This window comes from Wolbachia endosymbiont of Ceratosolen solmsi (genome assembly GCF_017869155.1).
Lineage (GTDB): Bacteria > Pseudomonadota > Alphaproteobacteria > Rickettsiales > Anaplasmataceae > Wolbachia > Wolbachia pipientis.
In genome coordinates this window covers 437047-490709 of record NZ_CP054598.1, presented here as the reverse complement: position 1 = coordinate 490709, position 53663 = coordinate 437047, and the positions used below count along the sequence as shown (strand labels likewise).

Sequence of the window (53663 nt, the reverse complement as noted above, 5' to 3'; positions counted from 1 at the left end):
ATTTTCCTAATACACTATCCCTTATTCCTAGATCTCTTGCTACTTTTGCAACTGGTTGACCTACCTTTCTTTGTTCATTTGTCAGCTTAACAGCTTCCAATTTGAATTCTGCCTTATATTCTCTTGCCATTTCTAATCCTCCAAAATTTTATTTTACCCGAAAAAACTCCTTTCTTTCTCTCCACTTTTTCTGGGTAAGGTCAAGAAGCCTATTGTCTAATTATGTACCTAAATTTTATTACGGCACTTTCACTACTACTTTAACGAGTGAGCTACCTTTCTATAAAAGACCTATCGACTGTTGCAATTATAGGCGTAAACAAGAATGATAAAAGAGTACGAGATTGAGTAACTATGTACACTTCTGCTGGCATACCAGGGTATAGGTATACGTTTTTAAACTGAGCAAGCTCTGGTTTTGGTATCACTACACGTACTGAATAATAACGCCCTAGCCTTGGATCATCAAGGGCATCGGGAGAAATATTGCTTACTATACCATTAATTAAACTTAAACGACGTGCACTGTAAGCACTTAAACGAACTTTAACCTTTAGCCCTTCTAGCCCATCAATAGAGACTATGTTGCTATCTTTCTTTTGTGCTGACAGTATCTCTTCTATGTTTCTGGTCTGAATTTTAGCATCTATTATTAGGTCATCATCCGATGGCACTACGCTCATGATCGGAACTCCAGATTGTATAACACCACCTTCAGTATGGTATCTTATATCTGTGACTATCCCATCTTGAGGCGATTTAATTATTGTACGTGCTAATGAATCTTCAGCAACCATCAGTCTCTCTTTCAAGTCTGCAATAGACGTACTAACTTCCTTAAGTTCAGCGTTTGCTCTTTCTTGAGAATCATTTCTCACGTTTATAATTTCTAATTCGTTCTCTCCAATTTTTTGCTGCACTTGAGATATTGCAGAACGGTAATGTCCAACTCTGCCTTCAATTTCAGCAAACTGCTTTTCTAAAGCTAAAATGTGTGGTTTGCTTATATGGCCACTATCAAGTAATTGTCTTTTTGTTTCCAACTCCTCAGTTATCAAGTCATATTGCTTATGAGCTGCATTTAGTTGAAAGTTTAGCCCCGCTAATTCATCATTTAACTGCTTTATACGTTGTTGCAGTATGTCTGTTTTTCCCAATATGCTCTTTCTCTGAGAGTTGAACAACTTTACTTGATTCTTTATCGCTTTATTTACAAGTTCATCGTGAGATAATTTTTTAACCTCATCAGGAAACTCGAGCGTGTCCAAATCTACTCTGATTGCAAGAAGCCTTGCTTCTGTTGCTAAAAATGATAATAGCTTCTCTTTGATGATACTTAAATTCGCCTTCTCGTTAACATCACTCAACAAAACTAGAGGCTCATCTTTTTTAACTGCTTGACCCTCTTTTACTAAAATTTTGCTTATTATTCCTCCGCCCAAGTGTTGAACTATTTTTCTATTTGAAGATACAATAACTTCTCCACTTGCATGCACCGCACCGTCAATTGGAGCTATAGCCGACCAAATACCACCTATCCCAAAAAAGATGAGTATTACTACCAGACCAAAAAATAGTGGTCCCCACGTTACTTTCAGGACTTCATTTACGTTATTACTTTCGCGTTTTAAAATAAAATTTATCACTGCATCAATCAATGCAAACGTCTTATCCAAAAATTTTGGGTACTTCTTCTTTTTATTTTTTGCTCCTTGCATATTTATATTATCACCATGGCCAATCAAGCCTGTCAAAGAAAATCCAGCGCTAAGCTTTTTTAACTTACTTATCATAATACTACTGTGAATTTGTGTTAACTCAAGATAACACACAAAAACAAAGAATCTATAATTTAAGCATTCCATTTAGACTGTAGAGCACCAGAATAAACTATTTAGTAACAATTCCTGCATCAACTATGTTTTTAAAATTTTTTGACGTTTAACTTTATTATAACTTTTTCTTTATTTTGTGAATATCTGAGTTACTTATATTATGTAAGAAATCTATTGCCAACTAGTCAATATTCTGTTAGGAATTAAGATAATATAAAGTTATTATGCTTAAATTGGAAAGCAGAAAGTTCCTGATTACTGGCGCATCAGGCGGAATAGGGCAAGCAATTGTAAAAATTATGCACAAAGCCGGAGCAACTTTATGTATTTCTGGCACAAAAAAAGAAGTGCTCGAAGAAGTTGCTAAACAATATGAAAAAAACATGCATGTACTCCCTTGTGATTTATCAAATGCTGAGGAAGTAAATCAACTAATAAATAGAGCAAGTGAGCTGATGGAAGGCTTTGACGGGCTCGTATGCAATGCGGGTATTACGCGAGACAGTTTATTATTGAGAATGACAGATGAAGCATGGCAGAAAGTAATTGATATTAACTTGAGCTCTACATTTAAGCTGAGTAGAGAAGCATGCAGAAAACTAATTAAGAATAATTGGGGAAGAATTATAAATATTTCCTCAATAATAGGGCTGACAGGAAACGCCGGGCAAGCAAATTATGCGGCGTCTAAAGCTGGAATAATAGCTATGAGCAAATCCATAGCAAAAGAAGTTGCAAGTCGTAATATAACAGTAAATTGTATTGCTCCTGGGTTTATAGATACTAAAATGACTGAAGTTTTAAATGAAGGACAAAAGGGAAAAATATTAGATAATATTCCAATGAAAAGAATGGGAACAGGGGAAGAAATAGCAGCAGGGGTCTTGTTTTTAGCAAGTGATGAAGCAAAATATATAACAGGGCATGTGCTTAACATTAATGGTGGGTTATTTATGTAGCAACACTTATGTATGGACAAATTATAATTTTTACTTTAAAATAAAAATATGTGTAGGTTTAGGTTTGCGTTAATTTATTATTTAGAGGCAAAAAAATGAGCTCTATAATAGGATTTTTTGGTGTTTTGTGTGTAGTATTGCTTTTCTCTTTCTCAGGTTATGCAGATAACCCTGGTGTTGATATGGATGACACAACTAAAGTAATATGCAATATTATTGGTTATGTTTGGGGGATAGGCGGTCCACTTATGACGGTAGTAATAATTGGTGCAGCTTTGCTTGCAATATTTGGCAGGATGCCGTGGCCAGCCCTCTTTGCTCTTGGCATGTTCTGTGGTGTATTTTTTGGCGCTAAAACTATCATAACGAAAATTATGCCCAACGTAAGCGATGAAGCAAAAACTATGTTGGAAAAGTGTGGACAAAAATAATCCAAAAAGTGCAGAAATGCTTTTTTGTTATCCATTAAACCGCTTCATATCTTCAACTTGCAACAAATAAGGGCTATCTTTTGGTAGAGTTTTAACAGCTAACTCAGCGTATTTCATAAATTGCTTTAAATCACCTTCAATACAAGCCTTTTTTGTCAAGGCAAAATAATGCATTGCCGTATCAGCTTCACATTTATATGCAATGCTTAAATATTTCCAGACAAAAGCGTTATTTGGTTCTACATTCAAAATCTGCTCCAGGTAAAAAATCGCCTTTTTTGCATCACCGTGTAATAATAAAGTATGAGATAATGCAAGTTTCACTAAATAACTGTTTTTCTCAGATAAATACCTAAGCGATTCCTCATACATTTTTATTGCTTCACTTAAATTTCCGGCCTTGTATAGCATTTCTGCTTTTAATTCATATAGGTATTGATCACTGTGTGATTCTTGAATCAATGAGTTAACTTTAGCAATAGCCTCTTCTATCTTTCCTTGCCTATAGCAAACTATAGCATTTACATACTCAGAATTATCTTCATATTTATTAGATAACACATGAATAGGAGCAAAGAAAGAGTCTAGCTTTGCAACCACACGCTCAAACTTTAGTAACTTATCCGCAAAAATTGGTTTTACGTTGTTTTTAACCTTATAATTTTGTACAGCAAATATGCGTTTCTCACTAAGTGGGTGAGTGCGGAAATATTCCTCGGTGTTCTCATGCTCAATACTTTTAAAATAATCAAAAATCTCTTTCATACCTGAATTATCATAGCCAGATTCATCAAGATACCTTAAAGCATAGCTATCTGCTACACTTTCTTGCTCTTGAGAATAGTTAAAAAATAGCCTTGAACTAAACGCTACACCACTAAGCAAAATTGCACCAGCAACCTGAGGGTTAATGATAATACTAGAAACTAATCCTACCATATAACTAATCATTGCTATCGATTGAAAATAACCCATAGCACTACTCATTTGCAATATATGACCAGCAGATATGTGAGCAATCTCATGTGCTAATATACCAAGCAGGACATAAGGTTTAGCCGAATATTGTAAAAGTCCTAAATGAATGAAAATACTGTTATTGTTAATTACAAAAGCATTAATCGAATTGTCATTAATTATAAAAACTTTTATTTGCTCATGATCAATATCCGCAGCAGAAAATAAAGGTTGCGCTAGCTCTTTCACTATTGCTTCCACTTCACTATCTCTAATAATGTTAATAGAGTAAGCATTATTACAATATGCAAAAAAGAACAATAAGGTCAAAAACTTAGCAACTCTAAACATGAAAATTCTGTGCTTGTATAATTTATAGAAATCCTATATTTTAACACTTAAATTATACAAATTTATAAACGCTAGTTTAAATTTTTAACGTAACTGATAAGTTTGTCGATGGTAGTTAACTTAATTTTATGTTGTTCAGCAAATTTAAGTAACTGAGGTAAGCGCATCATAGAGCCATCATCATTCACTAATTCACAAATAACTGCTGAATGATCAAACCCTACTAACTTCGCCATTTCAACACTCGCTTCAGTATGACCAGCACGTTGTGCCACCCCACCTTTATGTGCAATTACAGGAAAAACATGACCTGGAGTTATGATGTCATCCTGAGTACCATCCTTGTTGATAGCAGCATGTATAGTTTTCGTTCTATCCTCTGCTGAAACACCGGTTGTAATGCCATAACGTGCATCAATTGATGTAGTAAATGCGGTATGATTTTCACCAATATTTTTCTTTTCCATGAAATTAAGGCCCAACCTTTTCATGTGAAATTTAGTCATTGCTAAGCAAACAACCCCTGTACCGTACCTAACCATAAAAGCCATATGTTCCGGCTTTATTTTCTCAGCTAAGACAATCAAATCGCCTTCATTTTCTCTATTTTCATCATCAACTAAAATGAATAATTTACCGGAACGAGCATCCTCTAATACATCTTCCACAGAAGAAATACCTGGTAGACTCATTGAAGCATAAGTGGCCTGTACCATAATAATTTACTTAAATTCAATCTTAACTATTTTATACAATTTCTCTCCATTTGGCACTGTCACTTCCACATATTCACCGACTTTTTTGCCGATTAAGGCACTCCCAAGTGGTGAACTAGTAGATATTAACTGCTTTGAAACATCAGCTTCATATTCGCCTACAACCTTATAAACATATTCCACTTCACCGTTATTATCACTTAACATGCTTAATGTCACAGTTGCACCAAACATTACTGAATCACCAGACAAATTTTTTACTTCTATTACTTCCGCATGTGAGAGCTTACTTTCTATCTCCATTATACGGCCTTCAATAAAACCTAACCTTTCCCGTGCTGCATGATACTCTGCGTTTTCAGACAAATCACCTTGATCACGAGCATCAGAAATAGCCTGTATCACAGAAGGTTTTTCTTCCTTTAATTTTTCAAGTTCGGCTTGCATATTCTCAAAACCTTCCCTCGTCATAGGAAATTTATTAATAATGGATGAAGCCATAATCACCACCTAAACGCAATTAAATTGAGTAACGAAATTACTCACAATGTTAAAAATATCACCTTTTATATCATCACTCATGTCATTTGACAACTTTTTTAAAACCCCAGGGTGTACAGTATGAAAATAATTAATAAGATCATGTTCAAATTTATTAATGTAACTTATTTGTATTTTACTTAACTGATTATATAGGTTAGAAAAAATATACATCAGCACTACTTGCTCTTCTATTGACATAGGTAAATGTTGTTTTTGCTTTAATAACTCGACAAGATATTTACCCTTATTCAAGGATAATTGAACACTAGCATCAAGATCAGAACCAAATTTTGCAAAATCTTCTAATTCTCTATACTGAGCTAAGCTTAGCTTTATAGAACCAGCAACTTTCTTCACAGACTTTAGTTGTGCAGCAGAACCAACCCGTGAAACTGACAAACCTATATTTACTGCAGGTCGAAATCCTTTATAAAATAATTCAGACTCAAGAAAGATCTGCCCATCGGTAATTGAAATAACATTTGTTGGCACATATGCAGATACATCACCAGCTTGAGTTTCGACAATTGGCAAAGCAGTTAAAGAACCCTGCCCTTTTTTATCAGACATTTTAGCAGCTCTTTCAAGCAAGCGAGAATGTACATAGAATATATCTCCAGGGTAAGCTTCACGACCAGGAGGACGTCTGAGCAATAAAGACATCTGCCTATATGCCACAGCATGCTTAGATAAATCATCATATATAATCAAACAATGCATTCCATTGTCACGGAAAAATTCCCCAATAGTGCAACCAGCATAAGGTGCTAAAAATTGCATAGGCGCGCAGTCAGATGCACTAGCCACAACTACAGTTGTATACTCTAATGCTCCGCTTTCTTTCAGCTTATTTACCACTTTTGCTACTGTTGAAATTTTTTGCCCAATAGCAACATAAACACAGTAAACTTTTTGATTTTCGTTTACCTCATCGTTAATCTTCTTCTGATTGATAATAGTATCAAGCGCAATAGTAGTTTTACCAATTTGTCTATCACCAATAATTAATTCACGCTGCCCTCTACCTATTGGAATTAGCAAATCTATAATTTTAATTCCTGTTTGCAGTGGCTCATGCACAGACTTACGATCAATAATGCCTGGCGCTTTAGATTCTATATCCATTCTGTTTTTGGCTCTAATTTCCCCACCGTCGTCCATAGGATGGCCCAACGCATTTACAACTCTCCCTAACAATTCATGCCCTACAGGCACCTGCACAACATCACCACTACATTTTACAACGTCCCCTTCTTTCACATCACGGTCATTACCAAGCACAACTATTCCAGCCGTATCATGATCTAAATCGAGAACTATTCCTTCTACACCACTTGCAAAAAATACCTTTTCACCGAATTTTGCTTTTTCCAGCCCATAAACCAATGCGATACCATCTGTTACTGAAATTACTTCACCTATATTTTCCCGCTTTATAGGATTATCAAACGTCTCAACCTTTTCTCTTATTATACTTGCTATCTCAGAAACATTCATACTGTTCTTCATACAAAATTCCTTACTTTTAATATTTCCATTTTACTTAAGTCAACTAACCTATCCAAGTAACTTTTTAGCGAAGCATCGATCAAATTAAAACCATACCTAACTACGAAGCCACCTAGTATAGAAGGGTCAACCACATTGCTTACTTTTATTATTTTACCAAGAAAGCTCAAAGATTCAGTAATTATTTTTATATCAGATTCCTTTAAAGTTTCTGCTGACTTTATAGTAATTTCGAATTCATTTTCATTTTCTCTTGCAAGACTTAAGAATTTTTCTAATATAAGGATCAATAAACTAGAGCGTTTATTTGCAAATATAACCATAATAAATTTTACTAAATTCTCACTCAAGTGCTCATTTATAGAAAGCATCACTTCTTTTTTGTGTGCAAAAGAAATCATAGGATGAGATAGGTACACAAAAACATCACGTTGATCCTTAAAAAAAGCCAACAAAAATTCTACTTCTTTCCTTATAATACCTAACCTGCTTCCTGAGACATGAAATAGCACTCTAGCGTAAGATGAAACTAAATTATTGTATTGGGTCTTTTTCATATTAAATCCAGTAAATCTAAATTAATTCAGCTACAAATCTTTCATTCTTCAATCCAAGCATTTTTTATATAAACAGGTCTTCTCTTTAAGGAAAGAAAATATAAATCATATCTGACTGAATAATCTAAAAAACTAAGGTTTTTACTTAAGAAATACTTAGAAGAATTTATAATAGACTGACATTGAAGATGAGATATCGGTATTTCTTTTCCAAGTAAACTTGTTTTAACTTCTATAAAAATCAGCTCCTTTTTTTTAGATACAATTAAGTCAATTTCACCGAACTTACAACGGTAACGGCGTTTTATAACATTATACCATTTCAGTTTTAAATATACTAAAACTAATAACTCGCCAAAGTAACCTACAAAGTAGCGTAACCTACTTACCACAAGAAGAACAATTATGATAACAATTAACTTTGTGTAACTACTTTGCCTCCTTCTTTATTTTTACTATAAACCTTACCTCTTGCTGCAATATCCCTATCAACCAGTTCTATCACTGCCATTGAAGCGCAATCACCCTTTCGAGTGCTAAATTTTATTATTCTAGAATACCCACCTTTACGATCTTGATAACGGCTGGCTAAGACGTTTAATAACTTATCAACTGCTAACTTACTATTATGAAGGCGTGAAAGCAAAAGTCTTCTACCATGTAAAGTATTCTTATTCTTAGCAATTGTAATAAACTTTTCGACATATGGACGAAGTTCCTTAGCTTTTGGTAAAGTAGTTACAATCTGCTCATGGTTAATTAATGAGATAGATAGATTCTTTAACGTCGATAATCTATGTTCAGTACAACGAGATAGTTTACGTTTTTTTATTCCATGTTTCATATATCACCTAATCTTCATCAGTATGTTGTTTAGCCAACTCATCTATATCCTTAGGTGGCCAGTTTAGCACATTCATACCCAAAGACAAGCCAAAATTAGTCAAAACTGCCTTAATCTCATTCAAAGACTTTCTGCCAAAATTAGCAGTTCTTAACATTTCACCTTCTGTCTTTTGCACAAGATCACCTATATAAGTGATGTTTTCGTTTTTCAGACAGTTATGAGACCTGACAGATAATTCCATTTCATCTACCTTACGCAATAAGACAGGGTCATAACCCAAATCTTTAGCACCACTAGACGAAGAAACCTGCGATTTTTTATAACTTACATCAGAACTAATAAAGGGCTGAAGTTGCTCCTGTAATATTCTTGCAGCAGAGTCAACAGCTTGACTCGGAGAAATTGTACCATCAGTTTCAATTGACAATATCAGCTTATCCTTATCAGTCACTTGGCCAACACGACTGTTCTCTACCCTGTACGAAACCCTGTTGACAGGGCTATACAAAGCATTAACTGGAATAAAACCAATTAAATCCTGTTCACTCATAAGCTTCAAAAGTTCATTTTCTTTATATTTAGTTACAGGAAGATAACCTTTTCCGCTAGCCACATATATGGTCATGTTAAGCTCCACATTTTGCCCCAGCGTACATATTAACAAATCTTTATTAACAATAGAGCATTGATCATCAGTTTCTATCATCCCAGCTAATACCTGGCAAGGCCCTTTAGCGTTTAAATTTAAGCATTTATTAGAAGCACCATTTAATTTACACCTCAACATACCCATATTTAATACTATATCAGTTACGTCTTCTCTCACCCCTTGAATTGAAGTGAACTCATGAGTTACACCTTCAATTTTTATTCCATAAACAGCACTACCTTTAAGAGAAGATAACATTACACGTCTTAATGCATTACCTAATGTTAAAGCAAAACCACTTTCCAACGGTTCTAGCACTATATCACTTTTTTCACTTGAATCATCTGATATTACCTTAACTGAACTAGGTTTAATCAATTTATCTAAATTGCTACAGAGAGAAACATCATTATTATAATACATAAAACAACCTTTTCAAATATCCTATACTCTTCTTTTTTTTCTTAACCTGCACCCATTATGAGGAATTGCGGTTTTATCTGCAATTGAAGTCACAGTCAACCCACAGCTCTGAAGTGCTTTAACCGCAGCTTCGGTACCAAAGCCAGGACCGCGAATTATTACAGAGACAACCTTCATACCAAATCTCTCCATTGCGTTCTTCGCAGCAGACTCCGCAGCCTTACCTGCAGCATAAGGTGTGGATTTTCTCGAACCTGAAAAACCATATGCACCCACAGAAGTTTGACATAGCGTATTACCATGAACATCAGTTACATTTACAAAAGTATTATTAAAAGTTGCACGAATATGGACAACACCAGTAATAAACTCCTTCTTACTCTTACTAACCGTTTTGACTTTTTTCATTAAAACTCACAATAATAATAAATTTTATTTTTTCCCAGCAATAGGCAACCGAGATCTACCTTTACGAGTCTTAGCATTAGTATGAGTCCTTTGCCCTCTCACAGGTAAACCTTTTCTATGTCTCACCCCTCTATAGCATCCCATTTCCACTAAAGATTTTATGTTCATAGCCACTTCTTTTCTGAGCTCACCTTCTATAACATAATTTTGTCTAATGAAACCGCTGATCTTTTCTATATCTTCATCTCGTAATTCTGAAACACGTTTGCGCTTATCAACTTCGCAAGCGTGACAAATTACATTCGCAGTAGCAATACCTATACCATATATATAAGTTAATGCAAAAGGAACACATTTCCTCACTGGAATATTTATGCCTGCAATACGTGCCACTGGTACCTCGATACTTTATTAATAACAACTCTTAATTTATACCATAAAACAACTCAGAGTCAAACCAAATTACAAGAAATTTTACTTTCAATCTCTTGCGTTACCTCATCAACACTCAAATTAGCGTCAATTGTTAATAATTTGCCTTTATAATACTCGCGTAAACCTTTCATTTGAAGGTGATATTCACTTATTCTCTTATTAATTGCAGACATATCAGCATCATCAATTCTTTTCTCTAACCTCGTACTTTTACATTTAGCACAAGTAGTACTCTTAAAAGAAGATACACTATATATGCTTTTACAGTCCAAACACGCGAGACGATTTTTTAACCTATCGATTGCAATATTATCGTCAAGCTGCAGCTCAACTACAATGTCAACATCCCTATTATATTTTTCTTGCAAAACTTGAGTCAAAAAATGAGCCTGGTTTAAATTTCTCGGAAAACCATCTAATAAGCAATTATCATCCACTAATGCAAGCTGGTCACGTAATAATCCACATATAATTTCATCTTGAATTAAATTACCAGATTCCACGGTACCCTTTATTTTTTTACCTAACTCACTACTGCTAGATATAATATTCCTTAATAAATCCCCTACTGAAATTAATTTTAAATTATATTTTGCTATTAACAAGCTTGACTGAGTACCTTTACCAGAACCTGGAGGACCAAAAATCGTAATGATCATCTTACTTTCCTCGTTTTAGACTCATATTTCTTTATCCAGTTGTCGTACCTATTTGAAAAAATATAAGATTGTATTTGCATAATAGTATCAGTAATAACGTTCACTATAATCAGTAAGCTCGTCCCACCAAAAATAAATGGTATATCATAATAATATCTCATAACTTCAGGTACAGTACATATGACTACCAAATACGCAGAGCCAATGAATGTCAACTTAAAAACTATATCTTGAAGGTAATCAGAAGTATGTTTCCCAGGCCTTCTACCAGGTATAAAACCACCATTTTTTTTAAGAAAATCTGCGTTTTCCTCTGGATTAAATATAAAATTGGTATAGAAAAAATTAAAAAATACTATCAGCACCAAATAGGCTACAATATATACTACTTTATTTGCCATAAAGTAATTCAAAATAAAATCAGAAAAAGCGTGCCCCTTATAGAAATTTGCAATTGAAATAGGTGTCAATAAAATTGCATTAGCAAAAATGGTTGGTACTACACCAGATAAATTAATCTTCAATGGAATATAAGTAAAATCGTCATTATGTAATCTTTTAAATTGCTTTTTAGGATGTTGAACAATAACCTTTCTATAAGAAGACTCTACAAAAATGACTAAGAGTAGCAGCAAAAAAAACAATACCAAAACAAAAAGGATAATAAATAACGATACGCTACCGTTTTTATTTAACGTTAACAAAGATGACAAAGCGCTGTGTAACTCTGATATTATACCCGTGAAAATGATTAATGAGATACCATTGCCTATACCGCTAGCGCTGATTCGTTCACCAAGCCATATTAAAAGCATAGTTCCACCTAAAAGGCTGAAAACACCTATTGTACGAAACATAACACCAGGTTCGATTACAACCAATACCCCTTCCCTATTCATCCCTTCCAATCCAACCAAAATTGGAATTGATTGAAATACACAAATTACTATGGTCAGATAGCGTATATAAGAATTCATCTTTCTACGGCCTGACTCTCCATCATTCTTAACTTCCTTCATTCCTTTAATCGCAGAAGAAAGTAACTGAATAATGATAGAAGCCATTATATATGGCATAACGTTCAATGCTAGAATTGTCATTCTAGCCAATGCACCACCAGAAAATAAATTAAATACTCCAAAAACGCCTGAGCCATCTTTGGGAAATATATCATTAATTACATCAAGATTAATTCCAGGAATAGGCACATAAGTACCCAAGCGATAGCAAATTAAAGCTATTAGCGTAAAAAATATACGCTTTAATAAATCGCCTTTATATAACAACGTAGGATCCAAGCTATTAAATGCTGATTTATTGCCCATGACTTACGATAGTATTTCCACACTACCACAAACTGAAGCTACAGATTTTTTTGCAGCTTCTGACGCAAAATCAACATGAAACACAAATTTTTCGCTCAACTTACCTTTATTAAGAAGTTTAATTTTATCCTTAATAGACTTTATAAAACCTAATTTATACAGCCTCTCCTTATCTATAACAGAGTCTTTCACTATTTTTTTAGCTTCCATTAAGCGCTGTATATCGCCAACATTAATTATAGAGTATATGCTCCTACGTATAGGCTTAAAACCTCTTTTAGGCAAACGAGTATATATAGACTGTTGTCCACCCTCAAAACCATTTATAGAAACTCCACTTCTAGCCTTCTGCCCTTTATGCCCTCTACCGGATGTTTTACCTTTACCACAACCGATACCTCTACCCAGCAACTTAGGCTTCTTTTTCTTAGATAATTTAGTAAATATAGAGTTTAATTTTACAGCATTATTCATACTTTACCTGTTTCCAACTATCTCGCTAATCTTTTTGCCTCTTTTGCTTGCTACCTGACGAGGAGATAACATACTATCAAAAGCCTTAAACACCGCACATATAACGTTATGAGGATTATTTGATCTAGTGGATTTAGCTACCACATCCTTTATACCTAACACCTCAAAAACTGATCTAATCGCTCCACCAGCAATAATACCTGTTCCGGCTCTTGCGGTTCTTAAAACTATCTCACCAGAACAAAATTTAGCTTTAATATCATGATGCAAAGTTCTACCTTCACGCAAGTACACTCTAATCATTGATTTCTTTGCAGCATTTACAGCTTTGACTCTTGCTTCAGCAACTTCTGCGTGCTTACCTATTCCACACCCTACCCTACCCTTCTCATCGCCAACAACAACCAAAATTGAAAATGAAAATCTTCTACCACCTTTGGTAACCGTTGTCACTCTTCGTACCGAAACTAAAAGCTCTGATAAATCATTATTATTTTGTAAATTCTTTATAGCCATATTCAAAACCTTCTAAAATTCAAATCCAGAACTTCTTAAAGCCTCAGCAAATTGAGAAACTAATCCTGTGTATTTATACGCTCCACGATCAAACGTAAGCTGCTGCTCTAATTTCATGCCAGACAGACGCTCAACCATTAAAGAAGAAACCTGTTTTATAGTTTCAGCGTTGACTTTCCCTTTACATACATCCTTAATTTTAGCATCCAAAGTAGAAGCTGAAGTGAGAGTTATTCCTTTTACATCATTAATTAACTGGACATAAAAATGCCTATTAGATTTAAATATGGATATACGTAAACGTTCAGCGCTCTTGTCAAGCTTCGCTCTATTACGTAACTTCCTTTTTTCAGAATTACTTAAAAAATTATACGATCTTTTCATTTTTATTACTTCTTTTTACTTACAACCTTACGCAGCATAAATTTGTCTTTTATTACAACACCCTTACCTTTATAAGGATCATATTTTCTAATTTTGCATATATCAGACGCCACCATATAGACCTTCTGCTTATCCATACCACTAACTACTAAGTGAGTTGGCTTTATGCACTTAATCTCAACATCTTTAGGCACTTTATATTTAACATTATGGCTATAACCAAGATATAAAGTCAAATACTTACCATCACACTCTGCCTTATATCCCACACCGTTAATCTCAAGATTAACAGAAAAACCATCAACCATGCCGTTAATGATATTATTAATATTACTCCTATAAGTGCCCCACATAGGCTTTATTTTATCATAATTATCTTTATCTTGATCAACAGAAAGCAATAGCTGATTATCAATAATCTGACACACAACATCCATGATCAAGCTAACTTCCTTTTCAGCCTTAGCGCTCTTTATTAACATACTACCATTATTATATTCAACTGAAACACCAGCAGGAATATTGATAGGAGCAGCACCTATACGAGACATGAATTTCTCCTATTATTTAAAACACACGACACAAAACTTCTCCACCAACCTTTAACTTATGTGCATTATAATCAGTCATCACTCCTTTGGGTGTCGATATAATAAAAATACCAAGACCATTATATGCTTTAGAAATGTCCTTATACTTAGAATAACGACGACAACCAGGCTTTGACACCCTAACTATGTCACTAATTACAGGTGACTTCTCATAATACTTCAATTTTACAATGAAAGAAGGTAAATTATCTACAACTTGCTTTTCATAATCAAGGATATACCCTTCCTCTTTTAAAATCTCCAATATAGAAGAATTCATCTTAGAAAATAGTACCCTTGTTGCCCTATGCATTGCCAATTGAGCATTACGTATCCTTGTTAAAAAATCACCAATACTATCAGATAACGCCACAATATACTCCTTATATTATATTTACCAACTAGACTTTGTAACTCCTGGAATTTGCCCAAAAGAACATAAATCACGCAAAACAATTCTACATAAACCAAATTTTCTATATACTCCTCTTGGTCTCCCAGTTAAAGCACACCTATTTCTAATTTTGGTTTTAGAAGAATTTCTAGGCAATTTTTTAATTAATTTATTTTGAGCTGTAAACCTTTCTACAATAGACAAATTCTTATTATTTATTATAGATTTCAATTTTTCTCTTTTTTCTTTATATTGATCGCACAACTTTATTCTGCGAAGATTTCTTTCTATCATAGATTTTTTTGCCATATATTTCTCCTCTCAATTAATCAAAAAAAGGAAATTTAAGAGCCAGTAATAATTCCTTTGCTTCCTTATCACTAACTGCACTTGTTATAATATTAATATCCATACCTCTAATTTTACTTATTTTATCATAGTCTATTTCTAAAAACGAGATATGTTCCTTTATACCAAAGGAAAAATTACCATTACCGTCAAATTGCTTCACACTAAATCCTCTAAAATCTTTTTCCCTTGGCAAAGCAATATATATCAATCTTTCTAAAAACTCATACATTTTATCTCTACGCAAAGTTACTTTGCAACCTACTGTAGCACCTTTTCTGATCTTGAAGCCAGAAATAGATTTTTTTGCAAAAGTTGATAAAGGCTTCTGCCCAGCAATCAAATATAGGCTATCAAGTGGTTCATTTATTGCTTTACTATCTGTAGCAGCATCTCCAACGCCCATATTGATACACACCTTGACAAGTTTAGGCACTTGCATTATATTGCCGTAATTAAACTTATCCTTCAAGGACTTTACTATGCTATCTTTATACAATTCTTTAAACATATCAACCTAATCTATCACTTCTCCAGAAACTTTTGCAAAACGCACTTTTCTACCGTTTATAACCTTAAACCCCACTCTAGTTGGAGTTTTATATTTAGGGTCCAATGTTGCAACGTTGGATATATCAATAGCTAACTCTTTATTTAATATACCACCACTACTACCAGCTTTTGGTTTAGTATGTCTCTTATGCACATTCACTCCAGAAACAATTACTTTCTTTTTAGCATCACGTGCTATAACTTTGATTACCTTACCAATTTTTCCCTTATCTTTACCAGTTAAAACTATAACGTCGTCACCACTTTTTATTTTAGCACTCATTATAAAACCTCAACAGCTAATGACATTATCTTCATAAAAGAACCAGATGATAACTTTTTTACCGGACCAAACACCCGAGTGCCAAGTGGTTCACCTTGATCATTAATCAAAACTACAGCATTGCTAGAAAAACGAATTACAGAACCATCAGATTTTCTAATAGGGCTTTTCACCCTCACCACAACTGCTCTATATACTTTTCCCTTCTCAACTTTCCCTCTTGGAGTAATAGATTTAGTAGATACAATAACTGTGTCACCTATAGATGCAGATTTTCTACCACCCAATAAACCAATACAAAGCACTGCACGCGCACCAGAATTATCAGCTACTTCCAACAATGTATTTTTTTGAATCATATAAATATCCTATTCAATGTGAGCTATTAACAATAACCCATTTTTTAGTAGTAGAAATAGGCTTGTGTTCTTGTATTAAAACCTTGTCCCCTTCTTTACAACTATTATTCTCATCATGTGCTGTATACTTCTTGTATTTTTTTATAACCTTTTTATACAGCTCATCCTTATACACTTGTAATACCGAAACCTTTACAGTCTTATCACACTTAGCCTTAGTTACAGTACCACAAAAAACCTTTTTAGGCATTCTTTTCCTCTCTTCTTCTTTTATTTAATGTAGTTAAAATACGAGCTATGCTCTTTCTTATTAAGCTAAAACGCGAAATATTGTTGCACTGGCCCAACTTCTTTTGAAAAACCAAATTAACAAACTCTTTTCTCAAATTCACAAGAATTTCATGCAATTCTTGCGAGGACCTCGATTCAATGTCAGCTATATCCATTGCAACTCCATTTAATTATGATTAGATACAAATTTACACTTCATAGGAAGCTTAGCAGTTGCCTTTTCAAGCGCCAATCTTGCTAAATGCATGGGAACATCACTGCTAATTTCAAACAACATTCTACCGGGCTTAGCTTTAAATACCCAAAACTCAACACTACCTTTCCCTTTACCCATACGCACATCCGCCGGCTTTTTACTAACAGGGGTATCAGGAAAAATTCTTATCCACACTTTACCAGAGCGTTTTAATGTTCTAGATATTACACGCCTTGCAGTTTCAATATGCTTAGATTGAATCCTACCTGCTTCCATAGCCTTTAGACCATAATCTCCAAAAGATAATGTGCTACCACCTTTCGTGTTACCCTTAATTCGTCCTTTAAATACTTTTTTATATTTACTTTTTTTAGGAATAAACATTTCAATATACCTAATTAGTTACCAATATAAACCCAGACCTTAACTCCTATGATGCCATATATAGTTTTTGCTTCAGCAAAAGCATAATCTATATTAGCACGTAAAGTATGCAAAGGCAAACGGCCTTCTTTATACCACTCAGTACGAGCTATCTCAGCTCCGCCAAGGCGCCCAGAACAACTTACTTTAATACCTCTAGCACCCATCCTCAAACAACTTTGAATAGCTTTTTTCATCGCTCTTCTAAATGAAACCCTTTTTTCTAACTGCTGTGCAATGCTGTTTGATATTAAAACTGCATCTATTTCAGACCTTTTAACCCCTACTACATTCACTTCCACATTATTTTTTACTTTTTCAGCTATCTTTTGCTTTATCTTCTCAATATCCGAGCCTTTCTTACCTATTATCACTCCAGGTCTAGAAGAATGTATTATTACAGATACCAAATCGATCGTACGCTCTATAATTACTTTAGAAACACCAGCATGCTTAAAAGATTCATTTATATAACTGCGAATAGATAAATCTTGATGCAACCCTTGTTTATAACCCTTCTCAGCATACCAAATAGATGACCAAGTATTAATTATTTTTAACCTAAATCCTTTAGGATTAACGTTTCCCATATTTTTGCACTTTCCTTATTAATTTTCTATTTTTATGAATCATATAATTTCCCCCAATTTTACAGTTATATTACTATAACGTTTACTAACTCTATTAGCTCTACCCATAGCTTTTGGACATACCCTACGCAAAGTAAGAGACTTACCTATTAAAATTTCTTTTATATATAAATTATCGATATCCAATCCATAATTTTGAGCATTAGCAATCGCAGAATTTAATACCTTCCTTATAAGACCTGCAGCTTTCTTTTCACAAAATCTTAATTGCACAGTGGCAAAAGAAACTTTTTTATTACGTACTAAACCAGCAACCAAATTCAATTTACGAGGAGTTGATTTTAAAACCATAGAACCAGCTTTAACTATTACATCTCTGTTTTTCATATCAATTACCTTCTTGTCGCCTTTTTATCACCACTATGCCCAGTAAATTTACGAGTGGGTGAAAACTCACCAAACTTATGACCTATCATATTCTGATCATTAACATTCACAGGAATGTAATCCTTACCATTATAAACAGCAAACTTTAAACCTAAACAATTAGGAAGAATTACAGAAGCCCTGGAATGAACTTTTATAGCCATGTTAACAAACCCCTTGTTTAAAGCATTATTCACCGACTTTAATATAGAAGGATGACAAAAAGGAGGCTTCCATGCAGATCTACTCATAAACTAACCTTTCAATTGTTTTATATACTTATCACTAGATTTATTTCTCCTTCGAGTTTTCTTTCCTTTTGTTGCAACACCCCAAGGAGTAACAGGATGACGACCACCAGAGGTTTTTCCTTCCCCGCCTCCATGAGGATGGTCAACCGGATTCATTGCAACTCCACGTACAGTAGGTCTAATCCCAAGCCACCTACTTCTCCCAGCTTTACCCAACTTTCTATTCTTATGGTCAGGGTTAGATACTACACCAATAGTAGCCTTGCAAGAAGATAAAATCAACCTAATTTGACCAGACCTGAGTCGTAATAAAACATATTGGCCATCACGACCAACGATTTGTGCATAACAACCAGCAGCTCTAGCAATCGCAGCACCATTACCTGGCTTCAGCTCAACATTATGAACGAAAGAACCAACAGGTATATGCTTGAGTAGTAAACAATTCCCTGGCAAAATATCAGCATCATTCCCAGCTGTAACAACATCACCTGGCTTCATACCTTGAGGAGCTAATATATAAGACTTAATATCATCTTCCTTATATGATATTAACGCCAAAAACCCACTTCTATTTGGGTCATACTCTATTTTTTCAACTATACCTTGACCACTTCTATTACGCTTAAAATCTATCACTCTATACTTCTTTTTGTGACCACCACCCCTATGACGAGTTGTAATTCTACCATGATTATTTCTTCCACCACTGGACTTTTTACCGGATGTAAGAGACTTTTCTGGCTCATCTTTTGATAAACCAACTTTACTTACTAACACAGTCCCACGAGAAGACGGAGTAACAGGATTAAAAAATTTCATACCCATACTAAACGCTCATTATATCTAATTTTTGACCATCCATCAAAGAAAAATAAACTTTCTTTTTCTGTTTTTCACAACCAATCACACCCCTAAAACGCCTATATTTAGGCTTAATTCTAACAACATTTATAGAAGAAATTTTAACATCAAATAGAGACTCTATTGCCAACTTTATTTGACGCTTATTTACATTTACAAAAACATACAAAGAATATTTATTAAACTTCTCCCTCAAAAAAGAGGCCTTTTCTGTAATTATAGGAGATTTTATTATATTATTATATTTGATCATAACAATCTACCTTCAAGATGCTTTAAAGTATCCTTTGTCAACATCACGCATTCGTGATTCAATATATCAAAAACATTTAACCCAATAGGTTTGATTAAGTCTACATAGTGCAAGTTTTTAGCCGCACGCAACAAATCATCTCCATAATCACCAACTATCAAAAAGGAAGAAAATTTAAAATTTTTAATACATTTACACATTTCAGACGTTTTCTTCACATCAATATTTAAATTATCCAGAATAATTACTTGATTATTTAAATACTTTAGAGATAAAGCAATTTTTAAACCAAATTTGCGTACCTTCTTATTAAGAGAATAAGTATGACTCCTCACAACAGGGCCGAAAATAATCCCACCACCTCTAAATTGAGGAGATCGCAAGCTCCCTTGTCTTGCCCTACCGGTACGTTTTTGATCATAAGGTTTAGCTGTTGTACCAGAGACATCACTAATACCTTTTGTTTTATGAGTACCAGCTCTTCTCTTCGCTAATTGCCATCTCACTATATCATGCAAAATACTCAATTTTTGCTTAGCAGAAAATATCAAAGGATTGAGCTGAGCAGTACCTACATTATCATTAGATAGATTAACTAAATTACATTCCATAACTAACTTACCAAATTACTAGCATCATCATTTACATCTAACAGTAAACCTACCGGAAAAGGAACATCTTTATGTAAAGATTTTTTAACTGCATCTCTTACAAAAACATAGGAATTTTTAAACCCAGGAACATTATTACCCTTCACAGCAATTATACTATTTTCATGATCAATGGATAATATCTTCATATTTTGTGCAGTTATCCTGCTGTTACCTAAATGACCAGCCATTTTCTTTCCTTTGAATACTCTACCAGGATCCTGACATTGGCCAGTGGAACCTTGTGATCTGTGAGCAATAGAAACACCATGAGATGCCCTAAGCCCACTGAAATTATGCCGCTTCATCACACCAGCAAATCCTTTACCTATAGAATAACCCGTAATATCAAGATATTGACCAACCACAAAATGATTGATTCCCACTTTTTTACCACATTCTATTCCCGACAGGTCATTTAATCTACTTTCGTATAACTTACATTTATTATTTATACCCTTTTTCTTTAAATATTCCAACTGAGGTTTTGCTATATTTTTAAAATCTCCTGTGCCTAAAATGACTGAATTATAGCCACATTTATCTTGTCCTTTTATATCAATAATATAAGTTTCGCTGAGATGCAATAAAGTTACAGCCATGCGACTATTGTCAGAATACATAGCAGTATGACCAATATTCATCATTAGTAAACCAATTCTCCTCAGCGAATTTATTCTCTTCATTTCCTTCTCCTAAACCTTAACTTCCTTGACTTTTAAATCCACTTCTACGCCAGCAGAAAAAGATAAACCTGTAAGCATCTGCATCATAGTAGGAGTAAGATCATGTAAAACAATCAAACGCCTAGAAGTTCTCATTTCAAACTGTTCACGAGATTTTTTATCAACGTGAGGAGATCTATTAACAATAAATTTAGAATCTTTCCTTGGCAACGCAATCGGACCAGATAATTTTGCACTGGACCGCTTTAATTCATCAACAAATTTTCGAACACACTCCTCCAATAAAGAACAATCGAAAGCCTTAATGTTAATATATATATCTTGCTTCATCTTAGTTACTACACTCACTCCAAAATTTCAGAAACAACACCAGAACCAACAGTTCTACCGCCTTCTCTTATCGCAAAACGCAATCCCTTATCCATTGCTATCGGTACTTGCAATTCTACTTCTACACTCACATTATCTCCTGGCATTACCATCTCCTTCCCATCTAGCAATTTTATGCTCCCAGTTACATCCGTTGTCCTTAAATAAAACTGTGGCTGGTAATTCGCAAAAAATGGTGTATGCCTTCCTCCTTCCTCTTTCTTTAATATATAAACCTCCGCCTTAAACTTTCTATGCGGTGTTATCGTCCCCGGTTTCGCTAATACTTGCCCTCTCTCCACTTCTTCTCTTTTTGTTCCTCTTAACAATATTCCTACATTGAGTCCTGCACTTCCCTTATCCAGCAACTTCTTAAACATCTCAACACCTGTGCATATCGTCTTTTGCGTCGCTTTCAGACCTATTATCTCTATCTCTTCTCCCGTCTTTATCTCTCCCTTCTCTATTCTTCCTGTTACCACTGTTCCTCGCCCCGATATCGAAAATACATCTTCGATTGGCAATAAAAATGGTAAATCCACAGGCCTTGGTGGAACCGCTACATATTCATCTAACTTTTCCATCAATTTGTCTATTGATTTCTTTCCATATTCGCTGCTGTCATCCTCCAGCGCCTTGAGCGCTGAACCAACCACCACAGGCACTTCATCCCCTGGAAATCCGTATTTACTCAGTAATTCCCTCACTTCCATTTCTACTAAATCTATCATATCAGCATCAGCAACATCAGCTTTATTTATATACACCACGATATATCCAACACCTACCTGCTTCGCCAGCAATATATGCTCTCTCGTTTGTGGCATTGGCCCATCAACCCCCGACACTACCAATATCGCCGCATCCATCTGTGCTGCACCTACTATCATGTTCTTTACATAGTCAGCGTGTCCAGGACAATCAACGTGTGCATAATGCCTTTTTTCCGTCTGATACTCAACATGCGCTGTTGCTATCGTTATCCCCCTCTTCCTTTCTTCTGGCGCTTTATCTATCTGATCGTACGCTACAAAATTTCCATAATGCTTCGTTATCGCCGCTGTTAACGTCGTCTTCCCATGATCCACATGTCCTATTGTTCCAACATTTACATGCGGCTTTCCAAATGCTTCCACTACTGCTGTCATAATTTAAACTTTTCTACCTAAAATACAAATACATCAATAAATAATATGTTGATTTTATAAAAATACAACAAAAAAAAGAGCGGATAGTGGGAATCGAACCCACGTCACTAGCTTGGAAGGCTAGAGCTCTACCATTGAGCTATACCCGCACAATGGAGGAGGTAGGATTCGAACCTACGTACGCTCACGCGGACAGATTTACAGTCTGTTACCTTTAACCACTCGGTCACTCCTCCGCAAAAATTTGTTAAGAGAATACTATTTTAGCATCTTAACTTAAGCTCTTATTGTATTTAATACTAAACGCCTAAAATTAAAAAATCAAGCAATAAAACCTACCCTGATTAAAATCACGCGGATTTCATTTTATACAACACAATATTGTCAATAAAACGTTTAAACAAATAATGCGAATCATGCGTACCTGGCGCTTCTTCTGGATGGTATTGCACAGAAAAGACTGGGTAATCCTTCATCATTATTCCCTCTACACTATTATCAAATAGAGAAATGTGAGTAATTTCAACATTACTTAGAAGAGAAGCTGAATCAACAACGAAACCATGATTTTGGCTAGTGATCTCAACTTTTCCACTAATTACATCATAAACTGGATGGTTACTCCCTCGGTGACCTATATCCATCTTGATGGTCTTTGCCCCCAAAGTAATCGCAAGTAATTGATGGCCCATGCATATGCCAAAAATTGGTATTTTAGATTTTATAATAATGTCTATTTCTGAAACTACACTTTCTCCTATTTCTTGCGGATCACCAGGACCATTTGAAAGCACTATCCCATCTGGATTCATACTCAACACTTTTTGAGCAAAACCTGTGCTTGGTCTGATTAATTCAACTGTACAACCAAGTTCTATTAAGCGTGAAACTATACTGATTTTTACGCCAAAATCAACGATTACAACCCTATATTTTGCATTAAGGTCACTTTTAAAATTACTATGCAAGCTGACTTTATTGGTTATTTCTATCCCATTTACAGATTTGTATTCCTTCAATTTGTCCAACGCATGCGCCTTACTCGATGAGCATATCATTCCATTTTGAGATCCATGTTCTCTCAAATGTCTCGTTAAAGCTCTAGTATCAACTCCTGATATCCCAATCACGTTATTTTTCTCTAACCAATCATTTAAACTGATATATGAAGAAGGGTGGGACATAGAAGAAAGTTCACGCATAACCACACCACTTGCAAAAATTTTCTTTCCTTCATTATCCTTATGGTTTATTCCAACGTTACCAATATGAGGAAAAGTGAACGTTATAATTTGATCGGCAAAAGAAGGATCAGTTATAGTATGCTGATAACCGGTCATACCAGTGGTAAAACAGACCTCACCTATGCATTTGCCTTTTTTACCTACTGATTTTCCCCAAAAGCACTTGCCATCTTGTAAAATTAAAACTGCGTCCTGCACTTCATTATCTATTTAACTGATTCAAAACAGTATACAAGAATTTCAAATAATACGTAACTCTTTCTAAAATTCCAAATTTAACCACGAAGCAGCAAAAAATAACATGAAAAACTTTTAATACAATCTTTCATATAAAATATATAGTTGACTACCTTCATATTTCGTATTAGATATAGGTAAATCATAAGTAAAGTGGAGGGTAATAATGAACACTGGTACAAATCAATCAAAAAAAATAAATGAGAAGTGGTTAGCTGGAGGAATTGGCGCGCTATTATTTGTAATGATGCTACCGTCGATTCTTCTTTTAGCAAAAATAGCTATAGGGCTAATTATGGTTTCAGTTGCAGCAATAGCGATAAAAGTTGCCTTAAAAACAATATCGAATGCTTTAGAGGATAAACAGGCAGATCAAAGCCAAGCGACGCAACAAACAACACAAAGTAAAATTATAAACCTGGCTATTGGATTAACATCTATATTCGTAGGAGGATTATTACTATTCATTATAGCACAAACTGGCTTAATTGCAGCATGTGCAGCTATAACTGCTTTAGCTCTACACGAATATGTTAAAAATCAAGAAATAGGAAAAGAGATAAATGATAAATTCGATAAGGTAGCTGACGATACAATCAATTTTATTGTTAGCAGTGTTGAAAAACTTATTCCAACAAAGCCGCCAGGCATAACAGCCTAAACTGTCTCCGTTCAGGGCATAAGTGTTACAAGTAGCATTATATAAAGCGATTAATGGCATCCTCCTGATAATAGAATAATTGTATCTGTTCAGGGGCATCGCAAATATTGAAGCAAAAGTGGTCAGCGCTTACTATACGAATATTGTGATTTGAATCCACTAGGGAGGATGTCATCCCAGTGCCCAGACACTGGGATCCAGGAATTTTGATTAGAGATTAAATTGGTGAGTATAAAAGTAGCTAATCCTACGTTAAAATACAACGTTTTTAATGGGACTGCGTAAAAGGGCTGGATTCCAGTGTCAAGCACTGGAATGACACCTTTGTGTTTGAGGCAAAACCTGCTATAACATTTCTTCGCAAACAAACGTTCGTACAGTTATGTATCAGCTACTTTCATGGCACCATTTGTTGTAAACTCACATTTCTCTATGATTATCTTTATTTGCCGCTTTCCCGAACGGATGCTCTACAGTTATTTCCTCATTAATAGAGCGAGGTGCACCGGAACCAGGTACAACGATATTCTCGTGCGATTGCATATCCTTCTTTTCCTCACATGGTGTTTGCTTAATGAAATGTACTGCTAAAACTTCATGTAAAGCTTTACCTTTTATAAGCACAGCCTCGTTTTGCTTAGCTAACTCTAAAATTTTCTTTGGTTCAACATCTTTACCGTCAATAGTTGATTTTTTAATACTAACTTGACCTAAATTTATATTTAGAACAACAGTACAGTTAAGGTCTTTTCCAGATTCATCTTTTGCACCCCAACTAATTTCGATGTCACATATTGCAAATTTTGTAAAGGAGTAGTTCCTCTATTGTTTCTCATTCTTCTCAATTGTTACTATTCTTTCACCATTGCTGTATATTTTTGCTCTTTTTACCTCGCTTTTCTCTTCTTCCATTCTTTTAGTTTTTTCAGTGAAAAGACGACTGGTTTCTAAACTTTGTTCAGGTTTAGTAATGTTGATATTAAGATGGTCATAATGATTAAGAAGACGGTTTGCATATGGACATGGCACATAACACCCATCAAAGAAAGCAATTGCACTACCAGTTTTTAGAAATTCTTGTCCATCGCTCATTCCTTCACCAATTCGAATAAGATATCTACCCAACCTCTTTTTAAAATTTTCTTTTACTCCTCCTGATCTTTAGAAGTAAGCTTCTTATCCAATATACCCATTATTTCTTTTCGCTTACTCAATACCACATAATTGAAAAGGAAAATATTATCCTCTCGATAATAATTTGCTATCTTGTCAAATGGATCTGCCGGCCAACCGTTATTATAATTTACAGAATCAGAAGAATCTTCACACTTATTATCCTTAAAATCAAAATTCAATCTTTCAAAATCTGATAATACTTTTTCTGCCCTATCTTCAAAAGACCGAAGTCCATCTTGAAGTTCTTTTCCATAACTCATTCCTTTGTCAATTTGAAGAACATATTGACCATATTTCTTTCTAAACTCCTCCTGTTCTTCGAGGAGAGGAAGATTCCTATCTAATATATCGATTATTTCTTTCCGCTTATTCAATATTACATAGTTAAAAAGGGCACTCTCCCCCTTCTTTTCATAATCGTCTGCTATTTTGTCAAAACACTTATTATCCTTAAACTCCAATTCCTCAAAATCTGAGAGCACACTTTGTACCTGAGTCTCATCGAATTGAAGATTTGCTTGAGTAGATAGAAGAGTCAACTTTTCTTCACTTTCCTTGGTACTCGAATTTTTGAAAAAACCATTCAATAGATTTACAATACTAGAAAACATTTCACACCTCTATTGTTATAAGTAAACTTAATTATATCTTAATGCTAAATGTTGTAAAGCTAAAATTAGAAACTAAAAAAGCTAACATAAGTTCTGCATTGTTTGCATCTTTATCAGGTTGTTAGGTAGAATTATTAAAGAACTAGTTGAACATATGTTATCAACTCCATCCACAAGTTCTCCGCTTGTTACTCCAGTTGCAATGAACACTGATTCACCTCTTGCCATATCTTTTACGGCGTAGACTTTTTCTGGGTCATCAATATTTAAATTTTTTGCTCTTTCTTTTAACTGATCTGTGTCAAATATCAATCTTCCCTCCATCTGCCCACCGATTGAACTCAGCGCTGCAGCCGCAAGCACCCCTTCTGGTGCCCCTCCTATTCCGATATACATATCATGATTGCCATTTACTAGTGAAACTACGGCCACAATATCACCATCATCTATTAGTTTAATTTTTGCTCCTAACTTCCTGATTTTTACTATTAATTCATTGTGCCTTTCACGATTAAGTATAGTTACCACGAGATCATTTACTTTGCATTTTTTTGCCTTGGCTAAATTGTCTAGATTCTTTTCAATGCTATTTTTTAGTGAGACTACACCCTCTGGAAGATTTTTTCCTACCGCTATTTTTTCCATATAAACATCAGGTGCATGTAAAAAATTACCTTTTTTCGTTGCAGCAAGAACAGACATTGCCCCTGGTTTGTAATGAGCACAAATCGTAGTGCCCTCAAGTGGGTCAACGGCAATGTCGATTTCAGGACCATTTCCAGTGCCAACCTTCTCGCCAATATATAGCATCGGTGCTTCATCTCTCTCACCTTCACCAATTACGATAGTACCATTTATTTCCATTGAATTTAATACTGTACGCATTGCATCAACTGCAACCTGATCAGCCTTTTTTTCATCGCCGAAGCCTGCTAGTTTATATGCAGCAAGCGCCGCAGCTTCGGTCACTTTAACTAATTTATAGGCTAAATCTTCCATCATTTGCTTTAAGAACTATATTCAATATGTATCATGATATATCATGCTGCTTGAAACTGCAATATGTCTTGACTGATTATTAGGGAGTTGATATAATATAAGCATTATAGTAGTGGGATTATAGTGATGATGATGTTAGAAATTTCTATCTAGATATAGATAGAATTACAGGACGTGATAACACAGTTACTAGTTTGGAAGAACTAAAAAGAGGTTAAGGAAAGAAGTTAATTTTCAAGATGAATGTGAAGGAGGCAATTCATTAGGGAACCTACTTCTAAAACATGCAACCGAAAATAACAACCTACGCGTTAAGGATTTTCTCCTCCAAAATGGGTGTGAACCCCTTCAACAAGAGCAAATAACCGCAGCAATAAACAAGGAAGAAGAGGCACCTAATGTAGAAGAGAATAGAGCAGACAGTAATGAAGTAGATTCTAGTAACTTCATAAACCCTGGTATGACTGCTGAAGTACTTTACGAGCAACTAATACAAGGGAAAGAAACAAATCTGGCAATTTTTGACTCGTTTGCAAATGCTGTAAGAGAGTCCAATATTACCGGCGATCGTGGCATATTTCTAGATGTTGTAAAATTGTTTACAGATTTAGATGCTGTAATCCATCTTACAGATACTGCTTCCAGAACTATATTGGGCATAGCTACAATAACAAAACAAGCTGACGTTGTTAAGGTACTTTTGGATAGTGGCAAATTTTATGAAGAAGAAAAATTTAACGCTCTGTGTCTTGCTATTACTCAGGATAATGCCCAAGAAGCTGAGCTATTTTAGGTTACGTGAGTCCTGCAAACAGGAAAGAGGCTTTACAAGTGGCCATACAGGTAGGTAAAACTGAAATTGTTAATGCGTTCTTGAATAGAGGTAAGCTTAATGAAGAAAATAGAGCAGAACCCAGCAGCAGTAATGGAAACATTGGTAGTAGACCTGTAGCAACAGTGCCTCCAGTTAGTACTAATGGTGATAATCGCAATCACGACAATGAAATACCTGTAGTAACAGAGACTAACCAAACTACCACGCCAAATATTGATAATGTTAATGGCCAATCAAATCATAATAACAAAAATAAAACGCCTGTAATACCAGAGGCTAAGCAAACTGCCACACCAAATAATGATAATAAAGCTAACGGCTTTGTAGATGCTCAATTTTCTGTGCCAAATGAAAAAGAAGCTAAATATAAAAAAAGCAAGGAAAATTTTTACACCTCATTAACAAAAGATGTTGTTGGAGTTGTTATTACAGGATTATTCATTACTGCTGCTGTGATGGTTCCATTTGTAACTGGTGCAGTGATTTGTGGTGTTATAGCTGCTTTGGTTGCAATAGCTACCGGGTTGCATGTAAAAAATTCTACATTACCAAGCTATAGAGAAATGGAAGAAAATAAAGTTGAACACGTCCAAAAAACTGCAAAAACGTTGTGATTCAATTTCGCTAGGGAGGATGTTATGCCAGTGCGTGACACTGGCATCTAATTTACCCAACACACTTAGATTTTATGCTAAACTGTGCTGCCACTAACTTTGCAACCGGTACTCTATAGGGTGAGCATGAAACATAATCCACCCCTGATTCGATGAGAAACTCTATAGATTTTGGATCTGCTCCATGCTCTCCACATATACCCAGTTTTATTTCTTTTCGGGTTTTTTTGCCTCTTTCAATGGCCATCTTGATTAACTCCCCTACCCCTTCGATGTCCAGCACTTCAAATGGGTCGTTTTCGAATATGTTGCTTTCCTTATAAGAATCGAGGAAATTAACTGAATCATCTCTTGAAAGTCCCATGGTTGTTTGCGTTAAATCATTAGTGCCAAAACTAAAGAACTCTGCATGTTTTGCTAACTTATCAGCAATCAGTGCTGCTCGTGGTAGCTCTATCATTGTTCCAATTGAGTACGCCTTGTCTGATGTCATTCCAGCGCGTGACGCTGGAATCTGCTTCTTGATCCTAGCTGAGATGACAGAGGATTCTTTCTTCACTAACTCGCATATCAAAACAAACTCTTTCTCATTCATGATAAAGGGGACCATGATTTCAGGCTCCACTTCTATCTTCTTTTCTTTCTTTAATTCACTTGCAGCACTAAGTATTGCCCTAATCTGCATGCTATATATTTCAGGATGAGAAATGGCAAGTCTACAACCTCGATGGCCAAGCATTGGGTTCTTTTCTGATAACTGTGCTATTTTATTTTTTACTGATTCAACTGACTTACTAAGTGATTTGGCGATTTTTTCTATAGTAGACTGATTATTGGGTAAAAATTCATGCAAAGGTGGATCAAGCAACCGTATAGTGACCTCCCTGCCCTCCATAATAGAAAATATTTCTTTGAAATCAGACTTTTGCATTTCTTCCAGTTTAATGAGCGCATTTGCCCTTTCATTTTCATCGTCAGCCATTATCAACTTTTGAATGAATTCGATTCTATCACTAGCGAAAAACATATGTTCTGTGCGACATAAGCCTATACCTTCTGCACCGAATTCTTTTGCAATTTTTGCGTCTTTTGGAGTATCAGCGTTCGCTCTCACTTTGACCGTTTTGATTTCATCTATCCAGTTGATTATCGTTTTGAATTCTTGCGATAATTCAGGTGAAATTGTAGGAAGAATGCCAAGCATAACCTCCCCTGTTCCTCCGTTGATGGTAATTGGTTCACCTTTATTTACTTTTGTATCCCCCACAGAAAAGAAAGTTCCATCTTTATCGATATAAAGTCCACTTACACTGCAAATGCATGGCTTACCCATTCCACGGGTTACAACAGCAGCGTGCGAGGTCATCCCTCCCCGTGCTGTTACTATGCCACTTGCAGCATTCATTCCATTAATATCTTCAGGACTCGTTTCTGACCTTACTAAAATCACTTTTTTACCCTGCTCTGCAGCTTTTTCAGCATCACTTGCACTAAACACTACATATCCAGAAGCAACCCCTGGAGAAGCCGGCAGTCCCTTCCCTATTACTTTTTGGTCACTCTTAACGTCAAGAACTGGATGCAATAAATTGTCAAAAGTTTTTGGATCAATTCTCAATATTCCTTCTTCTTTTGTAATCGTTCCTTCGTTTACCATATCAACTATTATGCGAATAGCAGCTTCAGCCGTGCGCTTGCCAGACCTAGTCTGCAAAATCCATAATTTACCGTCCTGTACAGTAAATTCGATATCCTGCATGTCTTTATAATGCCTTTCAAGTTTTTCACATACCGCGCATAATTCCAGGTAGACACTTGGCAGCAACTTCTCCATGGTGTTTTTTTGCTCTCCGTCAATTGGCATAGGAGTATAAACACCAGAAACCACATCCTCACCCTGAGCATTAACCAAAAACTCACCAAAAAGCTTTTTTTCCCCAGTTGAAGGATTTCGTGTAAATATCACACCAGTTGCAGAATTATCATTTAAATTACCAAAAACCATTGCTTGCACGTTGACCGCTGTTCCAAGGTTTTCAGGAATATTATGTATTTTTCTATAGGAAACAGCCCTATCATTTTTCCAAGAAGCAAATACTGCATTAACTGAGTTTAACAATTGCTCTTCAACGTTCTGCGGGAAATGTTTCTCAGTTTTTTCATATACTATCTTTTTAAAATCGTTAACAATTCTCTTTAAAACATCAACATCAAGATCAGCTAAGCTTTTTGCTCCACTCTTTTGCTGCTCATTATCAATAACATCTTGAAATAGGTGATGATCAAGCTGTAGTACAACATTGGAGTACATCATGATGAAACGGCAGTAGCTATCGTAAGCAAAACGTTCGCCACTTTTTTTTGCAAGCCCAACAACGGTTTCATCATTTAGACCAACATTTAAAATAGTATCAAGCATGCCCGGCATTGAACTAACACTACCAGAGCGTATGGAAATTAATAAGGGATTATTTAAATCCCCAAATTTACAACCGATGTCATTTTCGAGCATCGTCATGTAGTTTTTAATTCCACTACATATGTCATTCCAGTGCGTGACCACATTTTTTTCTGGATCCGAGTAATCAGATACTTGGATGACAGAAGATCTATTGTCTTGATAATAGACTTTGCAAGCAGAGGTGGAAATTGTGAAACCAGGTGGAACAGGAATGCCAACATTGCACATTTCTGCTAAATTTGCCCCCTTTCCTCCCAGCAGATTTTTCATTTCTGCATTGCCTTCGCATTTACCCTGGCTAAAGTAATGTATTAACTTTTCCCCCATCATTTTCTCCGGATTTTCACTGATAAACACATTGTACATATAGTTCCAATAAACCTGTGAGAACTTGAAACCTTAGGATAATAAATTTTACAAAATTTTGCAACAACGTTCCCTCTGGCAACATCAGTAAAGTTAACAAAAAAGATGACAAATTATTGAATTATTATCAATAAGAATATATAATATAAAGATACATTTAAAAATTTTTTTATGGCTCTTTCTAAGTTTCTCGACCCCAAGAATGATGTTGCGTTTCGGCGTATTTTTGGTACTGAAAAAAATAAAGACATCCTCATTCACTTTCTCAATGATATTTTGGGGTTCACTGGCAAAGATGAATAAAAGAAATAGAATTCCTCAGCACTATTCAAGATGCTGAAATTGCCTCTAAAAAACAAAGTATCGTTGATGTTCTTTGCAGGGATGAAAATGGGGTGCAAGTAATAGTCGAAATGCAAGTTGCCAAAACTAAAGGCTTTGAAAAACGCGCTCAATATTACGCTGCTAAAGCTTATTCAAGGCAAGTTGATAAAGGTGATCAATATCAGGGTCTTAAAGAAATCATTTTTATAGCTATTGCTGATTGTATTCTCTTTCCTAATAAATCTGAGTATAAGCCAGATCATGTAATGTTAGACAAAGATAGCTATGAACATGATTTAAAAGATTTTTATTTTACATTTATTGAGTTACCAAAATTTCCTAAAACTAAAGAAGACCAATTGGAGAGTATAGTTGAAAAATGGATCTATTATTTTAAATATGCAGATGAAACTAGCGAAGAAGAATTGGAAAAGATAATAGGTAGTGATGTAATAATTAAAAAGGCATATGAAGAACTAAATAGATTCAACTGGTCAGAGAAAGAATTTATTGCCTACGAACAGGAAATAAAACGTATTCGTGATGAACGGGCTGTTCTTGAACAAAAACTTGATGATGCTAAAAAGGAAGGAAAAATTGAAGTTGCAAAAACAATGCTAGCTAATAATGTTGATGTCACCACTATTGTTAAGTTTACTGGCCTCTCCATGAGTGAGATCAAAGAATTGCAGAATTAAGTGGACCCGCAAACGGTTACACGAAATAATGCTGCAGCCTGACCAGATGATAAGTACATTTAGCCTATTTATCTTTATACTTTCATGTCAATTTTATAAATCAAATTTATTTCTGTGAGTAGCTACAATTTAAAGACCTTGCTTCATCAATGTAATGGAACAAAACCTTTTTAGTAAGTTCAAAACCCTCTAAAGTCTCTCCTTCGCATCTTGCTGTAATGCAGTTTTGCGTATTTGATACCCTAAGAAGCCACCAACCTTTATTATCGGTTACCTTAACACCATCAAGATCTGAAAATACAATATTTTGCTGCTCCAGTGTTTTCTTTATTGACTCAATTATTTGAAACTTTTTCTCATCTTTCACTACAATCTTCACTTCATGAGTGATATATAACTTCGGTAAATCCTCAATCACCTGAGATAGGCTTTGGTTTTTCTTAAGCAAAATGTCAACTGCTTTAACAGCAGAATATAGCCCATCATCAAAACTTAGCTCAGAAAAGAAGAAGTGCCCGCTTAATTCACCAGCAAACTTTGCCTCTTCCTCTACCATCTTCTTCTTAACTAGTGAATGTCCAGTAGCACAGGTGATAACTTGCCCTCCTAACTTGCTAACAAAATCATGCACTTTCATACTCATTTTTACGTTAGCAATAACTTTGCTTTCTGGATATTCCTCCAACACTTCACGTGCAAAAATTATAAATAAATGGTCATTGGAAACAACGTTGCCTTTATTATCAATTAAGCGCACCCTATCGCTATCGCCATCTAGCGCAATGCCAAGATCACATCCATATTCCTTCACAATGTCAATTAATTGAGCAAGATTTTTTTCCTCTATGGGATCTGGATCATGCAGTGGAAATGCCCCATCTATAGAGTTATTGGTTACGATGTGCGTATGACCAGGCAAGATCTTTTCAATATACCTTATAATTCCACTTGCTGGACTATTTCCACAATCCCAGGCTATTTTTAATTTCTGTGTAGTATTATTCTTCACTGCACTTTTCAATATGCTAATGTACTCACTATATATATTTATGTTAATTAAGCTTCCAATTCTTGTGCTGTTTTTAATTGGACTGCTTATAATTTCCTTCATTTCTTGATCTGAGAAGACTTTTTTATTACTAAAAAATTTAAAGCCATTATATTCGCTGGGGTTATGAGAGGCAGTTATTATGATACCAAGATCCGCCTGTGTGATTTGTGTTGCAGCGTAAAGCATAGGTGAAGAGCATAGTCCAACGCGTATAACATTTGCACCGGATAAAGTTAAGCCCCTAATTAATTCTCTTTCTATACCTGGTGAATCTATTCTGCTGTCGTAGCCGACACAAACACTAGCTACGGTTTGGCCAAACTTTCTACCTATCTCGTACCCATCATTAATCTGCAAATCTTTGCCTACTATACCTCTAATATCGTATTTTCTTATAATGGTATTGTCCATACTGTACTTCTTGAAGTGACTACTATATAACATTTTGGCCAAATGCTCAAGTTTATTTATCCAACAATTAGTTGACTCTTTAAAGAAATCTGTTAATATTATAGTATATTTTTTAAAATGTAAAATTATGCCACAGGAAAACGAAAATGTATTTATAGCTGAAAGTCAAAGTTTAGATGTAGATGAACAGCAGAAAAAGGATATTTTAGATGTGATTGAATCTTGTAGCAGCTTTCAAGAGACTATAAAACAATTGGAGGAAAAAATTTATCTGGTATTTTATTGGCCCTTTACGCAAAGATGAGGACATTACAGGACAGATAAATTGAAAGTGGGAAAAGGAGTTCCAAAAATTTGAGCAATCAATAAATGAAACACATAGAGAATTTGAAGCATCTTTACCAAATCAAAATTTCTTAGCGTATTCAACAAAAGATGATGACTTCAAAATTAGATTTGAAAATGAAGAAAAACCAATAGAAATTAGCAATATTTTAAGAGCTAGCAGTGAAGGTAAGGTTTATAACATATCTTTAGGGAAAGATAGTCAAATAACTGCAACCAAAAAAGGCAGCGAAAGGCACTATGATTTTACTGGTTCAAGCTCATGTGAAATGACCATTAATTGGCAGGCTAAGGATTCTGAAGGTAACAGCATATACTGTAGCATGACCGTAAAATTGGATTCTGGTGGTATACAGAGTGTTATTGGTGAGCCAAAATTTGGAGGAATAACGAGTTCAGAAGAAGTATTAAAGTTAGTTGGACAAAATAAAGAAGTTTTTATCAACAGAAAAACTCTGTATCAAGCTTTTACTGATATAGGTCAAGATATGGACAGTCTCGAGCCCACACAAGATCTATCATCGCAATTGCCTACACCAAGCAGCAGTGGGTATTCCTCTCCTAGCACACCTTCTTCACGTAGAAGTTCTATATCCACCAGCAGTGAATTTAGTGATGAAGATGAAATATTTGAGGATGATATGTCTGGTGATGAAGAAGAGTATGAGCAAGAAGGATTAAAAGATAAAGTAGATGAAATTATAAACGAAATTGAGGAATTAAAGGAAGGAAAAGAAACATTTGCTCAACATTTTGCAGCGCAGGCAAAGCAGCTTGAGGATCTAAGATTAGAACGTGACTCCTTGAGAGATAAAGTCAATGAACAACAGCGAGCGATATTTGAAAGAGGTCAAAGAATAAAGGAACAAGAGGAAGAACTACAGGATAAAAATGATGTAATAAAGAACTTAAATAATCAGTTGAAAGATAAGGAAGGTGAAACAAATGAGGCAAATAAAGAATTACAGAGAAAATTGAAGCAAAGTGAAGCTAATTTAACTGTACTAAAGGAAAAGAATGCAAATTTGGAGAATGACCTGAAGAAAATAGTGGAAGGTTTAAAGGATGATCATAAAAAGCAGTTGGCAGAACAGTTAATGGAAACAAAAAAGGAAAACAATACATTGGCTGAAACGGCGAGCCAATTGTCTGAAGAATTAAATGAATTACAGAGAGAAAAGGAAGACTTAGAGAGGGAAATTCGACAACTTGAACCTGGAAGATCACTTGCAGATTAGCTAAGCGAAGAAAATACGAAGGGGGAAATAGAAAAGCTTCAATATCAACTTAAGGAAAAGGAAGGGATGTTAACGTGTACACAGGAAGAGCTGGCATCTGTCAAAGAGAGTCTAGAGCAACTGCAGAACATATTACAGCAGGAAAAAGGTCAGGCAACTCAAACTGAAGTTGAATATGAAAGTAGAGGAACAAGCATGCAGCAGCAAGACCAAGGTATACAAGCTGTAAACAACAACTCAAGCAGAACAGCTAGTGGGTTAAGACAAGAAAACAAAAAATTGACTAGAGACAAACTAACTATATCTGAACAATTAAAACAAAAAATAAGAGAGATTGACGAGTTAAAGAAAAATTTAAAGCAACTGCAAGAAGAAAATAAACAACTCAAACAAGAAGTTACTAAAAATGCAGGAGTTGATGCATCATCTTCAACAGGTCAAAAAGAAGCTAAAGAAGCAGAAGTTATACCGCAAAACATTATGGATTGGCCTGTTCCAATTCCAGATGATAAACCGGAAGAGCAGAAAACTCCATTAGAGCCAATCAAGGTAAATACAGAATTATCAGATCCAAAATCAATCCCTGCTGAGGGTCCGGAAAAATCTCCTCCTCTTTCAAAATGATGAGTTTTGCTTCTATAGCTGACCCAAGCAACACGTCATCCCGCGATTTATTCGCGTTATCTCAGCCGCTAACACGTAGCGGGATACTTAACCGTCATACCGTGATTTATTCACAGTATCTCTTAGCCACTAACAAGCAGCGGGATGACAGCAATCCTACGTCATGCCGCCGCGGTACCTCTAGATCCCGCTAACTAGTAGCGGAATGACGAATTTTTGTTTTTCAAATTATAGCTAAACATACTGTAATTGCTATTGAATAATGGAGAGACATACTCCATTATTTTAGCACGAAGTAACAAATTCAATGAATTGGTTCTTCAAAAATAATTTAAACTTTTACAGTAGGTCATGAAATATTATAGCGATCTCATTAAAAGAAACTTTTATAAGTATCGTTGATGAGAAAGGAAAAGTTGTTAAGGAAGAAGTTGTTGCAAGCGAAAGTAAGGCAATAGCAGATTAGCCAAGGCAAAAAATACGAACCCATAGGAATAGAAAGTGGATAGTTGTCAATATCAATGTGCAAAGAGTTAAGGAGTTTTGGATTACCAGCAATTTGTGTAGATGCAAGGCATATGGCAGCAGCGTTTTCTGCAAGAATCAATAAGAATGATAAAAACGATGCGAGGGTTATAGCGCAGATGATGAGAAGTGTTAGTAAAATCAGTTGTCAAATTAAAATAGCGCTTGGAAGCAGAAGACAGCTAATGTGTAGCAAACAGCAGGTTATTGGAACAATAAGAGGGTTGTTGAAGATACATGGTCGGTAAAGGATCAAAATTTGAAACTTTCGCTTTAAGAATACAAGAGGCAATAAATAATTTGGATGAAATCAGTAGGAGTTCAATTGAAGCGTTAGTTTGTAGTTTGGAAGCAATAGAAAAGTCATTAAGAAAGCTTGACAAAATGCTTTCAGAACAAGGTGAAAAAGACGATGATTGTAAATTGTTAACTACTGTTCCAGGAGTGGGGATTATAGTAGCAATGACGTATAAAGCTGCAATTGATAACCCACATAGGTTTGAGAAATCTGATACAGTTGGAGCATATATAGGGTTGACACCAAGGCAATATTCTTCTGGAGAAGTTGATCGGCATGGCAGCATATCAAAGATGGGACCACCGGAATGTAGAAGTATGTTATATGAAGCTGCACAAACAATGCTTACAGTTACCAAGAGGACATTTAAATTAAAAAACTGGGGTTGCGAAGAAAAAAGGAATGAAAAAAGCAATTGTAGCAGTAGCAAGAAAATTAGCTGTAATTATGCATAGGATGTTGGTTGATAAAACAGAATTTTATTATCAATAAACATCAAAAGAGCATAGGACAATAATTTTATTGAAAATAAAGATAGCAATGCCGATGGAAGGGACAAGCAAGAACTTAGTTAGACTTCGTGGTAAATATGTTGCCGTCCACTTCCGCCTAACAAGTATAATGCGGCTTGACAAATTTATTGTCATCTCAGACCGCGGAGAGAACCATATGCTACTTTTAACTTATGTAAAATTACCAAGGATTATGGAGAAGATATGCTGTTTTGATTTGTGTGAAAATTATTGTTGACTTATGTGCAATTAGAGAACCTAAGTCACTTTAGCTATAATTCAGAATTGAGAGCTTTTAATAACTTTCCAATTCCCACTTTGGTCTTGGTGCAAAATTAAGTGGATCTATATAATTTTTCTGTAACCTTTCAATTCCTGTCCATCCAACCATAATTGCATTGTCTGTACATAGGTCGTTAGGGGGAAAAAATATGTTTAAGTTTATGTGTTGTTTTAATTTTTCTCTCAAGAAATTATTTGCTGCAACTCCGCCGGTAATCACAAAGTCATTGATTTTGATATTTAAAGATTCGGCCATAATAATCGCATTACTAACCCTGTCCAGCAGTATGTCACTAATACACTCTTGAAACGAAGCACATACATCACACACATCTTGCTCGCTCATTTTAAGTTCTTGTACTAAGTTTTTTACTGCTGTTTTAATCCCAGAAAACGAAAAGTTACATCCAGAACGTTTTATCATTGCCCTTGGCAGTTTGAATCTTGTGCCATTGCCTTTTTTAGCCAACTTTTCAATTAATGGGCCTCCTGGGTAGCTTAAACCCAGCATCTTAGCAACTTTATCAAATGCTTCTCCTAGTGAATCATCTAGCGTTTCTCCAAGTTTAATGTATTTACCTACATCCTGTGCAATTAAAAATTGACAGTGACCACCTGATATTAGTAGGACTAAAAATGGAAATTTTACCTCATGCAGTAACCTAATAACCAATGCATGCGCTTCTAAGTGATTCACTGCAATGAACGGTTTTTGTGCTACATGCGCAATTGCTTTAGCCATCATTGTACCAACTATTAATCCACCTATGAGTCCTGGTCCTGATGTTGCTGCAATTGCATTGAGGTCACAAAAGTTAAGGTTAGATTTTTCCACGGCGCTTTTTATTAGACCACTTAAATGCTTCATATGAGCACGTGAAGCTATTTCAGGGATCACCCCACCGCGTTTTTTGTGTTCTACTTGAGAAAGAATCTTGTGAGCAAGGACTTGCTTGTCACTATTTACAATCGCTACTGCAGTTTCGTCGCAGCTTGTTTCAACAGCTAAAATGGTTTTCATGTATATTTAGTTACTGTATTACCAAAACTATACTTTGAAACGCTGTAGAAGTTAACTGCAAAGTTAACTTCTATAGCTAAAAGATTTACCGACAACCGTCATTCCGCTACGTGTTAGCTGATGAGATACCGCGCACAACTGTACGAACATTCATTCTTAAAGGTAAACTGCACAGCAAATGGTGTCATTCCAGTGCTCTTTTTTTGTCATCCCAATCTGGGATCTATTTTGCATGTAACTCCAATTGTGTTTTGGCATAAAACGCGACACGTATTAGACTTATTTGCAAGCAAAGCTTGCTAGATCCAAGTAGTCAGGGCACTGGGATGACATTACAGGGGCACTGAAATGACACCATTTTCGGTCTCTTAAATTGCTTTAGCCATAAATATTTAAGAAATTTACTAAATAAAAAAAAGGCAAAAAAAGCCCCGTGGTGGTTGGCTATTTACTATGTACTAAAATATCGGCGTTTTTTTATTCTAAAACGCTTGATTAAGAGCGATTTAGCTGCTTTTAACTTGCAACTAACCTACACCGCAAGTGTTTAAGAAATTTACTAAGCAGGAAAAAGGCAAAGAAACCCCGTAGTAGCTAGCATTCAAATTCTCCCTTGTCAATTTGACGTTTTTTGCTGTCTTAAACGCTTTGTAAGCGCGTTTCGGCTTATATAGGTAAAAACCTAAAATTTTTAAAGACATGCGATGCACGTAGTGCGAAAAATTAAACATGAGACGCCAAATACCCTAAGTTTTTTGTCATTAACCTGCACAGATTGCGAAGATAAATAAATAGCTTCAGTTTCATGATAAGGGGCTGGCGAAACTTGTAAAGGAATTTTTTACATCTAATTTATAGCTCCCTGCATGATATCACGTATTATCTATACCAAGGAGTTCTGCTTGTAGATATTATACCAACAATCCACTATTTTTTTTATGTCTTGTGGTTTAGTTTCTGGACCTATACTGATTCTAATTGAACACTCTGTTTGCTCTTTTGTTGCCCCCATTGCAAGCAAAACATGGGAAGGCTCAACTTTTCCAGAAGAACATGCGGAGCCATTACTAACTGCAATATAATTCAAGTCAAAATGCATGAGCTGCACATCACTCTTTACTCCTGGCATATAAATAAAACTTGTGTTTGGCAGCCTCTTAGAGTTTTTACCGAAGATTCTTATGTCACTGACAAGATTTAATAATTCACACTCTAATTGATCGCGTAGCTCCTTTACTTCATCCATTTTTGATAGAAGATCTGGAATATTTTGCAGTGCAGCAGAAAGGCCTGCAATCGCAACAATATTTTCCGTACCACCACGAAATCCCTTCTCTTGTCCACCACCTATTATAATAGGTTCTATCGCAAGTTCTTTATTGAATATTAAAACTCCACTGCCTGCTACACCGCCAAATTTATGGGCGGATAAAGTGAGTAAATCCACTCCTAAATCTTCCATATTAACTTTAATTTTCCCAACACTTTGAGCAGTGTCAGTGTGGCAAATTGCTCCAAATTTGTGGGCTATTTCAGCTATTTCCTCAATAGGTTGAATAACTCCGGTTTCGTTATTTGCCATCATAACTGAAACTATTGCTTTGTTTCCTTTAAGTTCGCTTAGAATTTTTTCTAGCTCTAAAAAGTCAACAATGCCCTCCTGATTAACGGGTATTATGTATGGATTACATGCAGAATTAAGAATTGAAGGATGCTCTATAGCTGAAATTACATGCAGGTAGCCTGCTATTCCTCTCATAACAAGGTTATTCGCTTCGGTTGCACCAGACGTGAAAACTATTTCTTTATCACTTGAGACACCAATAGCACCACGTACGTTATCTCTTGCATCCTGAAGAATCTTCCTCGCTTCTTGTCCTCTTTTATGTAGTGATGATGGATTGAGCGTTTGTTTTAACAAGACCTCAAATATACTTTTTTTTACATTTTCACTAATTGGAGCAGTTGCATTGTAATCAGCATATACGCAACCACTATTTTCTAAAGAGAATGGACTCATCTGCCACTTAAATAAGTTTACCATCAACTATAGCCATAACTATGTACGTTAGCTTTAACACGATAAAAAATTTATTGCAAAAACAGCGAAATTAATACATAATTAATAACTCACGTCATTAATACCTGTCAAGCGGGTTCTTATTAGGGGTTACCATGGTTGAAGTTTTTTTGAATAATGCAACAAGAAAGATAGAAGGTGAATACCACCAAAGCAAAGATGCCAACGCGCCGGTTGTGCTGGTTTTACATCATCATCCTCAATATGGTGGTAATATGGATAGTAAAATTGTACATAGTACATATACGTCTTTTATCGATAACAATTTTTCTGCATTGAAGATTAACTTTCGTGGTGTGGGAAAATCTACCGGAACTTTTGATAAGGGTATAGGAGAATTAACTGACGCTGCGGTAGCCATTGATTGGCTTCAGGAACATAATCCTAGCAATGTTCCAATTTGGATCGCTGGTTTTTCTTTTGGAGCATGGGTGGCTATGCAGCTAACAATGCGCCGCCCTGAGATAGTGGGTTTTATTGCTCTTTCTCTTCCGGTAACTAAGTACGATTTTTCTTTTCTTTCTCCCTGTCCAGTTTCTGGGCTTATAATACAAAGCAGTAATGATACAATCTCAGAAGAAAGCGATGTAACAGAATTAGCAAAAAGGTTGATAAATTCAGTAAGAAGTGATCACATGAAATACCATATAATAGATGATACTAATCACTTTCTAAAGGATAAAGAAGAGGAAGTGACTCAAATCGTGGATAATTATATAAAACTGCGCTTGAATAGTGCAACTATTTCTTTTCAAAAGGTCAAAAAAGAGGTAAGGGTAAAAGAATATGCCTAATCTTTACAAACAAGAGAAATGAGTGTAGTAATATAAATGAAAAGGTTTTGTTATGTTTAAAAAGCTATTATTTTTTGTTTTAGCTGTGTTTATGTTATCGGGGTGTTCCCTAAGTAAACAGCGCAAGTTAAAAAGTCCGTGTATAAAAAGCAATGAAAGCATTTCATGCGAGTTGTACTCTGTTAATGATCATTGGTTAGATAAGTATAAGGCATAGAAATTGTGCTATTTTTCCTATTCACAACTTCACTAATGATCGATCTCTCAATTGGAAAATGCAGTCTGCCTTTTCTGCAAGGAGATGATTGTGTGTTACTATAAGCATAGAGCTGTTATTTTCCTTTACGTATGAATGTAGCAGTAAAAACACCTTAAAAGAATTTGTTGGATCTAAATTTCCTGTTGGCTCATCTGCAAGTAAAAGCTTTGGAGAATTTACAATGCTTCTTGCAATTGCAACTCTCTGCCTTTCCCCACCCGAAACTTCAGATACCATGCTACTTGCTTTGTTTTCCAGACCAAATTTTTCCAACATTGCTTGCGAATTTTTTTTTGCTTCAGCTTTGCTTTTTCCTGCAATGAGTTGAGGAAGCATAATATTTTCCAACACCGATAACTCTTGTAACAAATAGTGAAATTGATAAACAAAACTAAGAAAATTTCTTCTTACATGAGTTTTATGCTTATTACTGGCTTGTGTGCAATTTATTCCATCTATCGTAACTATACCTGAAGTTGGCTTGTCCAACAAGCCTGCGATTTGCAATATAGTTGTTTTCCCTGCACCTGAATTGCCAATCAGCGCTACTACTTGCCCTCTTGTAACACTTAAATTGATATCCTTTACAACAGCAGAATTGTCCTTGAAGCTTTTATCTACAGAAGTTAGTTCTAGTGCTACATTACCACCCATGTTTAAAAGATCCAGAAGGCATCTAAGTTTTAGTAATAATTAAACCGAAAAACTGTTACCACAACCACATTGAGACTTAGCAAAGGCATTCTTTATTTGAAAACCAGAACCACTGAGATCCTCAGTATAATCTATAACTGAGTTATTTAAAAATTTTGCTGAACAATTATCAACCATTAATACAGGGTTTCCATTTTCATCATTAATTACTATATCTTTACCTTTTTTGCTAAAACTGGAGTGGCTTCTATAGTCCTCACTTTCTTCATAGTCATCATCTTCGTCTTCGTCATCAAACTCATCATCGTAATCATCGTCTTCATCGTCTTCATCATCCAAAGATAGATTTTTATTCATTTGATCCATAAGAAAATTGTATTTGAAGCCAGAACATCCACCACCTGAAACTGCAACCCGTAAAATGGAACTCTTATCCCCTTCCTGCTCTGCAAGAGAGCGGGTTTTTTTTAGTGCATTATCAGTTAAGTTGATGTTGTAATTTGTTGACATAGTAACCACCGTTTATTATTGATAACTTATTATAGTAGAAATTTTACATGTCAAACAATAATTTTCTATTAAATTATGCATGTTTTCCAAGCAAAACAAAAGGGAGATACTTCAAAGAGCCAGAAGATGAGAATCGCAGCTGCTTTCAGCGTGATAGGGACCGTATCATTCACTCTAATGCGTTTAGAAAGTTGGAGTACAAAACACAAGTTTTTATCAATTATGAGCACGACTACTATCGCACTCGGCTTACTCATAGCCTTGAAGTTGCACAAATTGCAAGGTCCATTGCGCGTAGACTTGGCTTAAATGAGGATATCACTGAATGCATAGCGCTCGCACATGATCTTGGTCATCCTCCATTTGGTCATGCAGGTGAAGATGCTCTAAAGAAATCAGTTCAAGATTTGAATCTTGATAATGAGAAGTATGAGTTTGATCATAATGTTCAAGCTATAAGGATTTTAACTTATCTTGAACAAAAACATGCTGATTTTGATGGTATGAATCTAAGTTGGGAGGTGATTGAAGGAGTTGCAAAACATAACGGTCCCTTGCTTGGTCAAAACGCGGAGTCTTCTACAAGTAATCAGCTGTTATTAGAATACAACAAAAAATATGATCTAAAACTTGAAGAATTTTCAAGCATTGAAGCGCAAGTTGCTTCAATTGCCGATGATATTGCTTACAGTGTTCACGATCTTGATGATGCACTCAGGGCGAATTTAGTAACCATCGAAGATTTGCTGAATGTTCCTTTAATTGAAAAAATGTTTAAAGACATAAGGAGCAGATATTCAGAATTGCCTCAGAGCAAACTCATACATGAATCACTGAGTGGAACTATAGGAACTATGATAAGTGATGTTGTTTCTCAGACTGAAAGAAATATTGAAGATCACAAAATAAAAAGCGTAGAAGACGTAAGAAGTCTAAATAAAATGCTAGTCACATTTTCACCAGAAGTTGCGAATGCTAGAAAAGAAATGAAAAGATTCAACATGGAGAAAATATACAGAAGCTATAAACTGAGTAGAACGATGAACAAAGCAAAACGCATAATACAGGAACTCTTTCAATGTTTTTATGAAAACCCAGGATTACTTCCCACAGAGTGGAGCAAACTCGCTTGTGAATCTCAGCGTTCAGTAATAATATGTGACTATATCTCAGGTATGACAGATAGATTTGCTATACACGAGCACAGAAGAATTTTTGATACCTCATACGAAATGACTTCTTTCTAATGACTGATGATCATTTCATGTCAATTGCATTAAGGCTTGCAGAAAAAAATCTTGGAAATGTTGCACCAAATCCTGCTGTCGGGTGTGTTATTGTAAAGGATGGTACAATTGTTAGTGAGGGATACACAGGGATTGGTGGGCGTCCGCATGCGGAGGTAGTCGCTTTGCAAAACGCTAAAGATTCAACTCATGGCGCAACTATATATATCACTCTTGAGCCATGTTGTCATCACGGAGTCACGGGGCCTTGCACTGCAAAAATCATAAAAGCTAGCATAAAAAGAGTAGTAATTGCAACTATTGACCCAGATAGTAGAGTTTCAGGCAGAGGCATGAAAGCTCTGAAAGAAGCAGGAATTGAAGTTGAGCAAGGTATTATGCAAAAAGAGGCAAAAGAACTGAATGTCGGTTTTTTCACCACTAAAGAATTACATAGACCATTTATAGCTTGCAAAGTCGCAACAACTCTTGACGGAAAAATCGCAACATTTACAGGCGATAGCAAATGGATAACAAGTGAAAATACGAGAAATTGGGTGCATGAGCTTAGAGCAAAATATGATGCAATTATGATTGGCAGCAATACTCTTATTAATGATGATCCACTCTTAACTTGCAGATTACCAGGACTTGGAAGTAGATCGCCAATAAGGCTAATTATAGATAGCCAAGGGAGATTAAAGGAAGAGCATAACATTGCAAAGACTGCAGACAAAGTAATAACTTGGGTCATCACAAATAAAGAAGTAGAGAAAAAAATAAAAAACATTAACTACTTAGTAGTTAATTCAAGCAATGCAGGTAAGGTTTGCCTAAAGGACATGGCATTAAAACTTGTTTCAGAAATTGGTATAACAAGATTATTAGTTGAAGGTGGAGGAGTGTTAATCACAGAACTATTAAAGTGTAATTTAATCGACAGGTTGATAATATGCCGCAGTGGTAAAATTTTAGGCAATGATGCCACTCCTTTTGTAGGAGATTTAGGGATTCAATTCATTAACAACTGTTATCAGTTTAAAAAAACAAAGATAATAGAGTTTAGTGAGGATATAGTTGAGGTTTGGGATAGGTCGTCATAATCCTTACATACTCAAACAGTAAAAAAAAGGTATCCGTTCAGCGGAGCGGTAAAATAAAAAGTAGACAAGGAGTGCTAAAAACATAATATCACAAGTAGTATGTGTGGTAAATATGTCTGATCTACTAGCTAGTCTTCTCAAGCTCTGTGAAAGCTTTAAAATAGAGATAGAGCAACTAAAAGCAGAGATAAAGAGGTTAGAGATAGAAAACGAAAATTTTAGATCTGAGAATAAGGCGCTAAGAATCGAAAATGCTGAATTGAAAGAAAGACTAGGTCTGAATTCACAAAATTCATCGATACCGAGCTCAAAAGAGTTATACAAGCTAAAGAAGAAAAAGAAAAAAAGTGACAGGAAAATAGGGGCACAGATTGGGCATGAAGGAAAGTATCTCCCTAAAATGGAAGCAGATGAAGTGGTGAAAATAGAGTTCTTGCGAGTGCGGAGGAGAAATTGCGATATCGAAAGAGCCATACATTCATCAAAAAGTTGATTTGCCAGCTTATGTTGTGGAATACCAATGGCCGCTGTTGCAAGTGTGGAAAAAAAAAAGTAGCAGGCTACCAGAAGGTGTTACTGCGGATACATTTGGTCCAAAAGTTAAGTCAACAATTGCGGCGCTGAGCGGATTTTACAAGAACTCGAAAAGAGAAGTAGCAAATATTATAAAAAATATTTTCAACCTGGACATCAGTGTTGGTAGCGTGTCAAATAGCGAGGCTAGAGTTGCAGAAAAATGCCAAGAAGCATATGAGCAAATCGAGCAAGAAGTAAGTAAAAGTGAAGTTCTGCATATCGATGAAACGAGCCATTATAACAAAGGTAAACTTGGTTGGTGCTGGATGTTTGCCAGTAATACAGCAAGTTTTATAAAATTGACAGAGTCAAGAGGAATGAAGGTTTTACAAAATAGTAAGTTCTGCAATCGCAATAGCTTACGACAGGTACGCAGCATACAACTACTTTGCCGATAAGAACAGGCAAATCTGTTGGGCACATTTATCAAGAGATTTTGAAAGATTAGCACATAGTTGAAGTTAAAGTTCTGGGCTGTTACTTAAGAAACGTAGCCACTGAATTATTTGCACTAAAAAAGGCCTTGCTAAAAAATGAGATAGATGTTTTTAGATTTACCAGACGTGCCAGAAAATTGCGAAAACGTACAAGGTATTACTTGAAGCCGTTTACCTGAAGCAATTGGAGCTTCTCGAGTTGCAAAAAATATTTTGAAATCTGAAAGAATAATGTGGAATTTTTTAGATGACCCAGAAAACATTCCGCTGACAAATAACCATGCTGAACGGCAAATACGGCATTATGTCGTTTATCGCAAAAATTCATATTTTACCCAATCGAAGTGGGGAACTTGAACGGATAATTTCATTATACTTGACATGGAAACAAATGGGCTTTCCAAAACCTCTTATCTATCATCTCTCACACCGCTTAGCTGAACGGATACAACACAAGAAAGGTTTTTCTACGTCATACCGCCGCGGTATCTCAGCATAGATTCCGCTAACGAGTAGCGGAATGACGAATTTGTTGTTTTTCAAATTGTAGGTAAACCTAAGCCACTTTAGCTATATAGGGTCACAACGATGGATTTTTAAGATCGTTTACGGCTTTCTTAATGTCTTCAGCCTTGAATATCGCCGATCCCGCAACTAAAATATCTGCACCTGCTTTTATTATATCAGCTGCGTTAGAAAAGTTAATTCCACCATCTACTGAAATTTGTGTTTTAAGATTACGCTCCTGTATCATTTTTTTTATAGTAGATATCTTGTTCAACTGTGAATGAATAAATTCCTGCCCTCCAAAGCCAGGGTTGACTGTCATAATCAGCACAATATCTAGCTCATGTATTATATATTCAAGCACACTTGGGGAAGTTGAAGGAACAATTGAGACTCCAGCTTGAATCGGTTTTTTTGCATCGTTTACATTTTTGTATGACTTTATCTTTCTTATCAACCTCTCAAGGTGTATCTCTGCTTCTGCATGTACAGTGATAATATCAGCACCAGCATTTATAAAGCTTTCAATGTGGTTACCAGGAGATTTGACCATTAAATGCACATCAAAAGGAAGATTGCTATATTTACGTATTGCAGAGACAACGCTAGGACCAATTGTAATATTTGGAACGAAATTCCCATCCATAACGTCTATGTGTATGTAATCTACACCTAAATCGCTAATTTTTCTTACTTCTTCTCCTAATTTTGCAAAGTCTGCTGAAAGTATAGAAGGTGCAATTTTAATACTCATGAGCTGCCTTTTTTACTAAAAAATAACTTATTTTTAAACTCTGTCACCCTAAACACCATCTAAGTAGCTAGAGAAGCTGGATACCGATATCGGTATGCCTATTTAACTAGATCTTAAATTAGATAAAAAAAGGTAGTCTTGATAAAACTTATTTACAGCAAGTTTTTTTACATTTGGACTTTCTGTTTGTTCTTTTTTGTACCCTAATTTATAGCTTATTGAATCCTTGTATAAACTGATCGTTTTGTATGCTTTGTTCATCTCTCTAGGAAAGATGCCATTAGCAATTACGACGCATAACCCTGTAGCTGTTGCAAAAGCTAGAGTGGTAAATGCTAGATTTTGTAAAAAATTCCTTCCACTAACTTTTTTTTCCTGTATATTAGCAGAGTGCGATTTGTTTGACACTTCTTCTAGATATTCATGCCATATGTGATTGCAGTTCGTACATTTTACCTTTCTTCCAGATGCACCTATTTGCTTAGGAGATACTAAGTAAGTTTTAGTACAACTATTACATTGTATTTTCATAGCACTTACATATAAGTAGTAACAAGCCCAAATGATACGAGCTACAAATTTAATATCAATATATATATAACAAATGGAAGGTTTGCAACTAAAAAAAACACAGAGTGAGATAGAAGATATTTGGAAAAATAGAGAAAAATTTAATGACTGTAATCTAAAGAAAACAGCAAGAATAGCAATTAAAGAGGTAATTGAGCTCCTTGATAGTGGCAAAATTAGAGTAGCAGAAAAGCTATCAAGTGGAGAATGGGTAGTACATAAGTGGATAAAGCAGGCAATATTATTACATTTTCTCACCGAAGAAAATAAAATAATAGATAATACTAATTGCTGGTTTGACAAGATCGGTAACAAATTTAGTGAATGGAATGAGGAGAAATTTCGCCAGTTAAAAATTAGAGCAGTTCCTGGGTGTTTTGTTCGCCGATCTGCTTATATAGGTACAAATGTTGTTCTAATGCCAAGTTTTATCAACGTTGGTGCATATGTTGATTCAGGAACAATGATAGATACCTGGTCAACGATTGGTAGCTGTGCGCAAATAGGAAAAAACTGTCATATTTCCGGTGGAGTGGGAATAGGTGGAGTTCTTGAGCCTATTCAAGCTTCACCTGTCATTATAGAAGATAATTGCTTTATTGGAGCACGTAGCGAAGTGGCCGAGGGTGTGGTAGTGAGAGAAGGATCAGTCCTTGGCATAGGTGTGTTTATTGGGGCATCAACAAAGATTATTGATAGAGAAACTAGCAAGGTATTTTACGGCGAAGTGCCGCCTTATTCTGTAGTGGTACCAGGGTCTATTCCATCTAAAAATAATATTTCAACCTATTGTGCAGTCATAGTAAAAAAAGTGGATGAAAAGACGAGATCGAAAATCTCTATAAATGAAATATTGAGGGATTAAACTATCTTACTCCTTGTCGTCACTTTTTTTATCATTATTACTAACCACAGTAATGGCATACGCGCATAACTCTGAGAAAGAGACTCCATTTTCTTGAGATAGTTTATATAATTTTTGTAGACTTTCTTTTACTTTATTAGGAATATTCCCTCCACGTTCTTTTACAAGCCAGGAATCTTGATGATGAATTGGATGAGCATCACTTTTTGGATTTCCTATGTATATTGCAAAAGGTGAACTTTGTCCTTTGAAGTCACATTGTACAGTAAATTTTTTTATAGATTCAGCCATCTAAAGACCTCTACTTTTCTTTTTGGTCGATTTTATAGCAGGTGGAAGAGGTGGTTTCTTTATAAAATCTTGTCTATTGACAACACTTTCTCTACCTTCCAAAGCTCGGCGAACATCAGCTCTGCTTAATTGCGACTCTTTTGCTACCTTCATTCCATGCTTTGCCATAATATTAGCATATGCTAGTACTTTTTTTACCAATGCTAGATCACCATCTAGCATTTGAACTAGCACTTGAAACACTTCCGCTAAAGTTAGCCCATCAGAATTTATAACCTTGTTTTCTATAAAATTGACAGCTTCTTCAAATTTGTATTCAATACTATCATCTTGAGCTATAAGGACAACATAATCGGTGTTTTTGTCGTCCATAACTGAAGCACTATTACTCACAAACTTAAGTGTATACTATATATATAAATACTCTACTATTTTATATTATGGCACGCTATAGTTAAACATTTATTAATAACATGCTCACTTATATACACGAATTAATTGACAAAAGTCAAGGATCAATATCCATCAGTGATTTCATGAATGCCGTTTTGTACCATGAAAAATACGGCTATTATACAAGTAAATTACCGCTTGGTAAGGATGGTGATTTTACTACCGCACCTGAGATCAGCCAATTATTTGGTGAAGTAATTGCAGTTTGGATAATCCATACATGGGAAAAATTAGGAAAGCCATCAAAATTTTCTCTAGTTGAACTTGGGCCAGGCAAAGGAACACTCATTCACGATATAATAAGAGTCACTAAAAAATACAGCAGCTTTTTTAATTCAATGTTGATCCACTTAGTTGAAATAAGCCCTACTTTACGGAAGATACAAAAGGAAAAATTAAAAAGCTTAGATGTTAATTGGCACAAAAATATTGACAACCTACCAGAACAACCAACCATCTTTTTAGCAAATGAGTTCTTTGACGCTCTTCCGGTAGATCAGTTTGTTTACCGCGATGGGCAGTGGTATGAAAATATGGTGACAAAACAAGATGATGGCAGTCTCTTGGTGTCATGCCAGTGCGTGACACTGGAATCCAGAAAAAAAGAATCATGGATTCCAGTGTCAGCTACTCAGATGAAAAATGGAAAATTCTTTAATGGTGCAGTGGTGGAAATATGTTCAGTTGGGGTTGAAATATTAAAAAAACTTGAGAAGAAGATATATAATAATAAAGGAGCTGCTTTGATTGTAGATTACGGTTATGTATACCCCGCATATAAGAGCACTTTGCAATCGATAAAACAACATAAGTATGCTAATTTTCTTGAGAATGTTGGTAATAGTGATATTACCGCACTTGTGAACTTTCAAGCGTTAAGAGATTCATTAAAGCATGTAGATTGTGAGATTTTAACTCAAAGGGAATTTTTATATCTTTTTGGCATAAAAGAAAGAACCCAGGCTTTAATGAAAAGCGCAAGTGATGAACAAAAGAATAGGATCTTTAGTGAATTCCTAAGGTTGACTGAAAATATGGGCACTCTTTTTAAAGCAATGCTATTGATATAGCTAACCCAAGAAAGGTTTCCCTACGTCATACCGCCGCGATATCTCAGCATAGATTCCGCTAACGAGTAGCGGAATGACGAGCTTATCGTCATGCCACCGCGAACCGTCATACCGCGATTCATTCGCGGTATCTCATCAGCTAACAAGCAGCAGTTCTACGTCATACCGCCGTGGTATCTTTTAGCATAGATCCCGCTAACAAGCAGCGGGATGACGGTTGTCTCCTAGCTGTCATCCCAGTACTGGTAGACTCAAATCACAATGCTCGTATAACTGCAACCCTGGAGGTACTGTTTCTCACCCACTGCAAATATTGCACGGTACTGTCCACTTGGTCGTCGTGGCGCGTTTCAGGAAACATTAAAATCTCATACTCAAAATCGTTCAGCCATACTGCTTGATGTGGCAGAAAAACCTTGCCAGACTCTATAATCGGAACAATTTGATGAAATCGAGTGAGCTTGTCATCATGTGGCACTATTTCAATAATCGGTAAATCACTGTTTGTCTTTAGCTCTTGCACCAATTGTTGACCACTTGTTTTTGCTTCGATTAAAATTGCGTGTGGCGTCCATCTTGCAGCTAGTGACAAAACCTGTTCTTTAAGCTTTGGATACTCAAGCTTTGCGCGATATACGTCGAGTAAATAGAATTTATTATCTATTTTTGCCCAGGTGGTGCAGACACTAAAGTTGCTCATGTTACTTGTTGAAACCGCAGTATCCCAACTTTGTGTTATATGCGAGAGATTATCAGGAAATTTTTTATAGCGTTTCAACCACTCTGGTTTAATTATACCACTTGAAAGCGGCAGAGGGTTTTGTTGATATTGAGCAGCAAAAGCGTAACTCCCAAGTTCAGCTTTTATTATCTCAACTTCTTCTTTTCCTCCATCGAGGGGATATAACAACTGACCTTCTTCTCTTGAATATAATATCCTTACAGGTGACGCTGGTTTATTATATAATCGCCTGGTCGCACAGTGCTGAGCTACTCGGATGACAGGAACGGGAGGCATTGGCTTTTTGATTGAATAAATAACCTGCTTATTTTCAGAAATCATTGGCAAACAAATATGATGCCATATGTTTTTTGGCTTGGAGAGAAGGTGTCCAGTTAAGTCCTCCTGGTGTAGCCTGTGCATTACAAGAACGATGACTCCTTTTTTTCTATCGTTCAGCCTGGTTACTAAAGTCTGATCAAACCAGTTTATGGCACGCTTTCTAAGCGTTTCACTCAAAGCTTGAGCAGAACTGAGCGGATCGTCCACAATGATAAAATCACCACCTTCACCAGTTAGTGTTCCACCAACTGATGTTGCGATTCTGTATCCTCTCTGCACTGTTTGAAATTTATATTTGGTATTCTGGTCTTTGGATAGTTCTATCTCTGGAAATAGCGCTCTATACCAACTAGACTGCATCACGCACCTGGTGTCGAGCGAGTGCTTTTCGCTGAGCCGCTGAGAATAACTTGCAACTATTATTCTCGCAGTTGGTTGGTTTCCCAGTATCCATGCGGGCCACGCAACGCTTATGCACATGGACTTCATCGAGCGCGGAGGCATATTGAATATTATTCGTTTCACTTCACCAGCGCTCGCTGCTTCCAGCCTGTCTGCTATGACTTTTATATACTGATAATCGTTATACTCACACCCCGGCACTACCGTTTGAAAGCATAACTCAATGAATTTTAGAAAGTTCATGATATAATGTTGAAACCAACGCGTGACGCTGGGATGACAGAAAAAGGAGCACTGAAGGCTATAGGTGAGACGTCGCGGTATCTCTAGATCCCGCTAACAAGCAGCGGGATGACGAATTACTTAACCATCATCTACACCGTCATACCGCGATTCATTCGCGGTATCTCTTAACATAGATCCCCTACTATACCTTAACATAGATCCCGCTAACACGTAGCGGGATGACGGTTGTCGTTTAGCCATAAACATTAAGAAATTTACCAAACGAAAAAAAAGGCAAAAGAAGCCCTGGGGTTATTATCCGCTTTAAAATATTGGCGTTTTTTATGTTTTAAACGCTTGACAAGCAAGATTTAGCTGCTTTTAATTGCAACTAACTTACGCTGCAAATGTTTAAGAAATTTACTAAGCAGGAAAAAAGACAAAGAATCCCCGAGTTAGCTAGTCTTTTACTATCTCTGTCGAGTATTGGCATTTTTTGATGTCTTGTAACGCTTTATAAGCGCGTTCAGCTTATTTAGATAAAAATCTAGATGTAGATGAAGTTTTGTAAAGACATACAGTATCTATATACTGCAAAAAATTGAACATAAGACGCCGATACATTAAGTAATCCTTACCT

General features: G+C 35.6%; 65 protein-coding genes, 2 tRNA genes and 2 pseudogenes. 17 read left to right on the top strand and 52 right to left on the bottom strand.

The features are described 5' to 3' along the window. Nucleotides 1–272 precede the first annotated feature (272 nt). Entirely contained in the window at nucleotides 273–1793 is a 1521-nt protein-coding gene (locus HUB95_RS02450) for an HlyD family type I secretion periplasmic adaptor subunit (protein ID WP_174516815.1), read from the bottom strand. A gap of 266 nt (nucleotides 1794–2059) precedes the next feature. Here HUB95_RS02450 and fabG point away from each other — a divergent pair, with 266 nt between their 5' ends. Both fabG and HUB95_RS02440 read left to right on the top strand, forming a co-directional pair. Next, complete coding sequence (gene fabG, locus HUB95_RS02445; RefSeq protein WP_015589136.1) at nucleotides 2060–2794, top strand: 3-oxoacyl-[acyl-carrier-protein] reductase; 735 nt, start codon at nucleotides 2060–2062, stop codon at nucleotides 2792–2794. Between the two features lie 95 nt (nucleotides 2795–2889). Beyond that, complete coding sequence (locus HUB95_RS02440) at nucleotides 2890–3225, top strand: TrbC/VirB2 family protein (RefSeq protein ID WP_007550269.1); 336 nt, start codon at nucleotides 2890–2892, stop codon at nucleotides 3223–3225. Between the two features lie 27 nt (nucleotides 3226–3252). On the opposite strand, the gene HUB95_RS02435 is transcribed toward HUB95_RS02440, so the two are convergent. The 36 genes from HUB95_RS02435 to carA all read right to left on the bottom strand — a co-directional run bounded on the left by HUB95_RS02435 (nucleotide 3253) and on the right by carA (nucleotide 24093). Beyond that, a complete protein-coding gene (locus HUB95_RS02435) occupies nucleotides 3253–4533 on the bottom strand; it encodes a M48 family metalloprotease (RefSeq protein WP_209452497.1) in 1281 nt (426 codons plus the stop codon). A 71-nt stretch (nucleotides 4534–4604) separates the two neighbouring features. Continuing rightward, nucleotides 4605–5249: a 3,4-dihydroxy-2-butanone-4-phosphate synthase gene (gene ribB, locus HUB95_RS02430; protein WP_007549343.1), complete on the bottom strand. Its 645-nt coding sequence runs from the start codon at nucleotides 5247–5249 to the stop codon at nucleotides 4605–4607. A 6-nt stretch (nucleotides 5250–5255) separates the two neighbouring features. Further along, on the bottom strand, nucleotides 5256–5750 hold the full coding sequence (gene greA, locus HUB95_RS02425) for a transcription elongation factor GreA (RefSeq protein WP_007549342.1): 495 nt from the start codon (nucleotides 5748–5750) through the stop codon (nucleotides 5256–5258). Between the two features lie 9 nt (nucleotides 5751–5759). Beyond that, nucleotides 5760–7301, bottom strand: a complete 1542-nt coding sequence (gene atpA / locus HUB95_RS02420) for a F0F1 ATP synthase subunit alpha (RefSeq protein ID WP_012673176.1) — start codon at nucleotides 7299–7301, stop codon at nucleotides 5760–5762. After that, nucleotides 7298–7858 carry an ATP synthase F1 subunit delta gene (gene atpH / locus HUB95_RS02415; RefSeq protein ID WP_010962742.1) on the bottom strand — a complete coding sequence of 187 codons (561 nt, stop codon included), beginning with the start codon at nucleotides 7856–7858 and terminating at the stop codon, nucleotides 7298–7300. Before atpH ends, atpA begins: the two co-directional genes overlap by 4 nt. 41 nt (nucleotides 7859–7899) lie before the next feature. Beyond that, nucleotides 7900–8250 carry a YraN family protein gene (locus HUB95_RS02410; protein WP_012673177.1) on the bottom strand — a complete coding sequence of 117 codons (351 nt, stop codon included), beginning with the start codon at nucleotides 8248–8250 and terminating at the stop codon, nucleotides 7900–7902. A 23-nt stretch (nucleotides 8251–8273) separates the two neighbouring features. Further along, nucleotides 8274–8702 (bottom strand): 50S ribosomal protein L17, encoded by a 429-nt coding sequence (gene rplQ, locus HUB95_RS02405; RefSeq protein ID WP_007550873.1) that lies wholly within the window; start codon nucleotides 8700–8702, stop codon nucleotides 8274–8276. A gap of 7 nt (nucleotides 8703–8709) precedes the next feature. Beyond that, nucleotides 8710–9777 (bottom strand): DNA-directed RNA polymerase subunit alpha, encoded by a 1068-nt coding sequence (locus tag HUB95_RS02400; protein WP_012673178.1) that lies wholly within the window; start codon nucleotides 9775–9777, stop codon nucleotides 8710–8712. A 21-nt stretch (nucleotides 9778–9798) separates the two neighbouring features. Continuing rightward, entirely contained in the window at nucleotides 9799–10185 is a 387-nt protein-coding gene (gene rpsK / locus HUB95_RS02395; protein ID WP_197907160.1) for a 30S ribosomal protein S11, read from the bottom strand. A 24-nt stretch (nucleotides 10186–10209) separates the two neighbouring features. Next, entirely contained in the window at nucleotides 10210–10578 is a 369-nt protein-coding gene (rpsM, locus tag HUB95_RS02390) for a 30S ribosomal protein S13 (protein WP_010962745.1), read from the bottom strand. A gap of 59 nt (nucleotides 10579–10637) precedes the next feature. After that, nucleotides 10638–11279, bottom strand: coding sequence for an adenylate kinase family protein (locus tag HUB95_RS02385; RefSeq protein ID WP_007550178.1), 642 nt, complete (start codon nucleotides 11277–11279; stop codon nucleotides 10638–10640). Further along, on the bottom strand, nucleotides 11276–12604 hold the full coding sequence (gene secY, locus HUB95_RS02380) for a preprotein translocase subunit SecY (protein ID WP_010962747.1): 1329 nt from the start codon (nucleotides 12602–12604) through the stop codon (nucleotides 11276–11278). Before secY ends, HUB95_RS02385 begins: the two co-directional genes overlap by 4 nt. A gap of 3 nt (nucleotides 12605–12607) precedes the next feature. After that, nucleotides 12608–13078, bottom strand: a complete 471-nt coding sequence (gene rplO / locus HUB95_RS02375) for a 50S ribosomal protein L15 (RefSeq protein WP_141456930.1) — start codon at nucleotides 13076–13078, stop codon at nucleotides 12608–12610. 3 nt (nucleotides 13079–13081) lie between these two features. Further along, on the bottom strand, nucleotides 13082–13594 hold the full coding sequence (gene rpsE, locus HUB95_RS02370) for a 30S ribosomal protein S5 (protein WP_010962748.1): 513 nt from the start codon (nucleotides 13592–13594) through the stop codon (nucleotides 13082–13084). A gap of 12 nt (nucleotides 13595–13606) precedes the next feature. After that, nucleotides 13607–13978, bottom strand: coding sequence for a 50S ribosomal protein L18 (rplR, locus tag HUB95_RS02365; RefSeq protein ID WP_006279867.1), 372 nt, complete (start codon nucleotides 13976–13978; stop codon nucleotides 13607–13609). Between the two features lie 5 nt (nucleotides 13979–13983). Further along, a complete protein-coding gene (gene rplF, locus HUB95_RS02360) occupies nucleotides 13984–14529 on the bottom strand; it encodes a 50S ribosomal protein L6 (protein ID WP_209452496.1) in 546 nt (181 codons plus the stop codon). Nucleotides 14530–14545: 16 nt separating this feature from the next. Continuing rightward, complete coding sequence (rpsH, locus tag HUB95_RS02355) at nucleotides 14546–14941, bottom strand: 30S ribosomal protein S8 (protein ID WP_007551150.1); 396 nt, start codon at nucleotides 14939–14941, stop codon at nucleotides 14546–14548. A gap of 21 nt (nucleotides 14942–14962) precedes the next feature. Continuing rightward, complete coding sequence (gene rpsN, locus HUB95_RS02350) at nucleotides 14963–15271, bottom strand: 30S ribosomal protein S14 (RefSeq protein ID WP_006279345.1); 309 nt, start codon at nucleotides 15269–15271, stop codon at nucleotides 14963–14965. 16 nt (nucleotides 15272–15287) lie between these two features. Continuing rightward, complete coding sequence (gene rplE, locus HUB95_RS02345) at nucleotides 15288–15821, bottom strand: 50S ribosomal protein L5 (protein WP_010962750.1); 534 nt, start codon at nucleotides 15819–15821, stop codon at nucleotides 15288–15290. 6 nt (nucleotides 15822–15827) lie between these two features. Then, nucleotides 15828–16145: a 50S ribosomal protein L24 gene (gene rplX / locus HUB95_RS02340; RefSeq protein ID WP_410543621.1), complete on the bottom strand. Its 318-nt coding sequence runs from the start codon at nucleotides 16143–16145 to the stop codon at nucleotides 15828–15830. Next, on the bottom strand, nucleotides 16145–16504 hold the full coding sequence (rplN, locus tag HUB95_RS02335) for a 50S ribosomal protein L14 (RefSeq protein WP_006279348.1): 360 nt from the start codon (nucleotides 16502–16504) through the stop codon (nucleotides 16145–16147). The genes rplX and rplN overlap by 1 nt, the downstream gene beginning before the upstream one ends. Before the next feature lie 13 nt (nucleotides 16505–16517). Continuing rightward, nucleotides 16518–16754, bottom strand: coding sequence for a 30S ribosomal protein S17 (rpsQ, locus tag HUB95_RS02330; protein WP_007549925.1), 237 nt, complete (start codon nucleotides 16752–16754; stop codon nucleotides 16518–16520). Further along, nucleotides 16747–16950, bottom strand: a complete 204-nt coding sequence (gene rpmC / locus HUB95_RS02325; RefSeq protein ID WP_006279350.1) for a 50S ribosomal protein L29 — start codon at nucleotides 16948–16950, stop codon at nucleotides 16747–16749. The genes rpsQ and rpmC overlap by 8 nt, the downstream gene beginning before the upstream one ends. Nucleotides 16951–16961: 11 nt before the next feature. Then, a complete protein-coding gene (gene rplP, locus HUB95_RS02320; protein ID WP_010962752.1) occupies nucleotides 16962–17375 on the bottom strand; it encodes a 50S ribosomal protein L16 in 414 nt (137 codons plus the stop codon). A gap of 14 nt (nucleotides 17376–17389) precedes the next feature. After that, entirely contained in the window at nucleotides 17390–18004 is a 615-nt protein-coding gene (rpsC, locus tag HUB95_RS02315) for a 30S ribosomal protein S3 (protein ID WP_010962753.1), read from the bottom strand. A 39-nt stretch (nucleotides 18005–18043) separates the two neighbouring features. Further along, complete coding sequence (gene rplV, locus HUB95_RS02310) at nucleotides 18044–18391, bottom strand: 50S ribosomal protein L22 (RefSeq protein WP_209452495.1); 348 nt, start codon at nucleotides 18389–18391, stop codon at nucleotides 18044–18046. Between the two features lie 5 nt (nucleotides 18392–18396). Continuing rightward, the gene (gene rpsS / locus HUB95_RS02305) at nucleotides 18397–18681 is read right to left on the bottom strand and encodes a 30S ribosomal protein S19 (RefSeq protein WP_006279181.1); all 285 of its coding nucleotides are present in this window, start codon (nucleotides 18679–18681) and stop codon (nucleotides 18397–18399) included. Nucleotides 18682–18684: 3 nt separating this feature from the next. Further along, the gene (rplB, locus tag HUB95_RS02300; protein WP_015589143.1) at nucleotides 18685–19509 is read right to left on the bottom strand and encodes a 50S ribosomal protein L2; all 825 of its coding nucleotides are present in this window, start codon (nucleotides 19507–19509) and stop codon (nucleotides 18685–18687) included. 1 nt (nucleotide 19510) lies between these two features. Further along, the gene (locus tag HUB95_RS02295) at nucleotides 19511–19798 is read right to left on the bottom strand and encodes a 50S ribosomal protein L23 (protein WP_015589144.1); all 288 of its coding nucleotides are present in this window, start codon (nucleotides 19796–19798) and stop codon (nucleotides 19511–19513) included. Then, nucleotides 19795–20409, bottom strand: coding sequence for a 50S ribosomal protein L4 (gene rplD, locus HUB95_RS02290; protein ID WP_015589145.1), 615 nt, complete (start codon nucleotides 20407–20409; stop codon nucleotides 19795–19797). Before rplD ends, HUB95_RS02295 begins: the two co-directional genes overlap by 4 nt. A gap of 2 nt (nucleotides 20410–20411) precedes the next feature. Next, a complete protein-coding gene (rplC, locus tag HUB95_RS02285; protein WP_006279218.1) occupies nucleotides 20412–21134 on the bottom strand; it encodes a 50S ribosomal protein L3 in 723 nt (240 codons plus the stop codon). Nucleotides 21135–21143: 9 nt separating this feature from the next. After that, entirely contained in the window at nucleotides 21144–21464 is a 321-nt protein-coding gene (gene rpsJ / locus HUB95_RS02280; protein ID WP_012673184.1) for a 30S ribosomal protein S10, read from the bottom strand. 14 nt (nucleotides 21465–21478) lie between these two features. Next, complete coding sequence (gene tuf / locus HUB95_RS02275; RefSeq protein ID WP_010962309.1) at nucleotides 21479–22651, bottom strand: elongation factor Tu; 1173 nt, start codon at nucleotides 22649–22651, stop codon at nucleotides 21479–21481. A 78-nt stretch (nucleotides 22652–22729) separates the two neighbouring features. After that, a tRNA-Gly gene (locus tag HUB95_RS02270) sits at nucleotides 22730–22800 on the bottom strand. A 4-nt stretch (nucleotides 22801–22804) separates the two neighbouring features. After that, nucleotides 22805–22887 (bottom strand) — tRNA-Tyr (locus tag HUB95_RS02265). A 114-nt stretch (nucleotides 22888–23001) separates the two neighbouring features. Beyond that, complete coding sequence (carA, locus tag HUB95_RS02260; RefSeq protein WP_015589146.1) at nucleotides 23002–24093, bottom strand: glutamine-hydrolyzing carbamoyl-phosphate synthase small subunit; 1092 nt, start codon at nucleotides 24091–24093, stop codon at nucleotides 23002–23004. A 205-nt stretch (nucleotides 24094–24298) separates the two neighbouring features. On the opposite strand from carA, the gene HUB95_RS02255 reads away from it, so the two are divergent. Further along, entirely contained in the window at nucleotides 24299–24793 is a 495-nt protein-coding gene (locus HUB95_RS02255; protein WP_015589147.1) for a hypothetical protein, read from the top strand. Nucleotides 24794–25213: 420 nt separating this feature from the next. Here HUB95_RS02255 and HUB95_RS06050 read toward each other — a convergent pair whose 3' ends face one another. The 4 genes from HUB95_RS06050 to glpX form a co-directional block, all read right to left on the bottom strand. Continuing rightward, complete coding sequence (locus tag HUB95_RS06050) at nucleotides 25214–25417, bottom strand: hypothetical protein (protein ID WP_197907157.1); 204 nt, start codon at nucleotides 25415–25417, stop codon at nucleotides 25214–25216. A 198-nt stretch (nucleotides 25418–25615) separates the two neighbouring features. Further along, nucleotides 25616–25918 carry a hypothetical protein gene (locus HUB95_RS06045; protein WP_244662792.1) on the bottom strand — a complete coding sequence of 101 codons (303 nt, stop codon included), beginning with the start codon at nucleotides 25916–25918 and terminating at the stop codon, nucleotides 25616–25618. A gap of 20 nt (nucleotides 25919–25938) precedes the next feature. Beyond that, the gene (locus HUB95_RS06040) at nucleotides 25939–26580 is read right to left on the bottom strand and encodes a hypothetical protein (protein ID WP_244662791.1); all 642 of its coding nucleotides are present in this window, start codon (nucleotides 26578–26580) and stop codon (nucleotides 25939–25941) included. An 81-nt stretch (nucleotides 26581–26661) separates the two neighbouring features. After that, on the bottom strand, nucleotides 26662–27579 hold the full coding sequence (gene glpX, locus HUB95_RS02245; RefSeq protein WP_209452526.1) for a class II fructose-bisphosphatase: 918 nt from the start codon (nucleotides 27577–27579) through the stop codon (nucleotides 26662–26664). Nucleotides 27580–28039: 460 nt separating this feature from the next. Between glpX and HUB95_RS06035 the strand changes: the two genes are divergently transcribed. Continuing rightward, the gene (locus HUB95_RS06035) at nucleotides 28040–28372 is read left to right on the top strand and encodes a hypothetical protein (RefSeq protein ID WP_244662790.1); all 333 of its coding nucleotides are present in this window, start codon (nucleotides 28040–28042) and stop codon (nucleotides 28370–28372) included. Between the two features lie 5 nt (nucleotides 28373–28377). Continuing rightward, nucleotides 28378–29028 (top strand): hypothetical protein, encoded by a 651-nt coding sequence (locus tag HUB95_RS06030; protein ID WP_244662789.1) that lies wholly within the window; start codon nucleotides 28378–28380, stop codon nucleotides 29026–29028. A gap of 52 nt (nucleotides 29029–29080) precedes the next feature. Here HUB95_RS06030 and ppdK read toward each other — a convergent pair whose 3' ends face one another. Beyond that, complete coding sequence (gene ppdK, locus HUB95_RS02235; RefSeq protein ID WP_174516890.1) at nucleotides 29081–31816, bottom strand: pyruvate, phosphate dikinase; 2736 nt, start codon at nucleotides 31814–31816, stop codon at nucleotides 29081–29083. 210 nt (nucleotides 31817–32026) lie between these two features. Between ppdK and HUB95_RS02230 the strand changes: the two are divergent. Beyond that, nucleotides 32027–32877: pseudogene (locus HUB95_RS02230) on the top strand (Rpn family recombination-promoting nuclease/putative transposase). Between the two features lie 106 nt (nucleotides 32878–32983). Here the strand turns inward: HUB95_RS02230 and HUB95_RS02225 are convergent. Next, nucleotides 32984–34339 (bottom strand): phosphomannomutase/phosphoglucomutase, encoded by a 1356-nt coding sequence (locus HUB95_RS02225; RefSeq protein WP_227738550.1) that lies wholly within the window; start codon nucleotides 34337–34339, stop codon nucleotides 32984–32986. Between the two features lie 127 nt (nucleotides 34340–34466). Here HUB95_RS02225 and HUB95_RS06420 point away from each other — a divergent pair, with 127 nt between their 5' ends. The 5 genes from HUB95_RS06420 (at nucleotide 34467) to HUB95_RS02205 (ending at nucleotide 37824) form a co-directional block, all read left to right on the top strand. Next, the gene (locus tag HUB95_RS06420) at nucleotides 34467–34643 is read left to right on the top strand and encodes a hypothetical protein (RefSeq protein ID WP_338062224.1); all 177 of its coding nucleotides are present in this window, start codon (nucleotides 34467–34469) and stop codon (nucleotides 34641–34643) included. 310 nt (nucleotides 34644–34953) lie between these two features. After that, complete coding sequence (locus tag HUB95_RS06415; protein ID WP_338062223.1) at nucleotides 34954–35922, top strand: hypothetical protein; 969 nt, start codon at nucleotides 34954–34956, stop codon at nucleotides 35920–35922. A 66-nt stretch (nucleotides 35923–35988) separates the two neighbouring features. Continuing rightward, the gene (locus tag HUB95_RS06410) at nucleotides 35989–36546 is read left to right on the top strand and encodes a hypothetical protein (protein ID WP_246039478.1); all 558 of its coding nucleotides are present in this window, start codon (nucleotides 35989–35991) and stop codon (nucleotides 36544–36546) included. Between the two features lie 521 nt (nucleotides 36547–37067). Further along, the gene (locus tag HUB95_RS02210; RefSeq protein ID WP_209452494.1) at nucleotides 37068–37319 is read left to right on the top strand and encodes a hypothetical protein; all 252 of its coding nucleotides are present in this window, start codon (nucleotides 37068–37070) and stop codon (nucleotides 37317–37319) included. Further along, entirely contained in the window at nucleotides 37309–37824 is a 516-nt protein-coding gene (locus HUB95_RS02205; protein WP_051062213.1) for an IS110 family transposase, read from the top strand. Before HUB95_RS02210 ends, HUB95_RS02205 begins: the two co-directional genes overlap by 11 nt. A gap of 352 nt (nucleotides 37825–38176) precedes the next feature. On the opposite strand, the gene tsaD is transcribed toward HUB95_RS02205, so the two are convergent. Next, the gene (tsaD, locus tag HUB95_RS02200; RefSeq protein ID WP_015589155.1) at nucleotides 38177–39184 is read right to left on the bottom strand and encodes a tRNA (adenosine(37)-N6)-threonylcarbamoyltransferase complex transferase subunit TsaD; all 1008 of its coding nucleotides are present in this window, start codon (nucleotides 39182–39184) and stop codon (nucleotides 38177–38179) included. An 883-nt stretch (nucleotides 39185–40067) separates the two neighbouring features. Continuing rightward, the gene (locus tag HUB95_RS02195; protein WP_151808057.1) at nucleotides 40068–41204 is read right to left on the bottom strand and encodes a cysteine desulfurase family protein; all 1137 of its coding nucleotides are present in this window, start codon (nucleotides 41202–41204) and stop codon (nucleotides 40068–40070) included. 155 nt (nucleotides 41205–41359) lie between these two features. Between HUB95_RS02195 and HUB95_RS02190 the strand changes: the two genes are divergently transcribed. Beyond that, nucleotides 41360–42058: an alpha/beta hydrolase gene (locus HUB95_RS02190; protein ID WP_151808056.1), complete on the top strand. Its 699-nt coding sequence runs from the start codon at nucleotides 41360–41362 to the stop codon at nucleotides 42056–42058. Between the two features lie 238 nt (nucleotides 42059–42296). On the opposite strand, the gene HUB95_RS02180 is transcribed toward HUB95_RS02190, so the two are convergent. Further along, the gene (locus HUB95_RS02180) at nucleotides 42297–42971 is read right to left on the bottom strand and encodes an ABC transporter ATP-binding protein (RefSeq protein WP_015589159.1); all 675 of its coding nucleotides are present in this window, start codon (nucleotides 42969–42971) and stop codon (nucleotides 42297–42299) included. Nucleotides 42972–43010: 39 nt separating this feature from the next. Then, nucleotides 43011–43481, bottom strand: a complete 471-nt coding sequence (locus HUB95_RS02175; RefSeq protein WP_209452493.1) for a HesB/IscA family protein — start codon at nucleotides 43479–43481, stop codon at nucleotides 43011–43013. A 47-nt stretch (nucleotides 43482–43528) separates the two neighbouring features. Between HUB95_RS02175 and HUB95_RS02170 the strand changes: the two genes are divergently transcribed. The 3 genes and pseudogenes from HUB95_RS02170 to tnpC all read left to right on the top strand — a co-directional run bounded on the left by HUB95_RS02170 (nucleotide 43529) and on the right by tnpC (nucleotide 47260). Further along, nucleotides 43529–44728 carry a deoxyguanosinetriphosphate triphosphohydrolase gene (locus tag HUB95_RS02170; protein ID WP_209452492.1) on the top strand — a complete coding sequence of 400 codons (1200 nt, stop codon included), beginning with the start codon at nucleotides 43529–43531 and terminating at the stop codon, nucleotides 44726–44728. Beyond that, nucleotides 44728–45810 (top strand): bifunctional diaminohydroxyphosphoribosylaminopyrimidine deaminase/5-amino-6-(5-phosphoribosylamino)uracil reductase RibD, encoded by a 1083-nt coding sequence (gene ribD / locus HUB95_RS02165; protein WP_015589162.1) that lies wholly within the window; start codon nucleotides 44728–44730, stop codon nucleotides 45808–45810. Before HUB95_RS02170 ends, ribD begins: the two co-directional genes overlap by 1 nt. 112 nt (nucleotides 45811–45922) lie before the next feature. Further along, a pseudogene (gene tnpC, locus HUB95_RS02160) lies at nucleotides 45923–47260 on the top strand (IS66 family transposase). Nucleotides 47261–47403: 143 nt separating this feature from the next. Here tnpC and rpe read toward each other — a convergent pair. Together rpe and HUB95_RS02150 are read right to left on the bottom strand one after the other, a co-directional pair. Continuing rightward, entirely contained in the window at nucleotides 47404–48084 is a 681-nt protein-coding gene (gene rpe, locus HUB95_RS02155) for a ribulose-phosphate 3-epimerase (RefSeq protein WP_015589163.1), read from the bottom strand. 102 nt (nucleotides 48085–48186) lie between these two features. Further along, a complete protein-coding gene (locus HUB95_RS02150; protein ID WP_010962781.1) occupies nucleotides 48187–48615 on the bottom strand; it encodes a zinc-ribbon domain-containing protein in 429 nt (142 codons plus the stop codon). 73 nt (nucleotides 48616–48688) lie between these two features. Between HUB95_RS02150 and dapD the strand changes: the two genes are divergently transcribed. After that, nucleotides 48689–49519 carry a 2,3,4,5-tetrahydropyridine-2,6-dicarboxylate N-succinyltransferase gene (gene dapD / locus HUB95_RS02145; RefSeq protein WP_015589164.1) on the top strand — a complete coding sequence of 277 codons (831 nt, stop codon included), beginning with the start codon at nucleotides 48689–48691 and terminating at the stop codon, nucleotides 49517–49519. 6 nt (nucleotides 49520–49525) lie between these two features. On the opposite strand, the gene HUB95_RS02140 is transcribed toward dapD, so the two are convergent. Together HUB95_RS02140 and HUB95_RS02135 are read right to left on the bottom strand one after the other, a co-directional pair. Beyond that, nucleotides 49526–49810: a DUF2610 domain-containing protein gene (locus HUB95_RS02140; RefSeq protein ID WP_010962783.1), complete on the bottom strand. Its 285-nt coding sequence runs from the start codon at nucleotides 49808–49810 to the stop codon at nucleotides 49526–49528. Continuing rightward, nucleotides 49811–50182, bottom strand: a complete 372-nt coding sequence (locus HUB95_RS02135) for a hypothetical protein (protein WP_410543622.1) — start codon at nucleotides 50180–50182, stop codon at nucleotides 49811–49813. It abuts the gene before it with no gap. Nucleotides 50183–50283: 101 nt separating this feature from the next. On the opposite strand from HUB95_RS02135, the gene HUB95_RS02130 reads away from it, so the two are divergent. Further along, nucleotides 50284–51333, top strand: coding sequence for a class I SAM-dependent methyltransferase (locus HUB95_RS02130; protein ID WP_209452490.1), 1050 nt, complete (start codon nucleotides 50284–50286; stop codon nucleotides 51331–51333). 256 nt (nucleotides 51334–51589) lie between these two features. On the opposite strand, the gene terL is transcribed toward HUB95_RS02130, so the two are convergent. After that, nucleotides 51590–53041, bottom strand: a complete 1452-nt coding sequence (terL, locus tag HUB95_RS02125) for a phage terminase large subunit (RefSeq protein WP_141456669.1) — start codon at nucleotides 53039–53041, stop codon at nucleotides 51590–51592. Nucleotides 53042–53663: the final 622 nt, after the last annotated feature.

Excerpts from the sequence above, each read along its gene's own strand:
- HUB95_RS02450 (WP_174516815.1), bottom strand. The coding sequence starts at position 1,793 with ATGATAAGTAAGTTAAAAAAGCTTAGCGCTGGATTTTCTTTGACAGGC.
- fabG (WP_015589136.1), top strand. The coding sequence starts at position 2,060 with ATGCTTAAATTGGAAAGCAGAAAGTTCCTGATTACTGGCGCATCAGGC.
- HUB95_RS02440 (WP_007550269.1), top strand. The coding sequence starts at position 2,890 with ATGAGCTCTATAATAGGATTTTTTGGTGTTTTGTGTGTAGTATTGCTT.
- HUB95_RS02435 (WP_209452497.1), bottom strand. The coding sequence starts at position 4,533 with ATGTTTAGAGTTGCTAAGTTTTTGACCTTATTGTTCTTTTTTGCATAT.
- ribB (WP_007549343.1), bottom strand. The coding sequence starts at position 5,249 with ATGGTACAGGCCACTTATGCTTCAATGAGTCTACCAGGTATTTCTTCT.
- greA (WP_007549342.1), bottom strand. The coding sequence starts at position 5,750 with ATGGCTTCATCCATTATTAATAAATTTCCTATGACGAGGGAAGGTTTT.
- atpA (WP_012673176.1), bottom strand. The coding sequence starts at position 7,301 with ATGAAGAACAGTATGAATGTTTCTGAGATAGCAAGTATAATAAGAGAA.
- atpH (WP_010962742.1), bottom strand. The coding sequence starts at position 7,858 with ATGAAAAAGACCCAATACAATAATTTAGTTTCATCTTACGCTAGAGTG.
- rplQ (WP_007550873.1), bottom strand. The coding sequence starts at position 8,702 with ATGAAACATGGAATAAAAAAACGTAAACTATCTCGTTGTACTGAACAT.
- HUB95_RS02400 (WP_012673178.1), bottom strand. The coding sequence starts at position 9,777 with ATGTATTATAATAATGATGTTTCTCTCTGTAGCAATTTAGATAAATTG.
- rpsK (WP_197907160.1), bottom strand. The coding sequence starts at position 10,185 with ATGAAAAAAGTCAAAACGGTTAGTAAGAGTAAGAAGGAGTTTATTACT.
- HUB95_RS02385 (WP_007550178.1), bottom strand. The coding sequence starts at position 11,279 with ATGATCATTACGATTTTTGGTCCTCCAGGTTCTGGTAAAGGTACTCAG.
- secY (WP_010962747.1), bottom strand. The coding sequence starts at position 12,604 with ATGGGCAATAAATCAGCATTTAATAGCTTGGATCCTACGTTGTTATAT.
- rplO (WP_141456930.1), bottom strand. The coding sequence starts at position 13,078 with ATGAATAATGCTGTAAAATTAAACTCTATATTTACTAAATTATCTAAG.
- rpsE (WP_010962748.1), bottom strand. The coding sequence starts at position 13,594 with ATGGCTATAAAGAATTTACAAAATAATAATGATTTATCAGAGCTTTTA.
- rplR (WP_006279867.1), bottom strand. The coding sequence starts at position 13,978 with ATGAAAAGATCGTATAATTTTTTAAGTAATTCTGAAAAAAGGAAGTTA.
- rplF (WP_209452496.1), bottom strand. The coding sequence starts at position 14,529 with ATGTCTCGTATAGGTGCTGCTCCTATCAATATTCCTGCTGGTGTTTCA.
- rpsN (WP_006279345.1), bottom strand. The coding sequence starts at position 15,271 with ATGGCAAAAAAATCTATGATAGAAAGAAATCTTCGCAGAATAAAGTTG.
- rplE (WP_010962750.1), bottom strand. The coding sequence starts at position 15,821 with ATGTTTAAAGAATTGTATAAAGATAGCATAGTAAAGTCCTTGAAGGAT.
- rplX (WP_410543621.1), bottom strand. The coding sequence starts at position 16,145 with ATGAGTGCTAAAATAAAAAGTGGTGACGACGTTATAGTTTTAACTGGT.
- rplN (WP_006279348.1), bottom strand. The coding sequence starts at position 16,504 with ATGATTCAAAAAAATACATTGTTGGAAGTAGCTGATAATTCTGGTGCG.
- rpsQ (WP_007549925.1), bottom strand. The coding sequence starts at position 16,754 with ATGCCTAAAAAGGTTTTTTGTGGTACTGTAACTAAGGCTAAGTGTGAT.
- rpmC (WP_006279350.1), bottom strand. The coding sequence starts at position 16,950 with ATGGATATAGCTGACATTGAATCGAGGTCCTCGCAAGAATTGCATGAA.
- rplP (WP_010962752.1), bottom strand. The coding sequence starts at position 17,375 with ATGTTTATTCCTAAAAAAAGTAAATATAAAAAAGTATTTAAAGGACGA.
- rpsC (WP_010962753.1), bottom strand. The coding sequence starts at position 18,004 with ATGGGAAACGTTAATCCTAAAGGATTTAGGTTAAAAATAATTAATACT.
- rplV (WP_209452495.1), bottom strand. The coding sequence starts at position 18,391 with ATGAAAAACAGAGATGTAATAGTTAAAGCTGGTTCTATGGTTTTAAAA.
- rpsS (WP_006279181.1), bottom strand. The coding sequence starts at position 18,681 with ATGAGTAGATCTGCATGGAAGCCTCCTTTTTGTCATCCTTCTATATTA.
- rplB (WP_015589143.1), bottom strand. The coding sequence starts at position 19,509 with ATGGGTATGAAATTTTTTAATCCTGTTACTCCGTCTTCTCGTGGGACT.
- HUB95_RS02295 (WP_015589144.1), bottom strand. The coding sequence starts at position 19,798 with ATGATCAAATATAATAATATAATAAAATCTCCTATAATTACAGAAAAG.
- rplD (WP_015589145.1), bottom strand. The coding sequence starts at position 20,409 with ATGGAATGTAATTTAGTTAATCTATCTAATGATAATGTAGGTACTGCT.
- rplC (WP_006279218.1), bottom strand. The coding sequence starts at position 21,134 with ATGAAGAGAATAAATTCGCTGAGGAGAATTGGTTTACTAATGATGAAT.
- rpsJ (WP_012673184.1), bottom strand. The coding sequence starts at position 21,464 with ATGAAGCAAGATATATATATTAACATTAAGGCTTTCGATTGTTCTTTA.
- tuf (WP_010962309.1), bottom strand. The coding sequence starts at position 22,651 with ATGACAGCAGTAGTGGAAGCATTTGGAAAGCCGCATGTAAATGTTGGA.
- HUB95_RS02255 (WP_015589147.1), top strand. The coding sequence starts at position 24,299 with ATGAACACTGGTACAAATCAATCAAAAAAAATAAATGAGAAGTGGTTA.
- HUB95_RS06040 (WP_244662791.1), bottom strand. The coding sequence starts at position 26,580 with ATGTTTTCTAGTATTGTAAATCTATTGAATGGTTTTTTCAAAAATTCG.
- glpX (WP_209452526.1), bottom strand. The coding sequence starts at position 27,579 with ATGGAAGATTTAGCCTATAAATTAGTTAAAGTGACCGAAGCTGCGGCG.
- HUB95_RS06035 (WP_244662790.1), top strand. The coding sequence starts at position 28,040 with ATGACTGCTGAAGTACTTTACGAGCAACTAATACAAGGGAAAGAAACA.
- ppdK (WP_174516890.1), bottom strand. The coding sequence starts at position 31,816 with ATGGGGGAAAAGTTAATACATTACTTTAGCCAGGGTAAATGCGAAGGC.
- HUB95_RS02225 (WP_227738550.1), bottom strand. The coding sequence starts at position 34,339 with ATGGACAATACCATTATAAGAAAATACGATATTAGAGGTATAGTAGGC.
- HUB95_RS06420 (WP_338062224.1), top strand. The coding sequence starts at position 34,467 with ATGCCACAGGAAAACGAAAATGTATTTATAGCTGAAAGTCAAAGTTTA.
- HUB95_RS06415 (WP_338062223.1), top strand. The coding sequence starts at position 34,954 with ATGACCATTAATTGGCAGGCTAAGGATTCTGAAGGTAACAGCATATAC.
- HUB95_RS06410 (WP_246039478.1), top strand. The coding sequence starts at position 35,989 with ATGTTAACGTGTACACAGGAAGAGCTGGCATCTGTCAAAGAGAGTCTA.
- HUB95_RS02210 (WP_209452494.1), top strand. The coding sequence starts at position 37,068 with ATGTGCAAAGAGTTAAGGAGTTTTGGATTACCAGCAATTTGTGTAGAT.
- HUB95_RS02205 (WP_051062213.1), top strand. The coding sequence starts at position 37,309 with ATGGTCGGTAAAGGATCAAAATTTGAAACTTTCGCTTTAAGAATACAA.
- tsaD (WP_015589155.1), bottom strand. The coding sequence starts at position 39,184 with ATGAAAACCATTTTAGCTGTTGAAACAAGCTGCGACGAAACTGCAGTA.
- HUB95_RS02195 (WP_151808057.1), bottom strand. The coding sequence starts at position 41,204 with ATGAGTCCATTCTCTTTAGAAAATAGTGGTTGCGTATATGCTGATTAC.
- HUB95_RS02190 (WP_151808056.1), top strand. The coding sequence starts at position 41,360 with ATGGTTGAAGTTTTTTTGAATAATGCAACAAGAAAGATAGAAGGTGAA.
- HUB95_RS02180 (WP_015589159.1), bottom strand. The coding sequence starts at position 42,971 with ATGGGTGGTAATGTAGCACTAGAACTAACTTCTGTAGATAAAAGCTTC.
- HUB95_RS02175 (WP_209452493.1), bottom strand. The coding sequence starts at position 43,481 with ATGTCAACAAATTACAACATCAACTTAACTGATAATGCACTAAAAAAA.
- HUB95_RS02170 (WP_209452492.1), top strand. The coding sequence starts at position 43,529 with ATGTCAAACAATAATTTTCTATTAAATTATGCATGTTTTCCAAGCAAA.
- ribD (WP_015589162.1), top strand. The coding sequence starts at position 44,728 with ATGACTGATGATCATTTCATGTCAATTGCATTAAGGCTTGCAGAAAAA.
- rpe (WP_015589163.1), bottom strand. The coding sequence starts at position 48,084 with ATGAGTATTAAAATTGCACCTTCTATACTTTCAGCAGACTTTGCAAAA.
- HUB95_RS02150 (WP_010962781.1), bottom strand. The coding sequence starts at position 48,615 with ATGAAAATACAATGTAATAGTTGTACTAAAACTTACTTAGTATCTCCT.
- dapD (WP_015589164.1), top strand. The coding sequence starts at position 48,689 with ATGGAAGGTTTGCAACTAAAAAAAACACAGAGTGAGATAGAAGATATT.
- HUB95_RS02140 (WP_010962783.1), bottom strand. The coding sequence starts at position 49,810 with ATGGCTGAATCTATAAAAAAATTTACTGTACAATGTGACTTCAAAGGA.
- HUB95_RS02135 (WP_410543622.1), bottom strand. The coding sequence starts at position 50,182 with ATGGACGACAAAAACACCGATTATGTTGTCCTTATAGCTCAAGATGAT.
- HUB95_RS02130 (WP_209452490.1), top strand. The coding sequence starts at position 50,284 with ATGCTCACTTATATACACGAATTAATTGACAAAAGTCAAGGATCAATA.
- terL (WP_141456669.1), bottom strand. The coding sequence starts at position 53,041 with ATGAACTTTCTAAAATTCATTGAGTTATGCTTTCAAACGGTAGTGCCG.